The organism is Yersinia massiliensis CCUG 53443 (genome assembly GCF_000312485.1).
GTDB classification, from domain to species: domain Bacteria; phylum Pseudomonadota; class Gammaproteobacteria; order Enterobacterales; family Enterobacteriaceae; genus Yersinia; species Yersinia massiliensis.
This window is the reverse complement of record NZ_HE997644.1, coordinates 173014-230684: the sequence shown is the minus strand read 5'-3', so window position 1 is coordinate 230684 and position 57671 is coordinate 173014. Positions and strand designations below refer to the sequence as shown.

Below are 57671 nucleotides of genomic sequence, written 5' to 3'. Positions count from 1 at the left end.
TTGTGTCTTGATATCGCAAAGATTAGTGACGTTCGCGGTATGGAGAATCAGATGTGGGTTCAGGCGTAATACCTGAAAATCACCAAACAATACCGGGTCAGTGGGTAATGACTTTGCACCACTTAGCTGATAATCGCTGGCGACCAGATTGGATTGTTGCACAATCTGATCACGATAAATCGGCTTGGATGAGGGGGAGACAGTGCGTAACTTCGTTTTCTTCACCGTCGACATAATGACTCTCCACTGACATTGACGTTATGGCGCGATTAACCTGACAGCCTGATTGACCTTAGAACCCGTATGACATTAGGGCAACATTGACTTTACAACAAACAGCTTTGCCGTTTAAACAAACCTTTTCTTTGGTTGCAAATGTAACAATTAGCGCCGTGAATTGATAATGAAAATAATTATCAATCTTGTTCGTTTTTGTTGCCCCATTAATAGATTGGTAGGGATTTTCCTCTGCTGACATTTGCTGTGGGCTTTTGCATCGGGGAAAGTTAATGAACGTAAAATGGCCGCGCCGCTCGCTGACGACCTTAGCGAGTTTGATCAGTATTAGCCTTTCAACACCGCTCTGGGCGCAAACTCAAGCTACCACACAAAATCAGGCTCAGACTACCACACAAGCTCAGGCAGAGACAGCAACCACACCGTCACAGGAAACCGCAGACGCTGGCAATAAAGCGGCAACGGGTGATACGCTCGTCGTGACCGCTCAGCAGCAAGTGCGCCAAGCATTGGGTGCCTCAACCATTACCGCCGAAGATATCCGCAAACGCCCACCGGCCAATGACCTGTCCGAAATTATCCGCACCATGCCGGGGGTGAATCTTTCCGGTAACTCCGCCAGTGGCCAGCGCGGGAACAATCGCCAAATTGATATTCGTGGCATGGGGCCAGAAAACACGCTGATTATGATTGATGGAATCCCTGTCACGAGCCGTAATGCCGTGCGATATGGTTGGCGTGGCGAGCGTGATACCCGTGGTGATACCAACTGGGTGCCCGCGAATATGGTTGAGAAAATCGAAGTTCTGCGTGGGCCGTCAGCCGCTCGTTACGGTAACGGTGCCGCCGGTGGTGTGGTGAACATCATCACTAAGCAACCGGATAAAGAGCTACACGGTAGCTGGAATGCCTACATGAATATGCCGGAGCACAGTGCAGAAGGGGCGACCCGTCGTACTGACTTCAACTTGATGGGGCCATTGACGGATACGCTGCGTTTCCGTTTATACGGCGGATACAATAAAACGGATGCGGATGCTTGGGATATCAACGCCGGTCATGAATCCGCTCGGACAGGTAACCAAGTGGGCACACTGCCTGCTGGCCGTGAAGGCGTGCGTAATAAAGATATCAATGGCTTATTGCATTGGGACTTCGCCCAAGGCCAATCACTGGAGTTCGAAGCTGGCTATAGCCGCCAAGGGAACATTTATACCGGTGATACACAAAATACCAATAGTAACGCCATTGTGCGCAGTTTATACGGCGCAGAAACTAACCGCATGTACCGTGAGAATTTCTCGGTGACACACCGTGGTTTCTGGGATAACGGCGTTAGCTCAACCTCCTATGTTCAGTATGCGCAAACACGTAACTCGCGCATCAACGAAGGCTTAGCTGGCGGTACAGAAGGCATCTTCTCGAATAACGGTTTCAGCACCATCAAACTGGATAACTATCGGGCCCACAGTGAAGTTAACGTGCCATTCGAATGGGGCTTTAATCAGGTGATGACCGTGGGTGCTGAGTGGAACGATCAGAAAATGAATGATCCGACTTCCAATACTCAAACCACGACCGAAGGCGGCAATGTTAGCGGCCTGACAGGAACGGGACGCGATACTCGTACTTCAGCGCAGATAGCCTCTGTGTTTGTTGAAGATAATATCGAGTTGACCGAGACCACCATGCTCACGCCAGCGCTGCGTTTTGATCACCATAGCACTGCCGGTAGTAACTGGAGCCCTGGGTTAAACGTGTCGCAAGAATTGGGTGATTACTTCACCATGAAAATGGGGATTGCACGTTCGTATAAAGCCCCTAACTTGTACCAAACTAACCCGAATTACTTGCTCTATAGCCGTGGTCAAGGCTGCTATGGCGGTGGCGGTAGCTGCTACCTGATGGGGAATGACTCGCTGTCGGCTGAAACCAGCGTGAACAAAGAGATTGGGTTTGAGTTCCATAATAACGAAGGCATTATTGCCGGTATCACTTACTTCCGTAACGATTATCGCAATAAAATTGAGCCAGGTTTGGTTTCTCTTGGGACGGCCAATGGCGGGACCGGTGCTTATGCAAACTCTGATATTTTCCAGTGGGAAAACGTGCCTAAGGCATTAGTGGAAGGGCTGGAAGGTAACCTGACTGTGCCATTCACCGATACGGTCCAATGGAGCAGCAATCTGACTTACATGCTGGAATCGAAGAATAAAACCACGGGCGATTACTTATCCATCACCCCTGAGTTTACGCTGAACAGTTCAGTCAGTTGGCAGGCAACGGATGACTTATCTTTACTCTCAACCGTGACTTGGTATGGCCGCCAGAAACCGAAGAAATATGATTATCAAGGGCTGCCAGTCACAGGGACTGCGCTCAATGAAGTCAGCCCATATGCCATCTTTGGCCTTAGTGGCACCTATACCGTGACCAAAAATGTCAGCGTAACCACCGGCATTGAAAACTTGTTCGATAAACGCCAGTTCCGTGCGGGTAATGCTCAGAGCGTTGCGGGCATCGCTGGAGCAGGTGCGGCGACGTACAATGAACCGGGACGCACATACTTTGTTAGCTTGAATACCCAGTTCTAATCATCTCTCTGTATTAATGACAGAAACAGTCGATATCGGCTGTTTCTGTTTCATTTACCACCAAATATCTTCCATTCGCTATTCATCGCCCCAAAAGTCCTACCGAAAGCACGAGACGCTCAGAGAGAGATGGTATCCATTCATTAATTATGGTTATTATGCGCTAGCCATTTTAGCTGATAAAACTCGGTGGCTACGGGCTAACTGAGAGCCGTTATCAATAGCTCAGTTGAATAAACTGTACATAACGATTCAGCAAAAATTTAATGTTGCTTTTATGTGAACGAATTAACACAGAGTTCAAATACTGATATGCTGGCTGGGCGAAACTGGGCGTCTTACCTTACACCTACTACCTCAGTAATGATGGCAAGTGGCAACAGATAGCCTGGCAAAATATATGACAATAAAAGCGAGGAGAGAGTCGTGCTAGAAGAATACCGTAAGCACGTAGCCGAGCGTGCTGCTGAGGGTATCGTCCCCAAGCCATTAGATGCATCTCAAATGGCCGCGCTGGTTGAATCATTAAAGAATCCGCCTGCGGGCGAAGAAGCCTTCCTGTTAGATCTACTGATTAACCGTGTACCACCGGGTGTTGATGAAGCCGCTTACGTTAAAGCCGGTTTTCTGGCTGCGATTGCCAAAGGTGATGCCCACTCCCCCCTGATTACCGCTGAGAAAGCAATTGAACTGCTTGGCACCATGCAGGGCGGCTATAATATCCATCCGCTGATTGATGCGTTAGATAATGAAAAGCTGGCTCCCATTGCGGGCAAAGCGCTATCTCACACGCTGCTGATGTTCGATAACTTCTACGATGTGGAAGAAAAAGCCAAAGCGGGTAACCCGCATGCCAAGCAAGTCATGCAGTCTTGGGCCGATGCCGAATGGTATCTTTCTCGCCCAGCATTAGCCGAGAAAATTACGGTTACCGTATTTAAAGTCACCGGTGAAACGAATACCGATGACTTGTCCCCAGCCCCTGATGCTTGGTCACGCCCTGATATTCCATTGCATGCGTTGGCTATGCTGAAGAACGCCCGCGAAGGTATCCATCCGGATAAACCGGGTAGCGTGGGTCCGATCAAGCAAATCGAAGAACTGAACAAGATTGGTTTCCCGTTGGCTTACGTCGGTGACGTAGTGGGTACCGGTTCTTCCCGTAAGTCAGCGACTAACTCCGTGCTGTGGTTTATGGGGGATGACATCCCTTACGTGCCGAATAAGCGCGGTGGTGGTGTAGTGCTGGGCAGCAAGATTGCCCCTATCTTCTTTAATACCATGGAGGATGCTGGCGCACTGCCTATCGAAGTGGATGTTGCTAAGCTCAATATGGGCGATGTGATTGATATCTTCCCGTATTTGGGTGAAGTTCGTCGTCATGATACCGGTGAGATTTTAGCTACTTTCGAGCTTAAAACAGACGTATTACTGGATGAAGTGCGTGCCGGTGGCCGTATTCCATTGATCGTGGGCCGTGGCTTGACCACGAAAGCCCGTGAATCACTGGGTCTGCCCGCTAGCGACGTATTCCGTGTGGCGAAGCCTGTTGCGAAAAGCGATAAAGGTTTCTCATTAGCCCAGAAAATGGTGGGTCGCGCTTGTGGCGTGGCTGGCGTGCGCCCTGGTGAATACTGCGAACCTAAAATGACCTCCGTGGGTTCGCAAGATACCACCGGCCCGATGACTCGTGACGAGTTGAAAGACTTGGCGTGTTTAGGGTTCTCGGCGGATTTGGTGATGCAGTCATTCTGCCATACTGCGGCTTATCCTAAGCCCGTTGATGTGACGACTCATCACACACTGCCTGATTTCATCATGAACCGTGGTGGTGTCTCGCTGCGCCCAGGTGATGGCATCATCCACTCATGGCTGAACCGTATGCTGTTACCGGATACCGTTGGCACAGGTGGTGACTCTCATACTCGTTTCCCTATTGGGATCTCCTTCCCAGCGGGTTCTGGTTTAGTCGCATTTGCCGCCGCCACTGGCGTCATGCCGCTGGATATGCCGGAGTCCGTGCTGGTGCGCTTTAAAGGGAAAATGCAACCGGGTATCACCCTGCGCGATCTGGTGCATGCTATCCCTTACTACGCTATTCAGGAAGGTCTGCTGACGGTTGAGAAGCAAGGCAAGAAGAACATCTTCTCTGGCCGAATTCTGGAAATCGAAGGTTTGCCAGAACTGAAAGTTGAGCAAGCATTCGAACTGGCTGATGCGTCTGCGGAACGTTCTGCGGCGGGTTGTACCATCAAGCTGGATAAAGCGCCGATTACTGAATACCTGCAATCTAACGTGGTGTTGCTCAAGTGGATGATTGCTGAAGGTTATGGCGATCGCCGCACACTGGAGCGCCGTATCAATGGTATGGAAAGCTGGTTAGCGAACCCGAATCTGCTGGAAGGCGATGCTAACGCTGAATATGCCGCAGTGATCGAAATCGATCTGGCTGATATTACTCAGCCAATCCTGTGTGCGCCAAACGATCCCGATGATGCTCGCCTGTTATCTGATGTTGCCAACAGCAAAATCGATGAAGTGTTTATCGGTTCTTGCATGACGAACATCGGTCACTTCCGTGCGGCGGGTAAGTTGTTGGGCCAACACAAGGGCCAATTGCCAACACGCTTGTGGGTTGCACCGCCGACCAAAATGGATGCCGCGCAACTAACAGAAGAGGGCTATTACAGCATCTTTGGTAACAGTGGTGCGCGCATTGAAATCCCAGGCTGTTCACTGTGTATGGGTAACCAAGCACGAGTGGCAGATGGTGCGACGGTGGTGTCGACTTCAACGCGTAACTTCCCGAACCGTTTAGGTACTGGGGCAAATGTGTATCTGGCCTCGGCTGAATTGGCCGCGATCGCCTCGTTGCTGGGTCGCCTACCGACACCGGATGAGTACCAAACTTATATCGCTCAGGTTGATAAGACCGCAGAGGACACTTATCGCTACCTGAACTTTGATCAGTTGACGCAATATACTGAAAAAGCCGATGGTGTGATCTTCCAAACCGCTGTCTAAGTCGATATATTCTGCACCTGCTAAACAAACGGGGGGCCATTGGCCTCCCGTTTCTATTTTAAAAACCTCATTTGATTAAAAATTTTTAGCTATTTTTTGGCTTTGCGAGCTTGCGCCAAGTGAGGGGGCTAATAACGTTTAAACTAATAATACCCTTCTTAGTTGAGGTGACGGCAGGCGTCGCGCCCCAATGATTTTGGGTACATTGATATCAGGAGGGCGTGCTATGGACTATGAATTCTTGCGTGATTTAACCGGGCAAGTGCTCGTTAGATTCTCCATGGGGCATGAAGTGATTGGGCACTGGCTCAATGAAGAGATTAAAGGTGACTTAGCCAAGCTGGATCAAATTGAAGCCGCCGCTGCTGAGGTGAAAGGCAGTGAGCGCCAGTGGCAACTCACTGGCCATGAATATACGTTGTGGTTAGACGGTGAAGAAGTGATGGTGCGCGCCAATCAACTGGATCTCGAAGGTGACGAGATGGAAGATGGCATGAATTATTACGATGAAGAAAGCCTTTGCCTTTGCGGCTTAGAAGATTTTCTTCTGGTGTTACAGGGTTACCGTCATTTTATTCAGACTAACTAGTGGCACGGCTGGCAGACCAGCAAAGCAGTGAACCGACCACGACCATTGCTACGCCCGGCCAGAAGGCGGGTGACGGGAGCGTATTGAGCCACAAGCTGGCAATCAGTATTGATAGCAAAGGTGTGAAGTAAGAGAGGGCAGCGACCAGTGTGGCGTTGCCTTTTTTCATGGCGATATCCCAACACACGTAGGCCAGTGCGGTATTCGCGCCCATCAGGAGCAGTTCAAAACTCGCCCGTTGGGTGAAGTGCAATTCACCGGGTGTCAGCATAAAGAACATCAGCCATAAACACAGGGCGCAGGCGAGTAAAAACAGCGGCAACGCGCCGGGGCCTCGGCTATATAAACGAACCAGATTTGAATAAGCGGCCCACGTCAATGCGCCCACCAGTGCCAAACTGTAAGCCAATGGGTTGCTACTGACATTGGCGCTGAGAGTTTTGATGCTCAGACCATCGCCACCGCTGACTACCCAGATAACACCAAACAGCGCAAGGGCGGCACCAAGCCATAGCCACCAACGGGCGTGCAGTTTGAGGATAGGAACCGCTAATAGCAGCGTTAAGCTCGGCCATAAATAGTTAATCAAGCCAATCTCTAGTGTTTGCTGCCGATCATTGGCCATACCGATAGCCAGCGCGAACGCCACCATATACACCACAAACAGCACACCGCAGCCATACAGATAGGCAGGATGTTGCCCGCGCAATGTCGGTTTGCCCGCCACCAACCACACTAAAACTCCACTGACAGTGTAAATAGCCGCGCCTGCGCCAAACGGCCCAAGCGTTTCGGACAGCCCGCGTGTAAGGGCAACACTCATGCTCCAAAGCAAAATCGCAATAATGCCATACAGGGTAGGGAGGCGGTTCATGGGTGGGGCAGCGTCCTTGTGCAACTTCAGAGGGAAAATAGGTTCTTCTTATACATCGCCAGTCAGGATAATGGGAATAGCGAGAGATCAATTATTAGCGAGTTAATTCTCAGAACGATAAAAATTTAGATATGGCTGATGTTGCCACTCAAAAATCCCGGCCTAAACCGGGATTTTAAATATCAACTGACCCAAGTGTTATCAAACTTCTGGCACGTTACGGCCATAGTAAATTTCCTGCATTTCTTTGTATAACAGGCGAGTAATACGCTCTCGTTCTTGTGCACTTAGCTCTTCTGGCTTGGCATTGAACAGATAATGCTTCAAATCGAAATCCTTTAGCATCATCTTGGTATGGAAAATATTTTCCTGATAAACATTCACATCCATCATGTGGTACAGCGCTTTCATATCGTCTGACATAAAGTTCTGAATCGAGTTGATCTTATGATCGATAAAGTGTTTTACCCCATTGATATCTCGGGTAAATCCTCGCACTCGATAATCCATGGTGACGATATCGGATTCCAGTTGGTGGATCAGATAATTTAGCGCTTTTAGCGGTGAGATCACTCCGCAGGTAGAGACTTCGATATCCGCACGGAACGTACATAGCCCTGCTTCAGGGTGGCTTTCAGGATAGGTATGGACGCAAATATGGCTTTTATCCAAATGAGCGACAACCGTATTGGGAAGTGGGCCAGGGTGTTCTGAGGTATCAACATCACGAGGGTCAACCGGTTCTTCGCTCACCAAAATGGTGACACTGGCACCTTGCGGATCATAATCCTGACGCGCGATATTCAATATATTTGCACCAATGATCGAGCAAGTCTCGCTCAAGATCTCGGTCAGACGGTTGGCGTTGTACTGTTCGTCAATGTAGGCGATATAGCCATCGCGATCGTCTGCGGTCTCGGCATAACAAATATCGTAAATACAAAAACTCAGGCTTTTTGTCAGGTTATTGAAGCCGTGTAGTTTAAGCTTGGACAATTTGGTTCAGCTCCTTATGGATTATCAACAACGATACCCTTCTTGTTTTTCGTTGCTGCATTTTACATGTCGCAGCGATGACTCACTTGATTAAGGCATCCAACAGATATTGTGGTAATGCAAAGCTGCCAACATGAATGTCTGGATTATAGTAGCGGCAGGTTAGGCCCGCATCGGCAAAACGCTGTTGCAGTGTAGCGCTATCTAACTGGCGTAATAATGGGTTCTGACTCGCCCAAGCGAAGGTCATAATACCACCGTAATAGGTTGGGATTGCTGCCTGATAAAAGCTGACATCGCTGAAATAGTGGCTAAGCTTATTGTGGCTGTCGACCGCTTCATCTTGTTGTAAGAAGCACACTCCGTTTTGTGCCACAAAAATGCCGCCGTCGTTCAGGCTACGTGCGCATCCTTCGTAAAAAGCTGAGGTGAACAAGCTTTCCCCAGGGCCGATGGGGTCGGTACAGTCTGAGATGATGACATCGAATTTTTCAGTCGTTTGATTAACGAAGTTAACGCCATCATCAATAACGAGCTTGAAGCGAGGGTCATCGTAAGCACCGGCGCTGTGATTTGGCAGGTATTGGCGACAGAACGAGACGACACCGGCATCAATTTCGACCATGGTGATCTGCTCGATATTTTTATGGCGGCTGACTTCGCGCAGCATTGCGCCATCACCACCACCGATGATCAGTACCTTTTTTGCGTGTCCATGGGCCAGCAACGGAACGTGAGTCATCATTTCGTGATAGATAAACTCATCACGCTCGGTGGTCTGCACGACACCATCTAAAGCCATCACTCGGCCCAGTACAGGGTTTTCGAAAATCACTAAATCCTGATGCTCGGTTTTTTCGCGGTAGAGTACGTTTTCAACTGAAAAGTACTGGCCGAAGTTGGCATGTAGTGTCTCATACCATAGTTCTTTCTGTGACATGTTCGGGGCTTCTCCTTCGCAGTAACAGCCATGAAAAATGGGGGGCAACATCATAGCCAACTCTGCCTGAGGTTGCACGGCGGAATTCCAAGCGGAAAAGATAAAGGTGGGATTGCTAGTTAGCGTAGGCCAATAAACTTAACGAGTCACGGGCTAAAGACTTGCACTTATTCGGTACAGGAATAGCAATGCCACGAAGGTCTTGGTAACTCTCTTCGCCTAAGGCTTTCATATTGAAACTATTGTAATTACGCAGGTCCCAGCGATTTTGCTGCGCAAAATAGACGATGGCCCGCTTGATTTCATTATTGGGTAGTTCGTTATACCCGCAATCATTTTTCAGATAGACGAATACCGCAGTCAGATCAGCAAGATCTTCTGCTTCAGATTCACTTAATGCAGAACTGGCAGATGAATATCCGCACAGAGTAAGCAGCAGCATAACTAACGTTGTTCTTTTCATCGCGGAGATAGGGGCTTGTTCATTGTTAACAGACGTTATCACATTGTGATGGTTCAGAGTAAATTTTATTCTCCCCGTCAATATGAGGCGGCGGGGTCAGGAGATGTCGCGATGACTTTTACTATGCGTTGTATTGATTCACAGTGTGATTGATTGCGCCTTGACCTTCCCGTTAGGGGAGGGTTTATGCTCGAGCACAATACGTTTTATCGCGAATGCGAGAACTGTTTTGTGCCATTAAGGCACTCACCTGCGATAAATACTGACTTGTCATCAGCCGTTATCGATTTTCTAGAATGGAGACGACCATGCATCGCCGTGATTTTATCAAGTTAACGGCAGCTCTTGGAGCCGCCACTTCACTGCCTTTATGGAGCCGCGCGGCTTTGGCCGCAGATTTTTCACCGTTACCCATCCCACCACTGCTCCAACCGGATACCAATGGCAAAATTAAGCTAAATATTCAGACGGGGACGATGGCTTGGGTACCTTCCGCTGCCACTCAAACTTGGGGCTATAACGGCAATTTATTGGGGCCAGCGATTCGCTTGCAACGGGGTAAGCCCGTCACGATTGATATCACCAATGCTTTACCGGAGACGACGACAGTGCATTGGCACGGTTTGGAAATCCCCGGTGAAGTCGATGGTGGCCCACAGGCGCTTATTCAGCCTGGAGCAACGCGTCAAGTTGCCTTTACTCTCGATCAACCCGCCGCAACTTGCTGGTTCCATCCCCATACTCACGGCAAAACCGGTCGTCAGGTCGCGATGGGGCTAGGCGGCTTAGTGCTCATTGATGACGCAGAAAGCGAGAAATTGCCCCTGCCTAAACAGTGGGGCGTAGATGATTTTCCGGTTATTTTGCAGGATAAGTTGCTCGGTAAAGATGGTCAGATTGACTATCGATTGGACGTTATGACTGCGGCTGTTGGCTGGTTTGGCTCCGAGATGTTAACCAATGGTGCGCGTTATCCGCAGCAAATTACGCCGCGTGGTTGGGTGCGCTTAAGGCTACTCAACGGCTGTAATGCTCGCTCACTGAATCTGGCGCTCAGCGACGGCCGACCTATGTATGTCATCGGTAGTGATGGCGGCTTATTGGCTGAACCGGTCGCGGTACGTGAATTACCCATCTTAATGGGGGAGCGTTTTGAAGTGCTGGTGGACACCTCGGATGGTAAGGCCTTGGATCTGGTGACGTTATCGGTAAAACAGATGGGCATGACATTAGCGCCATTCGATAAACCGCTACCTGTATTACGCATCCAACCTTCATTGGTCGCTGGCAGTAAAGTATTACCAGATTCGCTGGTTGTGGTGCCCGCACTCGCCAATGCGGCCGGTTTACAAGAGCGTTGGTTCCAACTGATGATGGATCCTAAGTTGGATATGCTGGGAATGCAGGCATTGATGAGCCGCTATGGCATGCAAGCCATGGCAGGTATGAGCATGGATCACGGCGGCATGGCGGGCATGGATCATGGCAATATGGCCGGTATGGGTCATGGAAAAATGAATGGCATGGACCATGGTGCGATGAAAGCAGCCCCAGCGTTTGATTTCAGCCATGCCAATATGATCAACGGCAAAGCGTTTTCGATGACGGAAGCGGCATTTGATGCCAAACAAGGCCAATATGAGAAATGGACGGTTTCTGGTGAGGGCGACATGATGCTGCACCCATTCCATGTCCACGGTACGCAGTTCCGTATTCTGACCGAGAATGGTCAGCAGCCAGCAGAGCATCGCCGTGGCTGGAAAGATACCGTGAGAGTTGAAGGCGCGCGCAGTGAAATATTAGTACGCTTTAACCACTTAGCGCCTGCTGCGATGCCTTATATGGCACACTGCCATCTGTTGGAGCATGAAGACACCGGCATGATGATGGGCTTTACCGTAAGCGCTTGAATTCATCCCCGGTAAGGTTGCCGGGGACTTTTTACGGATCAGCGTTGAGTGAATGGAAGTTACGCATCTTTTGTCACGTGAACCGTTGCGTTATAGCGCAAGAAGCTCTGCCAAGGCCGGCTGAAGACGCTGCTCGCCACTTTTTTTATCGTGCTTGATGATATAAGCCTGATAATAGCTAAACCCCTCTTTTGGGACTTCCTCAAACACCCACTCTGAACGTCGCAGTGCGAGCAATGTCTTCACTGTCAGCCATAGTCTCTGGATAAGAATACAGGCCACCACCACGCCGATAACTCTCAGTGCTAAGAGCAGATCAGGGCTAAATGTAGTTGTCAGATGCAGAGTTTGCTGTAGCGCTAAATAAATTAATGCCAGTTGTATGAGTATTTTGATGATCAGGAAACGCGTAAAAAAAGAGGACAAACGCGCCACATTGATAAAACAAGGGTTCTTTAACGATGAGCGAGTTTCCCGCACCGGTATACCTTGTACATAAGTTATCCATTGTGTTTTATCAGTATTAAGATTGACGAAGCCTTTTTCAGTTTGATGATGTAAAGCGATAGAGACCCATACGCTAAAAGCTAACCCAATAATGAGTAAGTAAAAGGCGGAGGCGCTGAGGCCAACAAATGAAACAAGCAGGCATAACATCGCGATGACCGCAATTTTTGCAGAGGAAACTAGCATATTGGCGGATTGATAGTTCATCCAAACAGTCCTTTCTTATAAATTAGTTAGCAAGTTAGTCATTTCTATAATTGATTCAATAATTATACCTTGTAAAACTCATCGGCAAGGTCAGTAGTCAGAGTTCTTCAACACTTTTCAGATCTTTTCCTCGCGGGGATTAATCTTTTTGTTTCACTGCTATCAATGCATCTATGAGGGCATTTTTGCTATACTCTGCGCCCTCAAACGCTGGCTGTCACTACAGGGTATTCCCTGATTTGTGTTAAGCTAAGGGCATTACTCTGTATCCATAAGCCAATCTTAATCAGTGCGTTATGGGTATAAAATCAATTAATTCAAATAGGTATGTTGGCTGTGAAACATATTGTAGAAGTCATGATTTCCGAACAGGAAGTAAAGACCCGTATTGCCGAATTAGGCCGCCAAATCTCAGAACACTATCGCGATAGCGGCAGTGAAATGGTACTGGTCGGGTTGCTTCGTGGTTCATTTATGTTTATGGCTGATTTATGTCGTGCCATAGATGTTTCTCATGAAGTCGATTTTATGACGGCCTCCAGCTATGGCAATGGCATGAGTACGACTCGCGATGTCAAAATCCTAAAAGATCTGGATGAAGATATCCGTGGTAAAGACGTGCTGATTGTTGAAGACATCATCGACTCCGGTAATACGTTGAGTAAAGTGCGTGAGATTCTGCAACTGCGTGGACCAAAATCACTGGCTATCTGCACCTTGTTAGATAAGCCGCAGCGTCGCGAAGTCCAAGTGCCTGTTGAGTGGGTCGGTTTTGCGATTCCAGATGAATTTGTTGTGGGCTATGGTATTGATTACGCCCAGCGTTATCGGCACTTACCTTATGTCGGTAAAGTGGTGATGTTAGACGAATAAGCACCACTCACTTTAGGCGCACGCAAACTGTTTTAGTTTGATACGCCTTTTTAAAGATAAAGTGTGCGGTTTTAACTGATTCAGCGCGGTATTGATTGATGGGAGAGGGCGCGTTTTACCGTACCCTCCCATAGACTGATTAGTCTTCTTTGGTTTTTTGCTGCAACAACTCAGCCATGGCTTTGCGATAGACCATTTCAAGGCTACCTAAGCTGGTGGCAGATACTTCTAAATCACGCAGTAAGCCGTCTTCAATCCCGTATACCCAACCGTGAATCATCGCTTTTTGTCCACGCTTCCACGCTGAACGAACAATCGTCGAATGACCTAAGTTGTACACTTGTTCTACCACGTTAATTTGGCATAACACATTGCTACGTTCTTCTTGCGGGAGTTCGCCCAGCAGTGAACTGTGCTTATACCAAAGATCACGGATGTGCAGTAACCAGTTATCAATCAACCCCATCTCTTCGCCTTTGATGGCGGCTTCAACACCACCGCAGCCAAGGTGACCACAAATAATGATGTGTTCAACTTGTAGAACGTCGATGGCGTATTGCACCACGGACAAGCAGTTAAGATCGGTATGGATAACCAGGTTTGCAACATTACGGTGAACAAATAACTCGCCAGATTTCAAACCGGTAAGCTGCTCCGCAGGGACGCGACTGTCTGAACAGCCAATCCACAGGAAGCGAGGTTTCTGGGCTTCTGCCAGGTGCTCAAAAAAACCGGGATCGTCTTTACTGATGGTGTTTGACCATGTCCGATTGTTCGCGATGAGCTTTTCTATTTCTTTCATGAATGTAAATAGCCTGTAATGAACGGATTGCGATAGAATAATATACGGCAATGATTCCAATTTTGAAATCGGAACTGTGGTTCCTTTGATGACGCAATTTTGTCTGCGTAACATCGACTCGGTGTCTGTTTGGATCCCTTTTACTCTCAATGGTTTGCTTCAATGAGGGTAGATTAAGCAAGTGATGAATGTATTGCGGCACCCGAGATACCCATTGAATAAGGTCCTTTTTTACTTATGACATATGCACTGGAAATAACGCAACTGACCAAAACCTATGCAGGTGGCGTTCAGGCACTGCGTGGGATTGATCTGCACGTAGAGGCAGGCGACTTTTATGCTCTGCTCGGGCCAAATGGTGCGGGTAAATCTACCACCATTGGGATTATCAGTTCATTGGTGAACAAAACATCGGGCAAAGTGAATGTGTTTGGTTACGATATCGACCAGGACATCGTGAATGCTAAACGTCAGCTTGGGTTAGTGCCACAAGAATTTAACTTTAATCCGTTTGAGACGGTCTTGCAGATTGTGGTCACACAAGCAGGATATTACGGTGTGACGCGACGTGAAGCGCTGCAACGTGCTGAAAAATATCTCAGCCAGTTGGATTTGTGGAGCAAACGTGATGAACGTGCGATTCGTTTATCGGGTGGGATGAAGCGCCGTTTGATGATCGCTCGTGCCCTAATGCATGAACCTAAACTACTGATTCTCGATGAGCCTACCGCTGGTGTCGATATCGAATTGCGCCGTTCGATGTGGGGCTTCCTGAAGGAACTGAATGCACAGGGAACCACTATCATCCTGACCACGCACTATTTGGAAGAAGCTGAAATGCTGTGCCGCAATATCGGCATAATCCAGAACGGGGAGTTGGTCGAAAATACCACGATGAAGGAGTTGCTGGGTAAACTCGAATCCGAAACCTTCATTTTTGATTTGGCGATCAAGAGCCCCCTACCTAAGCTGGAAGGCTATAGTTATCGTTTGACAGACACCTCAACGTTAGAAGTTGATGTAAAGCGTGAACAGGGGCTCAATGGGCTATTTAGCCAACTGAACGCACAAGGAATTCAGGTACAAAGTATGCGCAACAAGGCTAACCGTCTGGAAGAGCTATTTGTCACCTTAGTCAATGGCAATGGGGGAGAAAAAGCATGACCCGCCTGTATTGGGTAGCTCTACAGAGTATTTGGATCAAAGAGATCACGCGTTTTGCGCGTATCTGGATTCAAACACTGGTGCCGCCAGTGATCACCATGTCGCTCTATTTCGTTATTTTTGGCAACCTGATCGGGTCCAGAATCGGGGATATGGGGGGCTTTGACTACATGCAGTTTATCGTCCCTGGCCTGATTATGATGGCGGTGATCACGAACTCATATGCCAACGTCGCGGCGTCATTCTTTGGGGCAAAATTCCAGCGTAGCATTGAAGAGTTGCTGGTAGCACCCGTGCCAACCCATATCGTGATTATCGGTTATGTCGGCGGTGGGGTAGCGCGCGGTATCTGTGTCGGTATTCTGGTCACCATTATCTCGCTGTTCTTTGTGCCGCTGCACGTCCACTCTTGGGCAATGATTGCGCTGACACTATTGCTGACCGCAATAGTCTTTTCTCTCGGTGGTTTGTTGAATGCGGTATTTGCCAAAACATTCGATGATATTAGTTTGGTGCCAACCTTTGTGTTAACGCCATTGACCTATCTGGGCGGGGTATTTTACTCATTGTCACTTTTGCCGCCGTTCTGGCTGGCCGTGTCGAAGCTCAATCCTATCGTATATATGATCAGCGGCTTCCGCTATGGGTTCCTCGGTATTACCGATGTGCCACTGGTGTTTACCATCGGTGTGTTGGTGGTGTTTATTGCAGTGTTTTATGCATGGGCTTGGTTTTTGATTGAACGTGGGCGTGGGCTTCGTACCTAAACGCGACAGCGGTGTTGGCTACGTTCACTTACCCGAATCACATTACTAGTGTATGTGATTCGGGATGTCATCTCTCTATCATGGCAAATCGCTTTACATGGCTCGTGAATTAATCGTTAGTTAATTGTTGTTAATGCTGGAATTTAATCGTAATAAATAATGTCTTTGTCCAATATCGTCTTTCTCAACTCTCTGCGTCTCATGCTATGCTAGCGCACCAGATTTTCTCCCTTTTCAATCCAGCGCCGAATGCGCATAAGTAGAACGATAATGTGGCATAAAAACAGAATAGCTATTGGGATGCTACTCGGTGTTGTCATGTCGGTAATGATGCCGGCAACCCATGCAGATCTCTTGCCTGAAGAAGCGGTACTCCTCCCGAAATATATGGTTGCGGAACGCGATAGCGAAATATATTCGCTCGTCGGCGAACGGGTCATTCCTGTCGGTGAGATAAAAGAAGATCAACTTATTCAGGTGTTGCCTGCTGCGGCAGAATACTATGAATTTAAATTTGGTAACGGTATTGGTTTTATTGATAAAAACGATTTACGCGATATCAATAAAGCGCGAAAAACCAATGATATTCTAGGCGATCTGAATAAACCGTTGCCGAACCAAAATATTCTGATCAAACGTACTACTACGGTTTATCTCGCGGCGGATGCCGACAGCGAGCAATTTGCCACGCTGGAAGAGAATTTGCGCTACCCCATTGTCGGTAAGCTGAAAGATAAGTCAGGTAATACTTGGTATCAGGTCAATATTGGGGACCGCTTGGGGTATGTCAGCAGTGTTGATGCTGAAATCGACAACGGTATTCCCATTCTGACTTATCACCATATGCTGCGAAATGAGGAAAATAAGCGTTTCTTAAATACCTCGACCACCACGTCTGATGCGGCATTCAGTAACCAGATGACCTATCTCAAGCAGACGGGTTACGACACCATTTCGCTTTATCAGCTTGAAGGCTATCTGAACAATAAGATAAACCTGCCAGCAAAAGTCGTGGTGCTGACATTTGATGATGGCCTTAAATCCGTCCATCGCTATGCGTACCCCATTTTGAAAGAAAATGGTTTCCGAGCCACGGCGTTTATTATTTCATCTCGAATTAAGCGGCACCCACAAAAATGGAATCCTGACTCATTACAGTTTATGAGTATTGCTGAGCTGAAAGAGATTCAGGATGTATTTGATATTCAATCTCATACACATTTTTTACATCGGACAGATAATAAGCGTAACCCAATTTTATTGAGTCGTTCTTATCATAATATTGTTTTTGATTTTGAGCATTCACGCCGTGCGTTATCGCAATTTAATCCGCATGTTATTTTCCTGTCATACCCCTTTGGCGGGTTTAATCAAACCGCCATTGATGCAGCAAAAAATGCAGGTTTCCATTTAGCGGTGACGACGATGCAGGGCAAAGTTAAACCGGGTGATAATCCATTTACACTGAAGCGGCTTTATATTTTGCGTACTGATTCAATTCCAACCATGGCCGAGCGGATTGCCAATGAGCCAGGTCAGGTGACGCCAGCTCCAGCAGTGATGGAGTCTGATTAGCCAGTTGGTTATATAGGCGGATAAAAAGAAAAATGGCGCTCTCGTAAGGCGCCATTTTTTATCGCATAAAGCCAGTAAGTGAACGTAGCCAATACGGCTGTCGCGTTAAGATCGAAGGGGAATACCCAAAGTCATTGGCGTGACAGCAAGGCGGCAAGTAAACGCATCCCGATGAGCTTGCATCAGTAAGTGATTCGGGTAAGTGAACGTAGCCAACACCGCTGTCGCGTTAAGATCGAAGGGAAATACCCAAAGTCATTGGCGTGACAGCAAGGCGGCAAGTAAACGCATCCCGATGAGCTTACATCAGTAAGTGATTCGGGTAAGTGAACGTAGCCAACACCGCTGTCACGTCAAGGGCGAAGGGTAATTAGGCAACCTGAACCGGAACAGCCTTAGCCCTACGCTGCAACTGATTCTCACCCTCGAAATAAGCGACTTTCGGGTGATGCAGGCGAGCCTCAGCATCTGACATCTGCACATATGAACAGATAATCAGCTTATCGCCCACACAAGCGCAGCGCGCTGCTGCGCCATTCACAGAGATAATCCGTGAGCCACGCTCAGCAGCGATGGCATAAGTAGAAAAACGCTGACCATTATCAACGTTATAAATATCGATCGCTTCATATTCCAGAATACCCGCGGCTTCCAGAAAATCCTGATCAATGGCGCAGGAACCTTCATAGTGCAAATCAGCTTGAGTGACTTTGACTCGATGCAGTTTGCCTTGCAACATAGTGCGTATCATAACTCTTACCTTTGACCCCGATTAAGCGAAACCCGATTCTGTCATCAACTGATCCCGAACCAATTGCTCAGTTTTGCTGATTTTATATCACTTGTCTATCACGATGCGATAGAAATGCCCCAATGAGAATCAGTCGCGCAGATTCACTTGCTGGTTATCGATTAGCCGCGCTTTACCTAACCAAGCCGCCATTAGAATCACGGCTTGTTTGCTGTCTACCGTCAGTGATTGCAAGGTCTCTGCGTCGCGGATAAACAATTCATCTGGGGTAAAACCGGCAAGCCGTAACTGCTCGGCAGTCTCTGCGAGTAAATCATCAATTTGCCGTTCACCGGCGGTGAGCTTCTCTGCCAGTGCTTGCATGATCTTATAGAGCTGGGGAGCAATTTTCCGCTCTTCGGCAGTCAAATATCCATTACGTGAGCTTAAGGCTAATCCATCTTTAGCGCGGACAATCGGGACGCCGACAATATTGATGTCGTATCCCATATCCGCCACCATTTTGCGGATCAGTGCTAACTGCTGGTAATCTTTTTCGCCAAAACAGGCAATATCCGGCTGCACCAGATTAAACAGCTTGCTAACAATGGTTGAAACACCACGGAAATGCCCAGGGCGGCTAGCGCCTTCCAAAATGGTCGATAGCGCCGGCACGTCAACATACGTCTGACTTTCTAGCCCTGCGGGATAAACATCGGCGGCGGCGGGGGCAAACACTAAATCAACGCCGTGTCGCGTCAGCTTTTCGCAATCTTCTTGCAAGGTTCGTGGGTAGTGAGCCAAATCATCAGCACGTTCAAATTGCATTGGGTTGACGAAAATACTCACCACCACCACATCAGCGCGAGTTTTGGCATCTTCCACTAACGTCATATGCCCTTCATGTAGGTTGCCCATCGTGGGGACCAACGCGACACGCTTACCCTCTTGACGCCAACGGCGCATTTGCTGGCGTAGGAGTGGCAGAGTTTCGATTATCAGCATTTCTTTCCTCCCCCCTTTACGCTTGACGTTGTAGGGGGGAGCGAGGTTCATATACCCGATGAACTGAATTGAGTCCGTTCATCGGTGTACATGCTCTTGCTATCAACTACAATGCCAAGTTCTATGGAGATAATTTGTCAATAATAACTTACTGGAAGGTGTGCTCTTCAGCAGGGTAGACACCACTTTCAACTTCTTGGATATACAGCTTAATGGCCGCGCGAATATCACCCGCACTTTGCGCTAAGAAGTTTTTGCTGAATTTAGGGGTATGACCGCCTGTAATGCCCAGCGCATCATGCATAACGAGAATCTGGCCATCGGTCACATTTCCTGCACCAATCCCAATAACTGGGATCGATAGCTCTTCACTGACTTGTTTTGCCAACGCAACGGGAACGCACTCCAACACCAATAATTGCGCACCGGCAAGTTCGAGGGCCAAGGCATCTTTTAGCAACTGATTGGCCGCCACTTCTTCACGGCCTTGCACTTTGTAACCGCCAAAGATATTCACTGACTGTGGTGTTAGCCCTAAGTGGCCGCAAACAGGAACGGCACGCTCTGCTAACATGCGAACGGTATCGCATAACCAGCTACCGCCTTCCAGTTTGACCATGTTGGCCCCAGCACGCATCAGCTCTGCCGCATTAGTAAATGTTTGCTCCGGTGTGGCATAACTCATAAACGGCATATCAGCCAATAACAGGCAATGAGGCGCGCCACGGCGCACGGCACGGGTATGGTATGCCACATCAGTGATGGTGACCGGGAGCGTTGAGTCAAACCCTTGCAAGGTCATACCGAGTGAATCTCCCACCAGCAGGACTTCAATACCCTGCTCGGCGAATAACTGGGCAAAACTGGCATCATAGGCGGTCAGTGTGGCGAACTTACGCTTTTCTTGTTTCCATTGGCGTAAGTGGCTCATGGTGGTGGCTTTCATCACTCTTTCTCCTGAAATGGGGTTAAAATGGAAAGGAGATATCAGATAGGAATAGTAGGCTTATTATCGTTCGAGATTATCAGTGTTTGGGGCGGGTTACCAAGGTACAAGACCATTTTTATCCACTAATGCTAAGCGCGTAGCAAGTGCTTCGCCATCGGGGAAAATGAGATCAGGTGCGATGTCTGCGAGTGGATACAACATAAACTCACGCTCTTTCAAACCATAATGCGGTACTGTCAGGCGGTCAGTTGTTATCACCTGATCGCCGTACAGCATAATATCCAGATCCAATGTCCGCGGTCCCCAGCGTTGTTCTTTCCTGACTCTCCCCTGATTGCGCTCAATGGCTTGAGTGTGATCCAGCAATTGCTCTGGTGGCAGTGACGTATCCAGAGCAACCACCGCATTGAGAAAATCGGGTTGATCCTGCGGGCCTAAGGGCTTGGTGCGATAAAAAGGCGAACACGCCACTAACCGAGTGCGCGGCAAATGTGCCAATGCCTCCAACGCAGTTTTAACCTGCTGAAGTGGTATGGACTGATTACTTCCCAGCGCGATATAGACTCGGATCATGATGCGAATTATGCCCCTTCTTTGCGTGGCGCAGGTTTACGCGGGCGACGAGTTCGGGAGCGGCGTGGTGCCGGATCTGCCCCTAATGTATTCAGCATATTTTTCTGTTGCAGTGGCGTTGCTTCTTGGAATTCCCCCCACCACTGTGCAAGACGTTGCAACTCATGGTTGTTTTCCACTTCGGCACGCAGCGCCAATAGATCATAAGCAGCGCGGAATTTAGGATGCTCCATCAGCTTGTGCGCACGTTTACCTTGGCGGCGAGACAGACGTAATTGCAGCAGCCAGATATCCCGTACCAACGAAGTAATACGCTTTGGTATCGCCAGTGAACGGCACTCTTCATCCAGCACATCGTTCATTGCCAAAGCGAAAGCATCGTAGTAGGCCAGCCCACTTTCTTGCGTTAACTTCTGCGCATGCTCAATCAGTGGGTACCAAAGCATCGCGGCAAACAAGAAGGCCGGATTGACGCGCTGATCATTATGCAGACGATGGTCAGTGTTTTTCAGCACTTGAACCAGTATGCGCTCCATCGGGGAGTCATGCTGCTCAGTAAAGTTACGGGCAATCAGCGGGAATAATGGCTGGAACAGTTGGTATTCACACAGTTTTAAATAGGTTTTGTAGCCATAACCCGATTGCAGCAGTTTGAGAGATTCCTCAAACAAACGAGCGGGTGGGATATCACGCAACAATGATGCCATACGCGGGATTGGCTCAGCGGTTTCTGGGCTGATCGTCATATCCAATTTAGCGGCAAAACGCACTGCTCGCAGCATCCGCACCGGATCTTCACGGTAGCGTGTTTCTGGGTCACCAATCAGCCGGATAATGCCCTCATTCAGATCACGTAAGCCACCGGTGTAATCACGCAGCGCAAAATCTGAAATGCCGTAATAGAGGCTATTAATGGTGAAATCGCGACGTTGTGCGTCATCTTCAATGGTGCCAAAAATGTTGTCACGCAACAGCATGCCATTTTGTGCCTGCTGGGAAGAGTTTTTATCACTATCTTCGGCTTGCTGTTGCTCGTGGTGACCGCGGAAGGTCGCTACTTCAATAATTTCTGGGCCAAACATGACGTGGGCCAGACGGAAACGGCGGCCGACCAGACGGCAGTTACGAAATAATTTCCGCACTTGTTCTGGGGTCGCGCTGGTGGTGATATCAAAATCTTTGGGCTTTTTGCCCAGCAACAAGTCGCGAACACCGCCGCCAACCAGATAGGCTTCATAGCCAGATTTATTCAGGCGATAGAGCACCTTCAGCGCATTATCGCTGATTTCTCTACGAGAAATATTGTGCTGATCTCGCGGAATAATCGTCATTGGACTCTCTTGCGAAGCCGATGCCGCATGATTCTTGCGCCCAGTATTTGCTCTGGCGGGCCTTCTTTCTTTGCGGGCCACGTTATCTTCACCGCGCACATTATCTTTACGGGTACTGCTATCACGGGCCGAGTCGTCACGGTCAGTTTTGCTATCGCGGGTCGATTTATCATCGCGAATCAGTACTTTACGGCAGAAATTGGCTACTCGGGTAAAAATGGTACACCTCGATAGTGGCTAATAAATATCAGAACGACAGAAAAACAGCGGCTAATCATAGCTCACCATACTTCTTTTGAGAATGCTGTTGTGTTTTCAGCGGCAATTATCAGCCTGCTGAAATTGGGCCTATTGACCCTGAAATCCTGAGGCAGGAATAGTTGCCAACGTCCAGTTTTCGACGGCAAAACGTAATAATAATGTTAAATCAAGATCTTGCCAATTTTCAGGTAACGGTTGACGCAAAAACGTCAGCGCTTCAACTAACACTGGTCGCGGATCACCATTTGGCAGCGGCGGCGCATGATTTTGCTTGGATAGCTTATTACCGTCATGATTCAACGCCAATGGCAAATGCACATAGCTGGGAACCGGTTGCTGCAACTGTTGATAAAGCGCGATTTGGCGCACCGTCGGCTCAATCAAATCAGCTCCGCGCACGATTTCCGTGACACCTTGAAAAGCGTCATCGACCACAACAGCCAGATTATAGGCGAATAAGCCATCTCGGCGGCGAATAATAAAATCTTCTTTTGCCAGTGCAGGATCGGCATGCAGTTCACCGAGCAATTTATCATAAAAGGCATAAACCGGCAGAGTCTGTCGCAAGCGAATGGCGGCACCGTTGGCGGGCAAATGGCGTTCACGGCAATAACCGTCGTAGTAGCCCCCGATTTGCTGAATTCGGCTACGGGTACAAGTGCAATAATAGCTCAGCTCTTGTTGCGCCAACCAGTCTAATGTTGCGCGATAAGCTTCATGGCGCTGAGACTGATAGATAACAGAGCCGTCCCAATGAAGACCATAATGGTCTAATGTGGCGAGAATGCGTGCCGCTGCACCTGGGATTTCACGTGGGGGATCAATATCCTCAATGCGAACGAGCCATTGCCCACCTTGAGCGCGAGCTTGCAAATAGCTCCCCAGTGCCGCAATCAATGAACCGAAATGCAAATCGCCAGAGGGGGAGGGCGCAAAGCGGCCGACATACTGATTCTGCTTAGGGTCAGAGTGATGGATATTATCGGGCATAAAAATAGGGAAAGGGAATCCAGCTTATGAAATACGGTGCCGGAAAGAGTTCAGACACCGTATTTACCCGTCGTTCTAGGCGTTGCAGGGTTATGAGTGCAACGCCAATAAATGGGGGTATGCTTATTAACCAGCCATCTGCTTTTCGCGGATTTCGGCTAAGGTTTTACAGTCAATGCACAAATCTGCAGTTGGCCGCGCTTCCAGACGGCGAATACCGATCTCTACGCCACAAGATTCGCAGAAGCCGAAATCGTCATCCTCAACTTTCTTCAGCGTTTTCTCGATCTTTTTGATCAGTTTACGCTCACGGTCGCGGTTGCGAAGTTCAAGACTAAACTCTTCTTCCTGTGCGGCACGGTCTACCGGATCAGGGAAATTAGCCGCTTCGTCTTGCATGTGCGATACAGTACGGTCGACTTCATCCCTGAGTTGGTTGCGCCATGCTTCAAGGATCAGCTTGAAGTGCAACAACTGGGCGGCATTCATATACTCTTCGCCGGGCTTCTCTTGGTACGGCTCTACCCCAGCGATGGCGAGAATGCTCAAGGACGAGGTTTTACGTTTTTGCCCTTCTTGCATGATGCTTCTCCTACATTCATACGCACTATCGAAATCCCCAAGACGGGGAAAAATCAGGCCGCTATAAATAACAGAAGGAAGGTAGGTTGGCAATTATTCCTGTCGCCTGCTTGACAATGATGTGAAGGAAGGCGTATCTAGCGAGTCGCTTGACCCCATAATCGCTTTTTTATTCAGCGCTTTTGGTGACAGCGTTTCGTCCAGTAATAACGGTAAGCGAACATCCAATGCAATACCGTCAGGCGATAGTTGAAAACCGTAGCAAATAACCTCCACTCCTGCTTGCTGAGCCTGGGCCAGCAACTCTGCATAGCGATTGTCAATGTGTCGGGCAGCAGAAACTTGCCTGATACCCGTATGCAATACGGCAAAAAAAAGTACCGCCCGGTGACCGTCGGCAACCATGCTTTGTAACTCCCTGAGATGCTTTTGTCCCCGCAGGGTGACAGCATCCGGGAAATACCCACACTGTTGCTGTAATAAGGTGACCGACTTGACTTCAATATAGCAGTTAGACCTATTTTCTGCCTGCAATAACAAGTCTATACGGCTGTTCTCATCCCCATACTTAACTTCTCTTTTGACAGAAGTGTAACCAGATAATTCAATGATCTGATTATTATCTATCGCTAAATTGACTAACTCATTGGCACGCATCGTATTTACGCAGATCCAATCCCCCTCTTGGGTATGCGTCAGTTCCCAACTGTGGGGATACTTACGTTTCGGATTTTCCGAGGTCGAATACCAAACGGTATCTCCTGGCGTAGCGCATCCGGTCATCGCTCCTGTATTAGCGCAATGAATGGTTAATGATTCTCCGGCGGGCGTCACAATATCAGCTAAAAATCGTTTATACCGCTGAATTAGTGTGGCCGATTGTAATTTTGGCGCATACGACAGTAAGGGTTTAATGGGCATCAGATATCCTTGGTACTGTCCGCCAACGGCCAGCTTTGAATGACGTTATAACGAGTACGACCACGTGCGAAAACGGATTCATACAATGAGAAATGGTCCACGCAGAAGCTTTCATTTTGGGTTTTGGCAGGTAGAGCGACGGGGCGCACAGCGCCACGCAGTAGGGTCACATGGGGATGAAAAGGCAGCGGCGTTTGATAACAACCACTGCGTGCGGCCTGTGAGCGCAGCAATTGTGCCAACTGTAATAGCCCTCGAGGTGGGTTTTTACAACCGAGCCATACCACGCCGGAACTGGGCCAATGACCAATATCATCTAACATGACGTTAAAGCCTGATTGACTGATGCGACCCGCTTGTTGTTGTAATACTTGGGCTTTGGCAGCGCTCACCTCACCGAGGAAAGCCAGTGTCAGGTGCAGATTAGCTGCGGCAATCGGGCGGCCTGCCTCTGGCGGGAGATGGTCTGCCCGCCACTGCATAATGCCTTGTTGTAGCGGCTTAGGCAGTGCCAGTGCAAAGAACAGACGGCGGCAGTTAGTTTTATCAACGGCATTAATCATTAGGTTGGCATAATCACTCTGCTAAATACGCTACAGGGTCATGATGGTATAATGGCTGACGATGAATGTGGAGAGCAGAGGGAAGAATGTGGTGAGTTTGAGAGAAAGTGATGCGATGGCCGCTTTGCCGGTAGGTGAAGTGCTCAACGAGATAATGGCCGCGCTGCAAAACTCACCGCAAGTCTTGCTCCATGCCCCGACGGGGGCAGGGAAATCGACGTGGTTGCCGCTGCAAACCCTAAAATATGGTGGCTTCGCGGGCCGTATTATCATGCTGGAACCACGGCGCTTGGCGGCGAAAAATGTCGCTTATCGTTTGGCAGAGCAATTGGGCGAACAGCCGGGCCAGACGGTAGGTTATCGGATGCGGGCTGAAAGCAAAAGCGGGCCAGAAACACGTCTAGAGGTGGTCACCGAAGGCATTTTGACGCGCATGTTGCAGCAAGACCCCATGCTCACGGGCGTCTCCTTGGTTATCCTTGATGAATTCCATGAGCGCAGCTTGCAGGCTGATTTGGCGTTGGCGTTATTGCTGGATGTGCAGCAGGGGCTACGGGATGATCTGACGCTGCTACTGATGTCGGCGACGCTTGATAATTCGCGCCTTTCCACCCTTTTACCTGCCGCACCTGCGATTGTTTCCGCGGGGCGCAGTTTCCCTGTTGAGCGAAGCTATCAGCCGTTATCGAGCCACGAACGGCTAGAGGATGGTATCGCCAATCGGGTAAAACGTTTGCTTAATGAGCAATCTGGCTCTTTGTTGCTGTTTTTACCCGGTGTCGGTGAAATTCATCGGGTCATGGAGCGTTTGCAGGGGGAAGTGGCCCATGATACTGACCTCTGTCCGTTGTACGGCGCGCTACCGCTCAGCGAGCAGCAAAAAGCGATCCAGCCTGCGCCAGTTGGCCGACGCAAAGTGGTATTGGCGACTAACATTGCGGAAACCAGCCTCACGATTGAGGGTATCCGGTTAGTGGTCGATAGTGGATTGGAACGGGTCGCGCGTTTTGATGTCAAAAACGGCTTAACACGCTTAGTCACCCAACGCATTAGTCAGGCGTCGATGGTGCAACGTGCGGGGCGAGCAGGGCGTTTGGAACCCGGAATTTGCTGGCATCTGTTTGCCAAAGAGCAGGCCGAGCGGGCAGCGGAATACAGCGAGCCGGAAATCCTAAACAGTGATCTCTGTAGCCTGTGGTTGGAGCTGTTGAATTGGGGCTGTCAGGATGCGACACAACTCATTTGGCTTGATTCTCCGCCATTAACGGCGCTGGCTGTCGCGCGCGAGTTATTGCAGCGATTAGGTGCGATTGATACCACCGGCCGCGTGACCAGTACAGGGCGTGCGATGGCCCGTTTAGGCTGTGAGCCACGGTTGGCGGCGATGCTCTGTTTTGCTGCCGAACAAAGTCCGGATGCGCTGGCCACAGCAGCGCTGTTGGCGGCCATTTTGGAAGAACCGCCCCGTTCTGGCCAGATTGATTTACATGATTGGCTAAGCCGTCCTCAGCCCCATTGGCAACGGCGTGCTCGGCAATTGACGCAAAGAATCAATGGGCAAGCGGGGTCAGTTGACAGTGATCTTGCGGGCCAGTTACTCGCACAGGCTTATCCCGATCGCATTGCACAGCAACGTGGGCAAGATGGTCGCTATCTGTTGGCTAACGGTATGGGGGCAGCCATGGCGCAAGACGAGGCGCTGTCACGCTCACCTTGGCTGGTGGCAGCCAGCTTACTACAAAGTAATAGTGGGCCAGATGCGCGCATTTTGCTGGCATTGCCCATTGATATCGACAATCTGACAAAACAACTTCCTCGGTTGGTGGACGAACAAACTACCGTGGAGTGGGACGAAACAAAAGGAACGCTACGGGCTTGGCGGCGCTGGCAAGTTGGGCGGTTAACGCTACGTGCGCAGCCATTGGCAAAGCCCAGTGATGAGGCATTACAATCTGCTTTGTTGCATTGGGTGCGCGAGCAAGGGCTACAAGTGTTGAATTGGGATGACCATGCCGAACAGCTTCGTACTCGCTTGCAATGCGCCAGCAACTGGCTTTCAGAGGAGCAGTGGCCCGCGGTTGATGATGACAGCTTATTGGGTAAGCTTGAGCTATGGTTACAGCCTTCGTTATCGGGCGTGCGTGACCTTAAACGGCTGCGTCAAGTGAACCTCGTCGAGGCATTGACCCGCTTATTGAACTGGCAGCAACGTCAACGGCTGGATACTGAGCTACCAACTCATTACACTGTGCCCACGGATAGCCGCCTACCGATTCGCTATGAAATCGACCGGCCTCCTGTGTTGGCTGTGCGCTTACAGGAAGTTTTCGGTGAGCAACAGAGCCCAATGCTGGCTAACGGGCGGGTAGCCGTGGTGCTTGAACTGCTTTCTCCGGCCCATCGGCCGCTACAGATTACCGGTGATTTAGCCGCTTTCTGGCAGGGGGCCTATCGAGAAGTACAAAAAGAGATGAAAGGGCGTTATCCCAAACATGTTTGGCCGGATGACCCTGCCAATACTCGCCCGACCCGCAGAACAAAGAAGTATCAGGATAAATAATATCCTCTGGTTAACCACCCATAATTTCAGATGTTTCCCCTTTCCATTAAGGGCATTGGGGAACACATTAAGCCGCAATAATCGCCAATGCGCGTGGAGAGAAAGACATGTCTGGGGATGATCGCGAGCCAATAGGGCGCAAGGGCAAGAAAGCCCAACCCAAAGCCGCACCGAAACGGCCACTGCGCCGGCGGCGTGATGAAGATGAATACGAAGAAGACTATTTGGATGATGACGACCACGACGATGATGACTATGACGACGAGGAAGAACCGATGCCAAGAAAGGTAGCATCACGTCCCCCCCGCAAAAAACGCCGCTGGCTTGGGTTATTGATCAAACTGTTCTTGGTCGGTGCCGTTGTGCTAGCCGTTTATGGGGTCTACCTCGATTCCCAAATCCGCAGCCGTATCGATGGCAAAGTGTGGCAACTGCCCGCCGCCGTCTATGGCCGTATGGTTAACCTCGAACCGGGCATGTCCTACAGCAAAAAAGAGATGGTCGATCTGCTGGAAGGGATGCAATACCGTCAGGTGAGCCGCATGACTCGCCCAGGTGAGTTTACCGTGCAGGGCGATAATATTGAGATCTTACGCCGCCCGTTTGATTTCCCTGATGCCAAAGAGGGCCAAATTCGCGCCCGCTTGGTGTTTAAAAATGATCGTCTAGCCCAGATTCAAAATCTGGACAGTCAGCGTGATTTTGGCTTTTTACGCCTCGATCCTAAGCTGATTACCATGCTGCAATCCCCTAACGGTGAACAGCGCCTGTTTGTGCCACGTGCTGGTTTCCCCGATTTGCTGGTGGATACCTTGCTGGCAACAGAAGACCGCCATTTCTATGAGCATGATGGCATCAGCCCGTATTCAATTGGCCGTGCGATGCTGGCTAACCTGACGGCTGGTAAGGCGGTGCAGGGCGGGAGTACCCTCACGCAGCAGTTGGTCAAAAACCTGTTCCTGACTAACGAACGCTCGCTGTGGCGTAAAGCCAACGAAGCCTATATGGCACTGTTGGTGGATTACCGTTACAGCAAAGACCGTATTCTGGAGCTTTATCTGAACGAGGTGTACCTCGGTCAGAGTGGCAGTGATCAGATTCGTGGTTTCCCGCTGGCGAGCCTGTATTACTTTGGGCGTCCAGTGGATGAGCTGAGCCTCGACCAGCAAGCTATGCTGGTGGGGATGGTGAAAGGTGCGTCGCTGTATAACCCGTGGCGTAACCCTAAGCTAGCGCTTGAACGCCGTAATCTGGTGCTACGCCTGTTGCAGAATCAGGGGGTGATCGACGCCGAGCTTTACACCATGCTTAGCGCCCGTCCATTGGGCGTCCAGCCGAAAGGCGGTGTTATTACGCCTCAACCTGCGTTTATGCAGATGGTGCGTCAAGAGCTGCAACAAAAGCTGGGTGACAAGATCAACGATTTATCTGGCGTGAAGATTTTCACCACGCTGGATCCGGTTTCCCAAGATGCAGCAGAAAAAGCCATCGAAGACGGTATTCCTGCTCTGCGAGCCGCACGTCACTTGGATGATTTGGAAGCGGCGATGGTGGTTGTCGATCGCTTCAGCGGTGAAGTTCGTGCCATGGTAGGCGGCGCACAGCCGCAATTTGCCGGTTTTAACCGAGCAATGCAGGCGCGCCGTTTAGTGGGGTCACTCGCCAAGCCGCCGACTTATCTAACGGCCCTTAGTGAGCCAGATAAATACCGCCTGAATACGTGGCTGTCGGACCAACCACTGTCTATCAAGCTACCGAATGGCTCGTCTTGGCAGCCGAAAAACTATGACCGCCAGTTCCGTGGTCAGGTGATGTTGGTCGATGCACTGGCGAACTCGCTGAACGTGCCAACGGTGAATCTGGGGATGTCAGTTGGGCTAGATCAGATAACAGCGATGTTACAGCGTTTGGGTATCCCCAAATCGGTGATTAATCCAGTGCCTGCCATGTTGTTGGGAGCCATTGACTTAACGCCGGTTGAAGTGGCGCAGGAGTATCAAACCATCGCCAGTGGCGGGAACCGTGCGCCATTATCGGCGGTACGATCCGTCATTGCCGAAGATGGAACTGTGCTGTATCAAAGTTTCCCGCAGGCAGAGCGTATGGTACCACCACAGGCCGCGTATTTGACGTTGTATGCCATGCAACAAGGTGTTGCTCGCGGCACTTCGCGCTCACTGTCAGTGAAATTCTCTAAATACAATCTGGCGGCAAAAACCGGTACTACCAATGATCTGCGTGATAGCTGGTTTGCGGGTATCGACGGTAAGGAAGTGGCGATTGCTTGGGTAGGGCGCGACAATAACGGCCCAGCCAAATTAACCGGTGCTAACGGCGCATTGACTTTATATCGCCGCTATCTGGAAAACCAAACGCCATTGCCGTTGGTATTGCAGCCACCGGAAGGAATTAACCAGATGAACATTGATTCAGCAGGTAACTTTGTCTGCGGTGACGGCGGGGGTATGCGCTCGATTCCGGTATGGACTGAAAACCCGCAAGGGCTGTGTCAGGCAGCAGCACCGGCGGAGCAGCCGAAAGCTGACGGCGACGGTGTCGCGGGTTGGATCAAAGATATGTTCGGGCAGTAACTTACTGTTCTGATGATAAAGACCCTTCGACGCTATGTTCGAAGGGTCTTTTTTTTGCCTTTTATCCGGCTAAATCGGCTGGCTTAGCGCTTGCAGTACGCTGTGAGTTACGCATAAACTACCGGCTTTGATAATTATTTCACTTTGATAATTATTATCGTTTAGATTTATCTTCTCGCTTGATACTTAATCGCGCAAAGCAGGGCATTATCTTGGACCAACAGGCAAGCCAATCCAGCATCTTCACACTCCGAGAGCTGAGTTTTTCAGTTCCTGGACGAACCTTATTGCAGCCACTGTCATTGACCTTTCCCCAAGGGAAAGTCTGCGGGCTGATTGGGCATAATGGTTCCGGCAAATCGACGCTATTAAAAATGCTGGGTCGCCACCAACCGCCCTCAAGTGGCGAAGCCTTACTCAATGATGTGCCATTGGCGCTATGGGACAATAAAGCCTTTGCGCGTGAGGTGGCTTATTTGCCACAACAATTGCCTGCGGCGGAAGGGATGACGGTGCGTGAATTAGTCGCGATTGGCCGTTACCCGTGGCATGGCGCGTTAGGGCGTTTTCGGCAGGAAGATCGCCAACAAGTGGAAGAGGCGATCGCGCTGGTAGATTTAAAACCACTGGCGAATCGATTGGTCGATAGTTTATCCGGCGGTGAACGCCAGCGTGCATGGCTGGCGATGATGGTGGCGCAAAATAGCCGCTGCCTGTTGCTGGATGAACCGACCTCGGCGTTGGACATCGCTCATCAAGTCGAAGTGTTAGGGCTGATTCAGCGCCTTAGCCGTGAACGCGGCTTGACGGTCATTGCCGTACTGCATGATATCAATATGGCGGCCCGCTACTGTGACCATTTGGTGGCATTGCGTGGTGGAGAAATGATTGCCCAAGGCCCGGCTGACAGCCTGATGCAAGGAGCTGTATTAGAGCAAATTTACGGTATCCCGATGGGAATCTTGCCGCATCCGGCCGGTGGTGCGCCGGTAAGTTTCGTGTATTGATGAAAACCACGTTTCCTATGATTCAGTCCCCACTAGACACGCCTGATCGCACTCGCCGCAAGTTACTCACGGCGTTGGCGCTCTCGCCATTACTGTCTTCACTGCCGAGTTGGGCGTCGGCTCCACCCATATTGGATAGTCGGCGTGTCGTTGCGCTGGAATGGCTCCCCACGGAACTGTTGCTCTCGCTAGGCGTTACGCCTTATGGCGTGGCTGATACCCATAATTACCGGTTATGGGTTGAAGAACCCGAACTGCCTGCTAGTGTCATTGATGTTGGCCAACGCACTGAACCCAATCTGGAATTGCTACAGCAAATGGCTCCGTCGTTGATCCTGATGTCAAAAGGCTTTGGCCCCTCACCGCAAATGCTCGCGCCTATCGCTCCCTCCATGAGTTTCGCCTTCAACGAAGAAGGGAGTTCTCCACTGGCGGTGGGCAAGAACTCATTACGAGCTTTAGGGCAACGGCTAGGATTGGAAGCGGCAGCAGAGCAACATATCGCTGATTTTAAAAACTTTATGCTGGCTGCTCGTCAGCGCTTCGCTGATCACGGGCAGGGTTCATTACTGATGTTTTCCCTATTGGATACCCGCCACGCATTGATCGTCGGTCAAGGCAGCTTGTTTCAGGATGTTTTGGACGAATTGAATATTAAAAATGCTTGGCAAGGGGAGACGAACCTTTGGGGCAGCACGGTGGTTGGGATTGAGCGTTTAGCGATGATAAAACCGGGGCAGGCCATTTGCTTTAGTCACGGCAATAGCGATATTTTACAGCAAGTTGAGCGTACCCCATTGTGGCAGTCCATGTCTTTTGTCCGTGAAAATCAATTACGCATATTACCGCCAGTCTGGTTCTATGGCTCGACGCTCTCTGCCATGCGTTTTGTCCGCCTGTTAGAGCCGGTATGGGGTAAAGCATCATGATGGCCAAACACCTGCGTAAAAACTGGCTGCTGCCTGCGGGACTGCTGGGCTTGCTGTTGATCATTGCCGTGGCATTAACACTGCATAATCTTCACCAATTATTGCCGGTTTCACTTTGGCGAGAGGCATTATGGCAGCCCGACCGTGATGACGTGCGTCAGATGCTATTCCACTACAGCCAGTTGCCCCGCCTCGCGGTGGCATTGCTGACCGGTGCTGGATTGGGGTTGGTCGGGGTGCTGTTCCAGCAAGTACTGCGTAATCCGCTGGCCGAGCCAGCCACGTTAGGTGTCGCTGCTGGTGCCCAACTGGGCTTAACGATTGCCACATTGTGGATGTTACCCGGCGGCGAATTGACTCGCCAACTGGCCGCAATGGCCGGGGGTATCACCATCGGTGTGTTGGTTTTTGGCGTGGCGTGGGGCAAACGAATGTCACCTGTCACGTTGATACTGGCAGGGCTGGTGCTCGGCTTATATTGTAGTGCGGTCAGTAACTTACTGGCGCTGTTCAATTATGACCAACTGCAAGGGTTGTTCTTGTGGAGCAGCGGCGCATTGAATCAACAAGATTGGAGCACGGTGCAGTTTTTGCTGCCTCGCTTGTTGATAACCTGCTTATTAGCCGCATTGCTGATTCGCCCGCTCACCCTGCTGGGGCTGGATGATGGTGTTGCGCGTAACTTGGGGCTGGGGTTATCGCTGGCGCGTCTTAGCGCACTGGGGTTAGCCATTATCTTCAGCGCCATGTTGGTTAATGCTGTGGGTGTGATTGGGTTTATTGGTTTATTTGCCCCTCTGCTGGCAAAAATTCTTGGTGCGCGGCGGTTATCACAGCGCCTTATGCTGGCTCCTTTACTGGGCGCTTTGCTGCTCTGGGTGACGGATCAGGGCATTGTTTGGTTGGCGCAAGTTTGGCGGGAGATCCCCACCGGCGCGGCGACGGCATTGATTGGTGCACCGTTGCTATTATGGTTACTCCCCCGTTTGCACAGTGCTATGGCGCCGTCGATGGATTTTGGTGACAATGTGCCCGCTGAACGGCAGCGTTTGGGGTTATGGATCAGTGCTGGTTTATTGCTGTTACTCGCTGGATTGACGGTGGCGCTGATGTTTGGCCGCGACAGCCAAGGTTGGACTTGGATCCGTGGTGATGACTTACAGGCTTTGCTGCATTGGCGTTGGCCACGGGTATTGGCGGCGTTAGCCGCCGGTATGATGTTGGCAGTCGCGGGGACGCTGATTCAAAAATTAACCGGTAACCCGATGGCGAGCCCCGAAGTATTGGGGATCAGTTCCGGCGCGTCTTTCGGCGTGGTCATTATGATGTTCATCGTCCCTGGTAATGCGCTGGCATGGTTACTCCCTGCGGGCAGTATAGGGGCCGCGCTCACTTTGCTACTGATACTGGTCGTCGCAGGGCGAGGCGGGTTCTCCCCAAGTAGAATGCTTTTAGCGGGGATCGCACTAAGCACCGCCTTTACCACGGTCATCACCATGCTGCTAGCCAGTGGCGATCCACGCATGCGGGGGTTATTGGCATGGATTTCAGGCTCTACCTACGCTGTTGATGGCTCGCAAGCATTAAGCACCGGATTAATCGCTTTGGTGTTGATTGCCTTAGCCCCTCTTTGCCGCCGTTGGTTGATGATCCTCCCCTTGGGGAGTGTGACCGCCAGAGCCCTCGGTGTTGCGCTAGCACCCAGCCGGCTAGCTATTTTGCTGTTGGCGGCAACCATGACGGCAGCGGCGACGTTGACCGTTGGGCCATTAAGTTTTGTCGGGCTAATGGCCCCTCATATGGCGCGCATGATGGGCTTTCGCCGTGCGATCCCGCAACTGTTTATCGCTGCTATCTTGGGCGGTTTGCTGATGGTCTTTGCTGATTGGTGTGGTCGAATGTTGTTGTTCCCTAACCAGATTCCGGCAGGGTTGTTGGCGACGTTTATCGGTGCGCCGTATTTCGTTTATTTATTACGTAAGCAGGGGCGGTAAGCGCTTTTTGAACCACCATCGGCCTCAGTGGAGGATGCTGAGGCCGATGTCAGAGACTTGTATTAATACCGATCGTTAGGCTGCGAGTTCAATTAGCGGTGATAAACCTGAACACGTTAACTGCTGTTACACATTAGCGGCTATTGCACGCTAACCGCTATTACGCTTTAACTGCTATTACGCCTTAATAGCCATGGCATATGGATATTGATGCCGTATTAAAGCTTAGCAAAGCACCGGCGTGCGGCATCCACAGTTCTCTGGATATCTTCTTTGCTGTGTGCCACGGACATAAAACCGGCTTCGAAAGCAGAAGGTGCCAGATAAATACCTTCTTCCAACATCAGATGGAAGAAGCGCTTGAAGCGTTCAACATCGCAATTCATCACATCCTGATAACAGGTCACGGTTTCGGCATCGGTAAAGAAGATGCCGAACATGCCGCCGACATGGTTAACCACTAATGGAATATTTTCTGCTTTCGCCGCATGTAGCAGACCTGTCGCTAATGAGTCGGTCAACTCCGTGAGGGTTTCATGGATGCCCACTTGAGCAACTTCAGTCAAACAAGCAAAACCCGCCGCCATAGCAATTGGGTTGCCGGATAGCGTGCCTGCCTGATAGACCGGCCCCGTAGGCGCTAATGCATCCATCACGTCGCGGCGGCCACCGAAAGCCCCCACTGGCATGCCGCCACCGATAATTTTACCCAAGCAGGTTAAGTCAGGAACGACATTGTAATAATCTTGCGCCCCAGCGAGTGCTACACGAAAACCCGTCATGACCTCATCAATAATCAGTAGCGCACCAAACTCATCACACAATGCACGCAGACCTGGCAAGAACTCGGGCAATGGCGGCACGCAGTTCATATTACCGGCGACCGGTTCGACGATGATACAAGCCACATCTTGCGGGTATTGCTCAAAGGCTTCGCGCACACTGGCGAGATCGTTATAAGTACACGTCAGCGTGTGCTTCGCGAAATCGGCAGGGACACCCGGTGAATTAGGCTGGCCTAGCGTTAGCGCGCCAGAACCGGCTTTCACGAGCAGGCAGTCCGCATGGCCGTGATAGCAGCCTTCAAACTTGATGATCTTGTCGCGCCCAGTGAAGCCGCGAGCCAGACGAATGGCACTCATGGTTGCTTCGGTGCCTGAGTTGACCATGCGCACCATGTCCATGGTGGGGACTAGATCGGTCACCAACTGTGCCATTTTCACTTCCATCTCGGTTGGTGCACCGAAACTTAAACCACGTTCAACGGCTTCAATCACGGCCTGACGAATCGCTGGGTGATTGTGGCCTAACACCATTGGACCCCAAGAGCCGACATAATCGATATAAGCTTTGCCATCGACGTCAAACAAGAAAGCACCATCGGCACGTTCGATAAACAATGGGACGCCACCGACACCAGTGAATGCACGCACTGGAGAGTTAACCCCACCTGGAATTAACTGTTTTGCTTGGGCGTACAAATTTTCGGATTGGCTCATAAAGGGGCTCCTGAGTTGGGTTTGGCGAGATGAGCGGTGATGATATCCAGCTTAACGATATCAATCTTAACAACATCAACCTCACTAACATCCGCCTGACAAAAGAATATTGCGGCCTATTCTAAAGAACTGGCAGCGGTTATCAAATGATTGGGTATATTAAACTGCTGGCTTGCGCAGCGTGCCGCAAAACTTATGTGTTGCCATTCAAATGACCTGCCATGAGCCAGATCATTTCGTCGCGATTAAAGCAGGCACATCATGGGGACGTAGACTAAACTCAGGCTACTGTTTATTTGTATTACTTATTATTCAACGTGAAAGCATATAAACCATGACTGACTCAACACAAAACATCTCCTCCGAAGGTGAGACTGAACGCAAACGCGGGCGATTTATCCATGCACTGGTAAACCGTGACAAAACCCCATTGGTCATCCTTATCATGGCAGCACTTGTTGGGGTGATTACGGGTTTGCTGGGGGTTGCCTTTGACCTTGGTGTCGATTGGATTCAGCAGCAAAGATTGGCCTCACTGGCGAAGGTGGCGGACTCGGCCATTTTGGTCTGGCCGTTAGCGTTTATTATGTCGGCGCTCTTGGCGATGGTGGGGTATTTTCTGGTGCGCCGCTTTGCGCCTGAGGCGGGTGGCTCTGGGATCCCTGAAATTGAAGGCGCGATGGAAGAGATGCGTCCTGTGCGATGGTGGCGGGTCATTCCCGTTAAATTTATTGGCGGCCTAGGGACGTTGGGCGCAGGCATGGTGTTAGGCCGTGAAGGGCCGATGGTGCAGATGGGGGGCAATAGCGGGCGCATGGTCGTCGATATCTTCCGCCTACGCAGCCCAGAAGCTCGGCATTCATTATTAGCGACGGGGGCAGCGGCTGGGCTTTCTGCCGCCTTTAATGCCCCGTTAGCCGGGATTTTATTCGTTATAGAGGAGATGCGCTCGCAGTTCCGCTACAGCCTGGTTTCAATCAAAGCGGTATTTGTCGGGGTTATCACTTCCACGATTGTTTATCGCTATTTCAATGGTGAACGCGCCATTATTGATGTCGGAAAGCTCAGTGATGTACCGCTTAATTCCTTGTGGCTCTATCTCTTACTGGGGATTATTTTTGGTGCTGTTGGCGTGATCTTCAATGCGCTCATCTTTCGTACTCAGGACTGGTTTGTGCGCATTCATGGTGGTGATTGGCGCAAACTGGTATTGATCGGGGGCTTGTTGGGGGGGATGTGCGGTTTACTGGCACTGATTCATGGTGAAGCGGTAGGCGGTGGGTTTACATTAATTCCCATTGCGCTGGCTGGTAACTTTAGTATTGGCATGCTGATTTTTATCTTCATTGCCAGAATCATCACCACTTTGCTGTGCTTTGGCTCAGGTGCACCGGGCGGGATATTTGCCCCGATGTTGGCGTTAGGGACCATTCTCGGCACGGCTTATGGCCTATCTTGCGCGCACTTATTCCCTGAATACGGTATTGAGGCTGGGACATTCGCTATCGCGGGGATGGGGGCACTGTTTGCTGCTTCGGTACGTGCGCCATTGACGGGCATCGTATTGGTACTGGAAATGACCGATAACTATCAGCTTATTTTGCCGATGATCGTGACTTGTTTAGGGGCGACATTGATTGCTCAATTTATGGGGGGCAAGCCCTTGTATTCAGCCATTTTGGCCCGCACATTAGAGAAACAAGAGCAGGCAGCATCAGCGGCAGCCCAGCAACAACCGGTGGTTGAAAGTGAGGCTCGAACAGGTAGATAATATGTATCATTAGTCGGCAATACTTGAATGAATTACTCGGGTATTGGATAATTGATGCATAGATCAGGCTGCCATTGTAGTAACCTGCAACTCGAACACCGGTTGGGAGTGATGAGCATGAGCGAAGAAACAGTACTGCCCCTACAGTTTACCGAGGCGGCGGCAAAAAAAGTTAAGCTGCTGATTTCAGATGAGGAAAATCCAAATCTGAAGTTACGAGTTTATATTACCGGTGGCGGATGTAGCGGGTTCCAATACGGTTTTACTTTTGATGACCAAATCAACGATGGTGATATGACCATTGAAAAACAAGGCGTAGAGCTGGTCGTTGACCCCATGAGCCTGCAATATCTGGTCGGCGGTGCAGTGGATTACACTGAAGGGTTAGAAGGTTCACGTTTTATCGTGACGAATCCGAATGCGAAGAGTACTTGTGGGTGCGGTTCTTCTTTCAGTATCTAATTTACCCTGCGCCCTTGACGCCTCAGCGGCGTTAGCGGCACTGACTCACCCAAATCACTTACTGGTGTAAGCTCATTGGGACTCGTTCGTTTGCTGCCTTGCTGAAACGCCAATGGACTTTGGGTAAACCCTGCGTTCTTGACGCCTCAGCGGTGTTAGCGGCACTGACTCACCTAAATCACTTACTGGTGTAAGCTCATTGGGACTCGTTCGTTTGCTGCCTTGCTGAGACGCCAATAAAAAACCGCAACATTGAGTCGCGGTTTTTTTATAGGTGAATTTTACCATTCTACTGTAATCAGTTGCGCCATCTGGCTCTTACGGCTGAGGCTGTCTTTGCTAAGCAGTGAACCATCTGGAGCAATAAAAGCATGGCTGATTTTAGGTTCTGCCACCCATCCACCTCCTTGACGACACTGTATATTTGGATAATTCACGTTTGAATCACTTGCTGTGTGAGCAGATTGATTCGGGGATTGCACCTGACAAGATGAAACGATAGTCAGGCGTATATCGAGTGTGCCGCTAAGCCCCTGGGCCAGCGACGGACTGGCAAAAAATACCAGCCAAAACATCAAAAAAACATATTTCATCATTTTAACTGCGCTTTTGACTGTCGGTGTCCCACTTAGTCAGCTAAATGGGGATATCCTTCTTGCTTGATGTAGCAGCTTGTTCGCTGCAACGATATTAGTTTGAATGATATCGACTAATTATTTAAAAACTTGAAGATTTAAATCACATCAATACAAAAAATAAGGTTGAGTACTAGAATCTATGCGTGGATTTTCTGACGCCAAAAGAGCCTAAAAATTCAACGTGAAGATTAAAAACTGCACGTAGTGTACAAAATATAAGCTTAGTTTGGCAATTATTCTTGCGGGCCATGATCAATGCTCAATTTCAAATGTTGGCAGCTTCAAACGCCAGCGGATGGCGGCAAGCCGAATACCGAGTGTTATCACCATCCCCAACATCATTGCTTGCTGCAATGGCATGCCGAAAGTGTAAAAAGCAGTAGCATGGACAATACCGCCAATGATGCAGGCTGTGGCATAAATCTCAGTACGCAGGATCATCGGTATTTCACGTGCTAGCACATCACGGATAATCCCGCCGCCAACACCGGTAATCACACCCATACAGATAGCCACCAACGGGCTGGCGCCCGCTGCAAAGGCTTTATTGACGCCGATACCCACGAATACCGCCAGACCAATGGCATCCAATACTGGCAGTATCCATTTTGGTGTCCGTCTTGGCTGACGGACCAATAAAATTGTTGCTAAACAAGTGACCATTGCCACCACCAAATCCGTGGGGTCTTTGACCCAAAATACCGGACCATTGGCTAACGCCATATCGCGAATAGTGCCCCCGCCGACAGCGGTAACTACCCCCAAAACCAGCACCCCGAACGGATCCATCCGCAACTTCCCCGCCAGCAACACGCCGGAGATAGCAAATACCGCAGTACCTAAAATATCCAGCCAATAAACCAGCATTAATGTGACTCCGCCACAAGGGATGGAAGGCTTGCCATTTGCTGGCAGAGCTGTTTAGCGGCCAGCAGGATACGTGGGCCAGCGCGATTAAACCAGTCCTCATTAAGGGTTATCACCGGTACTGTGAGCTGAGGCCGCCAAAAGGCGCTGACGTTCTCAGCCTGAGACTTTTTACCGCCCACGACGATCACTTGTGGTTGGCGGGTCATCACTTGCTCACGGCTCACCTGTGGCCAAGGAACTCGGCTGTTGGCAAAAATATTCTCTCCCCCACACACAGAGACGATCTCGCTCTGTAAGGTATGTCCTGAACTGGTAAATAAGGGTTGTGTACCAAATTGCAGGAACGTACGTAATGGGGATTGGCGAGCATAACGGCTACGTAATTCAGCAAATTGCTGGCGTAACTGTTCGGCAGCTTGATGAGCTTGCTCAGGGTGGGGGCTATATTGCGCCAATTTATCCAGATCATCTGCAATCTGATCAATATTAGCGGGGTCAGAATAGAGAATTGGAATGCCCAAAGAAGCGAGTTGTTCCAGCGGACGCTGTGGGTTTCCACCACGCCAAGCGAGGATGAGGTCAGGTTTTAGCGCCAAAATTCGCTCGACATTGACCCCTTGCCACGATGCCACATGTTCCAGTTTTTTCGCCGCTTCGGGATAGTCAGAGTAAGCACTTACCGCGACCAGTTTATCCCCCAACCCAGCGGCATAGGCCAACTCGGTTGTACTGGGCGATAAACTGATAATCCGCTCTACCGCCGATGCCTGTAAGCAAAACAGGCCAAGCAAGACCAGAGCGATGGCTTGAAGGTGAGCGATAGCTGATTGTGCCAAAGGGGCAAAAATAAACCGCCCCATTAACCGCGTTGAGCCAGCGTTGTTAACATCGCTTCAATCATACGCGTTGATTGTTTCGCGGCGACAACCAAGAATTCATCAAAACTCAGGTGAGATTCTTTATCTGCTACATCTGAAATCGCGCGAACGACAACGAATGGCGTCTTAAACAGATGACAAACGTGACCAATGGCGGCAGCTTCCATTTCAACGGCTGCGACAGTCGGGAAGGTGGCACGAATTCGTTCCAGAGGTGCCGCCCCATTAATGAAGGCATCGCCGCTGCAAATCAAACCGCGCACCGCGTTTAGGTCTAATTCTTTGATGCAATTTTCAGCCAACGCAATCAAATCTGCATCAGCAACGAAGGCAGCAGGACAACCAGCCATCTGGCCGGGTTCATAGCCAAACGCAGTGACATCAGCATCGTGATAGCGAACTTCAGTTGATACCACGATATCGCCCACTTTCAGGCTAGAGGCCAAACCGCCCGCAGAACCGGTGTTGATCACGATATCAGGCTTAAAATGCTCTAACAGTAAGGTTGTTCCCATTGCGGCAGAAACTTTGCCGATACCGGATTTCAGCAATACGACGTCCACACCATTAAGTTTGCCGCTGTACATCTCGCAGCCTGCACGGACTAAGGTTTGGCGATTTTCAATTTTGTCACGCAGTAGCGTCACTTCTTCTTCCATTGCACCAATAATGCCGACTTTCATAAGAGTACCTGCTGATTTTAAAGGATGGATTAATCTGTCATTAACGGCATACAGTTTATCAGCTAAGTGCGATATTCGGGTAGTTCAGCCAAGATAATGCGTAATGTGCCGCAGTTCATACGTTATCAATTGCATCTATGGTCAAGAGTGAGTATCACTATTTGTAATGAAATATCAGGGGGAAATATGTCTGGGATCGACTTTAAGCAGAAAATTAGTTTCCAGCGGCCGTTCGGTAAACCCAGTTCGGCGGAAGACGAATATGAGATTATCCGAGTATTCGAAAGCGATCGTGGGCGTATTGTCAACTCTGCGGCAATAAGGCGTTTACAGCAAAAAACACAGGTATTTCCGCTAGAGCGTAATGCGGCGGTACGCAGTCGCCTGACGCATTCGTTGGAAGTCCAGCAGGTGGGGCGATATATTGCCAAAGAGATCCTAAATCGATTTAAGCAAGATAAAAAGATCACGGCTTATGGTTTGGATAAGCTGCTAGATCCTTTTGAAAGTATTGTGGAAATGGCTTGTTTGATGCATGACATCGGCAACCCGCCTTTTGGCCATTTTGGCGAGTCAGCTATCAATAATTGGTTTTCCAAACAGATGGATCCAAACGGTGGTGGAGTAGAACCGCGGGGTAAGGATCAATGCTTGGTGAACGCGCTTAGGCTGCGAGAAGGCGAAGCTGAACTGAATATCCTACGCAGCAAAATACGCCATGATCTCAGCCAGTTTGAAGGTAACGCACAAGCCATAAGGTTAGTTTACAGCTTATTAAAACTGAATCTGACTTATGCGCAAGTGGGCTGTATTCTTAAATATACAAAACCGGCTTATTGGTCTGGCGATATTCCTAATTCCCATCATTACTTGATGAAGAAGCCAGGTTTTTATCTTGCCGAAGAAAACTATGTGAAAGATTTACGCCGTGAACTCAATATGGGGGAGTTTAATCGTTTCCCGCTCACCTATATTATGGAAGCCGCCGATGATATTTCTTATTGCATCGCTGATTTAGAAGATGCGGTAGAAAAAAGTATTTTTAGCGTTGAGCAACTTTATGACCATATGATGAAAGAGTGGGGCGATGTCACGCATGGTGATTTGTTTGATAAAGTAGTCGGAAGTGCATTTAGACAATTGGGGCGTGAACAAGGTCGGCGCAGTACTGAAGATCAATTCTTTATGTATTTACGAGTCAATACGGTAGGAAAATTGGTTCCCCATGCCGCACAACGTTTTATTGAAAACCTACCGGCTGTCTTTTCTGGTTCTTTTAATCAAGCATTATTAGAAGATTCCAGTGCAGCATGTAAATTATTGCAAATTTTTAAAAAGGTTGCGGTAAAACACGTCTTTAATCATCCAGAAGTAGAACAGCTTGAATTACAAGGATATAGAGTAATTAGTGGGTTGCTCGACATTTATAGCCCGCTATTAGCGATGCCACAGGCCGCTTTCACGCAATTAGTCGCCCAAGATAGTCACCGCCAGTATCCCATTGAGACAAGGCTATTTCATAAATTGTCGACAAAACATCGTTTATCTTATGCTGAATCAGTCGAGAGGCTACGTAATTTACCATCAGAACATTATGAGATATATGAATATTATTATCGTGCTCGTCTCATTCAAGATTATATCAGTGGCATGACAGACCTTTATGCTTACGATGAATATCGGCGCTTAATGGCTGCGGAATAGTATGCAAACAAATTAATTTTCCCTTTTAATTAACTGTAGTTTTGTAAAGACGGACAATATTTTTTACTTTTCTGATTCTTGGGTCTATGAACTTCAACCCCCATATTCAATCTTACAAGCAAGACGACATTGGTCTGCCACTCATTTATTGAATCATTATTAATTGTATATCGGGAATCAGAATACATGAAAAAAACAGCTTTAGTGTTAAGTGCATTGGCATTGAGCGTTGGCTTAGCCATGGGGCCAGTTTCTACTGCCATTTCGGCAGAAACGGCTGCTTCCAGCAGCCAGCAACTCCCAAGCCTAGCGCCAATGCTAGAGAAAGTGATGCCTTCCGTTGTGAGTATCAACGTGGAAGGTAGCGCTCAGGTAAGCAATGCCGGTGCGGGTGGTATGCCACCACAATTCCAGCAGTTCTTTGGCGATGATTCACCATTCTGCCAGGATGGCTCTCCATTCCAAGGTTCTCCAATGTGTCAGGGCGGCCAAGGTGGTAAAGGTGGCATGCCAAGTAAGCAAGAGTTCCGTGCGTTGGGGTCTGGGGTCATTATTGATGCCGCCAAAGGCTACGTTGTGACCAATAACCACGTGGTGGATAATGCGACCAAAATCAATGTCAAATTGAGCGATGGCCGCAGCTATGAAGCGAAAGTTATCGGTAAAGATCCGCGTACTGATATTGCTTTGTTGCAGTTGAAAGATTTTAAAAACCTGACCGCCATTAAAATGGCTGATTCGGATCAACTGCGCGTCGGTGATTATACCGTCGCCATCGGTAACCCTTATGGGCTAGGTGAAACCGTCACTTCCGGTATCGTATCCGCCTTGGGCCGCAGTGGCTTGAACGTAGAAAACTACGAAAACTTTATCCAGACAGATGCCGCGATTAACCGGGGTAACTCAGGTGGCGCGTTGATCAACCTCAATGGTGAGCTGATCGGCATTAACACGGCTATTTTGGCTCCAGATGGCGGTAATATTGGTATCGGTTTTGCCATCCCAAGTAACATGGTGAAAAACTTGACAGCTCAGATGGTTGAGTTTGGTCAGGTGAAACGTGGTGAGCTGGGTATCATGGGGACTGAGCTGAATTCTGAACTGGCAAAAGCCATGAATGTTGATGCTCAGAAAGGGGCCTTTATCAGCCAAGTCGTGCCGAAATCTGCTGCTGCGAAAGCTGGGATCAAAGCAGGTGATGTGATTGTTAGCATGAATGGCAAAGCAATCAACAGCTTCGCTGGCTTCCGTGCTGAAATTGGTACGATGCCTGTTGGCAGCAAAATGACCTTAGGTCTGCTGCGTGATGGTAAGCCTATCAATGTAGACGTGACCTTAGAGCAGAGCAGTCAATCTCAAGTTGACTCAGGCAATCTCTATACCGGTATTGAGGGGGCTGAACTGAGCAACTCTGATGTTAACGGTAAAAAAGGCGTGAAAGTCGACAACGTGAAAAGCGGCACTGCTGCAGCGCGTATCGGTCTGAAGAAAGGCGATATTATTATCGGGATTAACCAGCAGCCAGTCCAAAATCTGGGTGAACTGCGTAAGATTCTTGATTCTAAGCCATCAGTATTAGCATTGAATATTCAGCGTGGTGACACATCACTCTATTTGTTGATGCAGTAACGAATGCTGATGCAAAAAAGATTGCTGATGCATAAGCCAGTGTTTGTGCTGGATTGAGCATCAAGTCAGTCGAATCACAAAGGGCACAGTCGTTTTATCGCTGTGCCCTTTTTATATCTGTTGATCGGCCTCATCAGCTTGAGATTACGCAGCCCCTAAGTAACTCTTGGCGGCATGGCGAACATTTTCTATCTCATCGATCAATTCAAGCCATTCCGGTTGCAGATCCTGTAGGTCGGTTTGTTGGCGCAACTGCTGCTCAATTGTCATGCAAAGCTGCCTGAGCCGTGGCACACCACTACAGGCGCAGCTGCCATGGAACTTATGAATCAGATTCAGGATATCCTCATCATTCGCCCCCGCTAAAATAGCCTGTACACGCTCAGTGACTTGCGGCATAAAATCTAACAACATCGTGAGCAGATCTTTAGCGAGCACTTCTTTATTTGCTGCTTGCCTCACGGCCAAAGGCCAATCTATTGCCCCTGCATACTCATGCGGTGCGAGTGGGCGCATATCGTTTTCTATTGTCAGCGGTGGGGTGCTAGGGTGCAGAAAGCGAGAAAGTGCTTGTAACAGCCGAGCTTCATCAATCGGTTTTGCCAAATAATCAGCCATGCCTAATTTTAGCAATTGCTCTTGTTGCCCTCTCACCGCATGTGCAGTGACGGCAATGATCGGTGTGTCCAGATGGTGGGACATTTGATGAATGATTTCACTGGCACGGATGCCATCAATTTCTGGCATTTGAATATCCATTAAGATGATATCCAAGGTATTTTCTCTTGCGTAGGCAATGGCTTTCGCACCGCTGTCACAGAGCACTGTTTCTGTGACTTGCTCTTCTAGCAGCGTGCCAATTAATTTCAAATTTGCTGGATTGTCATCAACAGCCATCACTTTAAAGGGGAGTTTTAGTGGTTTCTCTGCTTGATCGACGGCGGGTGACTCGCTAACTGATTCTTCCAATAATAATAAAGGAATCAACCGATTAGATGACATTGGCTTGATGAGGCATGCTTTAGCGCCTATCAACTTGAGTTGCTCGGCCTCCACTTGCGACTGACTCGGTAGCGCCAGAATTACGCGTTCTGAGATTTTCAACGCTGCAATTAATTTATCCTGATGGACTGCCATATTATTGCGGAACGGAATAGGGACGCCGACAAGCAGGAAATCATAATGCTGAACGGGTAATTGCGCTAAGGTCAGGCTATGAGTGACCTGCAAAGGCGTGATGCTGAGAATATCCAGTGTAGCTCTTGCTGCAGTGCTATTGCGCTCAATATAGGCTAATGTTTTCCCTTCCAAAAATGACATGTCAGGAAGACGATAAGAGATAGTTTCGTTCAGATCCAGAGGGATCTGGAACCTAAACGTTGACCCCTTATCCACCTGACTATAGAAGCTGATGTCACCCCCCATCTCTTTGACCAGCCTTTCGGTAATGACCAAACCAAGGCCGGTACCACCATGGCGACGTGAAATGCTGGCATCTGCTTGGCGAAATGCTTGGAATAACTGAGCTTGCTGCGATTCAGAAATACCGATGCCAGTATCGTGAATCTCTACCACTAGCGTGACTTGCTGTGCGGTTTTTGCCTTCACGGCAACCAAAATATCAATGTTGCCCTGTTCGGTGAATTTAATCGCATTTCCAAGCAAGTTAGTGACAATTTGCTGCAAACGCATTGCGTCCCCGACCACTTGCTCAGGCACATCATTATTAATGTGTAGCGTCAGCTCCAAACCTTTCTCATGCGCCGTGTGCGTCAGCAAAATGATGACTTCGTCTATTGTGCCGCGCAGTGAGAAGGGGATGTGTTCCAGAATTAATTTCTCAGCTTCCAGTTTGGAGAAGTCCAGCACGTCATTAATGATGCATAACAGGTTATTGGCTGAGCGTTGGATCGTCTGTAAATAGTCGGTTTGCGTAGGCGTGAGTGAAGTTTTCAGTGTTTGGCGGGTAAAGCCAATCACCCCATTGAGTGGCGTGCGCAGCTCATGGGACATGTTGGCGAGAAACTCAGATTTAATCCGCGCGGCTTCTTGAGCACGCTTATTCGCCAATCCCAATTCGACGTTTTGTATCTCCATCTGCTCCAGTGTTTCGCGCAGATCGGATGTGGCTTGATCGATATTTTGCTGCATCTCTTCGTGATAGGCCGCCAATGACATCGCCATCGAATTGATACCATTTTTCAGAATATTCAGCTCACCCAACATATGCCCTTCAACTCGGCTATCTAATTGACCGCGACGAATACGGTCAACGGCATTTACCATGTTGCGAATTGGGCCAGTGACATCGCGCATTAGACGATAGGCAAACAGGATGGCGACACACATGCAGAACAGCAATAGCAGGGTCGAAACAAAGATCTCTTTATATTGCTGCAAACGGACAGATTGCAGATCCAGATCGATGGCGATATAGCCTAGTGGCCGACTGGTGATGTCTGAATCTGATTCTCTATCACTGGATAAGTTGGCTTCAGAAACAATGGGCATACGCATAAGAAGCGAGTCACCATGGTAGGAAAGCATCAGTGAACGGGGGATGGACTCGCCTTGAGATAATCTTAATTGTGAGGAATTGTAATTATAGTTAGATGTGACAAAAAGATTATTATCTGCGTCGAAAACGGAAATTGACCGAACAATATTAGAATGACGGCGATGGAATAGATTAATTAACTGACGAATAGTGTCACGGTTACGGAAGGCCATTCCGTATTCACTGGCGACTGCCAGTGGCTCTATAATATTTGTGCCAGCGTTAACTATTTGGTTTTGCAGCTCATTATAGCGGTTTACCATAAACGATGTACTGAGTAACAGCCCAAGAAGCAGCGTGGGGGCTAAGATTAAAATCATCATGCGCGCGCGGAGACTGTATTTGGTCATGGTATTCCAATGTGGGAGAATTAGCAGCTGACGAAACTGACGCTCAATCAATCATTATGGCGCAATTCTACTCTCCAAACCGACGTGTGACGACCCGACAAACAATAACTGTGACAGTAAACTCGCTCGATCCCTTTGGTCAGGGTGTTGCGCGCCACCAAGGCAAAGCTATTTTTATCCCAGGTGCATTACCGGGGGAACAAGCCGAAATTGAGCTATTCGAGCAGAAACGCCAGTATAGCCGCGGCAAACTTAAACGCTTGCTGAACCAAAGCAGCGAAAGGGTCACGCCTCCTTGCCCTCACTTTGCAATTTGTGGAGGCTGTCAGCAGCAACACGCCAGTTGCCAACTACAACAAAGTAGCAAAGCAGACTCCCTAAAACGTCTGATGATGCAAGTCACGCATATCAATCTTGTGCTCGATCCAGTGATCTGCGGACCTGACTACGGCTATCGGCGGCGGGCGAGGTTAGGACTCGTCTATCAGCCAAAACAGCAGCGATTGCAAATGGGATTTCGTCAAACGGAATCTCATGATTTGGTTAATATTACGCGCTGTCCCGTTCTACGACCGGAATTGGAGCGACTGCTACAGCCCCTTCATCAGTGTTTGTCAGCTTTGCAGGCAGTGCAGCGATTAGGGCATGTGGAACTGGTTTTGGCGGATAATGGTCCATTGCTGGTTCTACGTCACCTTGATACCCTTCAAGAGGTAGATCGCATCGCGTTAGCCGACTTTGCCCAACGAGAACGGGTGACGCTGTATTTGGCTGGCGACAGTGAGAATGTCGATAAACTCTTTGGTGAGGAACCCTATTACCGAATCGACGGTCTACGCTTAGCATTCCATCCGCGAGATTTTATCCAGGTCAATGATGCGGTCAACCAGCAAATGGTGGCTCAGGCTATTGCATGGCTTGATGTGCAGCCAGATGAACGAGTGCTGGATTTGTTTTGCGGTATGGGTAATTTTACGTTGCCGCTGGCAAAACGCGCACGTGAAGTGGTTGGGGTGGAAGGAGTTGCGGCGTTAGTGGCGAATGGGCAGTATAATGCGCGATATAATGTTTTGCCCAATGTGTCATTTTTCCATGAAAATCTCGAATCTGATATTCGTTGCCAGCCTTGGGCGGCACAAGGGTTCGATAAAGTATTATTAGACCCTGCACGTGCTGGTGCTGCTGGGGTCATGTCACATATAGTTAAACTGGCGCCAAAGCGAGTGGTGTATGTTTCGTGTAATCCCACTACGCTGGCACGGGATAGTCAGGTGTTATTAGCCGCCGGTTACCGTCTTGCCCAGGTGCGAATGTTAGATATGTTTCCCCACACCGGGCATCTTGAATCTATGGCGCTGTTCATACAGGCGTCAGGGGTCGCAAAGTAGGGAGAAGTTATGGTTGCGGTACGCAGTGCACATTTGAATCCCGCGGGCGAGTTTGCGCTCGACGATTGGATCGCCAGTTTGGGGCTTCCCAATCCGCAGTCATGTGAGCGATTAGCCGAAACCTGGCGTTACTGTGAACAACAGACGCAAAACCATCCCAATGCCTCGCTATTGCTGTGGCGTGGCCTTGAAATGGTTGAAATTCTATCCACGCTGAGCATGGATAATGACAGCATGCGCGCAGCGTTGCTGTTCCCGCTGGTGGATGCCAATGTGGTTGATGAAGCCACATTGACCGAACAGTTCGGTAAAGGTATTACCTATCTGGTGCATGGTGTGCGTGATATGGACGCCATTCGTCAGTTAAAAGCCACCCATAATGATTCCATGAGCTCTGAGCAAGTCGATAACGTGCGCCGCATGTTACTGGCGATGGTGGAGGATTTTCGCTGTGTGGTCATCAAATTGGCAGAACGTATCGCGCATCTGCGTGAAGTCAAAGATGCACCTGAAGATGAACGGGTGTTGGCGGCTAAAGAGTGTTCCAACATTTATGCGCCGTTAGCAAACCGCTTGGGGATTGGCCAGATTAAATGGGAGTTAGAAGACTTCTGTTTCCGTTATCTGCACCCCGATGAATATAAGCAAATCGCTAAATTACTTCACGAGCGCCGTATCGACCGTGAACAATTTATTGATGATTTCGTCGCGTCATTGCGCAAAGCGATGGCGGATGAAGGCATCAAAGCTGAGATTTATGGCCGTCCTAAGCACATCTACAGCATTTGGCGCAAAATGCAGAAAAAATCGCTCGCGTTTGATGAGTTGTTTGATGTGCGTGCCGTGCGAGTGGTCGTCGAGCGTTTACAGGATTGTTATGCCGCGTTGGGGATTGTGCATACCCATTTTCGTCATTTGCCAGATGAATTTGATGATTATGTCGCTAACCCTAAACCTAATGGCTATCAGTCGATTCATACGGTAGTGCTCGGGCCACGCGGTAAAACGCTTGAAATTCAGATTCGTACCCGCCAGATGCATGAAGATGCCGAGCTGGGGGTCGCTGCACACTGGAAATATAAAGAAGGCGCTGTTGCGGCAGGCCGCTCTGGTTATGAAGGGCGCATTGCTTGGTTACGTAAGCTGATTGCTTGGCAAGAAGAGATGGCCGATTCCGGCGAAATGCTGGATGAAGTACGCAGTCAGGTCTTCGACGATCGCGTCTATGTGTTTACCCCGAAAGGTGATGTCATTGATTTGCCAGCCGGTTCAACACCGCTGGACTTTGCCTACCATATCCACAGTGATGTGGGGCATCGGTGTATCGGCGCGAAAATCAGTGGGCGCATCGTTCCCTTTACCTACCAGTTGCAGATGGGTGATCAAATTGAAATCATCACTCAGAAACAGCCAAACCCAAGTCGTGATTGGTTGAATCCGAATCTTGGTTACGTCACCACTAGCCGTGGGCGTTCCAAGATACATAACTGGTTCCGAAAACAAGACCGAGATAAGAATATCCTTGCTGGCCGGCAGATGCTGGATGACGAACTCGAGCATATGGATATCAGCCTAAAAGAGGCTGAGAAGCTACTGGTACCGCGCTATAACATGAATTCTATGGATGAAGTGTTAGCGGCTATTGGTGTCGGTGATATTCGCCTGAATCAGATGGTGAACTTCCTGCAAGGGAAACTGAATAAGCCGACAGCGGAAGAGGCTGATTTAGAAGCGTTACGCCATCTGAACAATAAAACGCCGCCGCCGCCGCGTAATGCCAGTAAAGACAGCGGGCGGATTGTGGTTGAAGGTGTCGGCAACCTGATGCACCACATCGCTCGTTGCTGCCAGCCAATCCCCGGTGATGAGATTGTCGGCTTTATCACGCAGGGAAGGGGGATATCTATCCACCGCGCAGACTGCGAACAGTTGGCTGAATTACAATCTCATGCGCCTGAGCGGATTGTCGATGCGGTTTGGGGGGAGAGTTATTCTAGTGGCTATTCACTTGTCGTGCGTGTAACCGCCAATGACCGCAGCGGCTTGCTCCGCGATATCACCACGATTTTGGCGAATGAAAAAGTCAATGTGTTGGGGGTTGCCAGCCGTAGCGATACCAAAAAGATGGTGGCAACCATTGATATGGATATCGAGATCTATAACTTGCAAGTGCTCGGGCGAGTATTGGCGAAGCTGAATCAACTGCCTGATGTGATAGATGCCCGCCGTCTTCACGGCAACTAGTAATCCTTAAACTGCGACTGTGCCTCGCTATTTTAGCTTGGTGCAGTTCGCACTTAGGCGGGCAGTGCTCGCTGTGTCTTGACTTATATAGTGAAATTGATGAATACGAATCAGCCTGCAACTGACACCACCGCACTCGCCTTGCAACGTTTGTTGGATATTATGCGCACCTTGCGTGACCCAGAACAAGGTTGTCCGTGGGACCGTAAACAGACGTTTGATACGATCGCCCCTTATACGTTGGAAGAAACTTACGAAGTGCTTGACGCGATTCAGCGCAAGGATTTTGATGATTTACGTGATGAACTGGGCGATTTGCTGTTCCAAGTGGTGTTTTATGCCCAAATGGGGCAGGAACAAGGGCTGTTTGCCTTTGATGATGTCTGCCATGCCATTAGCGATAAATTAGTGCGTCGCCATCCCCATGTGTTCCCCAATGAACCGCAGCACGCATCAGAAGCAAACATGGGCAGTGAGGCCGCGCTGGCAGGTTGGGAATCCCGTAAAGCGGAAGAACGAGCGGAGAAAGCGTTGTATTCGGCTTTGGATGATATTCCTGATGCGCTGCCGGCTTTAATGAAAGCACATAAAATTCAGAAACGCTGTGCGTCGGTGGGTTTTGATTGGGATACATTGGGGCCGGTGCTAGACAAAGTTTACGAAGAGATTGATGAAGTGATGTTCGAGGCGCGTCAAGTCGTGGTCGATGAAGATAAACTGGGTGAAGAAATCGGTGATTTACTGTTTGCCACGGTGAATCTGTCTCGCCATTTAGGCCACAAAGCTGAAAATGCCTTGCAAGCCGCTAATCGAAAGTTTGAACGGCGTTTTCGTCAAGTAGAACAGATCGTTACCGCATCAGGTCGGACCATGGAAACGGCCACACTTGATGAAATGGAAGCCGCTTGGCAGCAAGTTAAAAAGCAAGAAACTGAAATGTAAGGTGTTTTAATTCATTTCATGGATGATTACGGAATTTGAATTACGTTAATTAATTGAATTATAACGAATAATAAGATGATGTTACGAGCAGTTTTAGCTGCTTAAACTGCCAGGGTAGCGGAGATCATTTGTAGCGAAACCAAGGTTCCGGTATACTACTTTCCCGTCCTGGTACTTCCATCGTCTTTAAACCTAAACTCTCAGGTTCAGCATGACAACTAATTATATTTTTGTGACCGGCGGGGTTGTATCCTCTCTGGGTAAAGGCATTGCCGCAGCCTCTCTGGCGGCTATACTTGAAGCCCGTGGCCTCAACGTAACCATCATGAAACTGGACCCGTATATTAACGTGGATCCAGGTACCATGAGCCCGACACAACACGGGGAAGTTTTTGTCACCGAAGATGGTGCTGAGACCGATCTGGATTTAGGGCACTATGAGCGCTTCATTCGTACCAAAATGACCCGTCGTAATAACTTCACCACGGGCCGTATCTATTCCGAAGTCCTGCGTAAAGAACGTCGTGGCGACTACCTCGGCGCAACCATTCAAGTTATCCCGCATATCACCAATGCTATCAAAGAGCGCATCATCGAAGGCGGCGAAGGCCATGATGTTGTCTTAGTTGAAATTGGCGGTACGGTTGGGGATATCGAGTCTCTGCCATTCTTGGAAGCGATTCGTCAGATGGCGGTTGATGTTGGCCGCGAGCACACACTTTACATGCACCTGACGTTAGTTCCTTATCTGGCTGCGGCCGGTGAAGTGAAAACTAAGCCGACTCAACATTCGGTAAAAGAACTGCTTTCGATTGGTATTCAGCCAGATGTGCTGATTTGCCGTTCTGATCGCGCAGTTCCTGCTAATGAACGCGCTAAAATTGCGCTGTTCTGTAATGTGCCAGAGAAAGCCGTTATCTCACTAAAAGATGTTGATTCCATTTATAAAATCCCAGGGCTATTGAAATCACAGGGCCTTGACGATTATATTTGTAAACGATTCAGCTTAACTTGTCCTGAAGCAAATCTTGCTGAGTGGGAACAGGTATTATACGAAGAATCAAATCCAGGTGGGGAAGTCACCATCGGGATGATCGGCAAATATGTAGAACTGCCGGATGCCTATAAATCTGTGATTGAAGCCTTGAAGCACGGCGGGCTGAAAAATCGCCTCACAGTGAACATTAAGCTGATTGATTCGCAGGATGTTGAGACACGCGGCGAAGAGATGCTGAAAGGGCTGGATGCTATCCTCATTCCGGGTGGTTTTGGCTACCGCGGTGTGGAAGGCAAAGTGCTGGCAGCACGTTATGCCCGCGAACACAATATTCCTTACCTAGGCATTTGCTTGGGGATGCAAGTTGCACTGATGGAGTTTGCCCGCAATGTTGCGGGGATGGAAAACGCGAACTCCACAGAATTTGTGCCAGACTGTAAGTACCCGGTGGTTGCGTTAATCACCGAATGGCGTGATGAAGACGGCAACGTTGAAGTCCGTACGGAAGAAAGCGATTTGGGCGGTACTATGCGTGTGGGTGGGCAGCAATGCCACCTGACCGAAGGTAGCTTGGTACGTCAGATGTATGGCGAACCGACCATCGTTGAGCGCCATCGTCACCGCTATGAAGTCAACAACATGTTGTTGAAGCAGATTGAAGCTGCCGGCTTGCGTGTTGCCGGGCGTTCTGCGGATAACAAACTGGTGGAGATTATCGAGTTGCCAAACCATCCGTGGTTTGTCGCTTGCCAGTTCCATCCAGAATTTACTTCGACGCCACGTGATGGTCACCCGTTGTTCGCCGGCTTTGTGAAAGCGGCTGGTGAGTATCAGAAGCGCCAGGTGAAATAAAATATTTGGTAGAAGGGGCGGCAGCGATGTCGCCCCCTCTGTCTGGAGTTTTAGTTTAACTTGTACTGAGGAAAATCTAATGTCCAAAATCGTTAAAGTCATCGGTCGCGAAATCATCGACTCCCGTGGTAACCCAACTGTAGAAGCTGAAGTTCATTTGGAAGGCGGTTTCGTTGGTTTGGCTGCGGCACCATCAGGTGCTTCTACTGGTTCCCGTGAAGCACTGGAACTGCGTGACGGTGACAAATCCCGTTTCCTGGGCAAAGGCGTTCTGAAAGCCGTTGCAGCAGTAAATGGTCCAATTGCTCAGGCAGTTTTGGGTAAAGATGCCAAAGACCAGGCTAACATCGATAAAATCATGATCGATCTGGACGGTACTGAGAACAAATCCCAGTTTGGTGCTAACGCCATCTTGGCCGTTTCTCTGGCAGCAGCGAAAGCAGCCGCAGCGTCTAAAGGCATGCCTTTGTATGAGCACATTGCTGAACTGAACGGCACTCCAGGCAAATTCTCTATGCCATTGCCTATGATGAACATCATCAACGGTGGCGAGCACGCTGATAACAACGTTGATATTCAAGAGTTCATGATCCAGCCTGTTGGCGCTAAAACCCTGAAAGAAGCTGTACGTATGGGTTCTGAAGTGTTCCATCACCTGGCTAAAGTATTGAAGTCTAAAGGTATGAACACGGCTGTTGGTGACGAAGGTGGCTATGCGCCAAACCTGGGTTCTAACGCTGAAGCACTGGCTGTTATCGCAGAAGCGGTAAAAGCAGCAGGTTACGAGCTAGGTAAAGACATTACTCTGGCGATGGACTGTGCAGCATCTGAGTTCTACAAAGACGGTAAATATGTTCTGGCTGGCGAAGGCAACAAAGCTTTCACTTCTGAAGAGTTCACTCACTTCTTGGAAGACCTGACCAAACAATATCCAATCGTTTCCATCGAAGATGGCTTGGACGAATCTGACTGGGCTGGCTTCAAATACCAGACCGAAGTTCTGGGTGACAAAATCCAGTTGGTGGGCGATGACTTGTTCGTGACCAATACCAAGATCCTGAAAGAAGGTATCGAGAAAGGTATTGCTAACTCTATCCTGATTAAATTCAACCAGATCGGTTCTTTGACTGAAACTCTGGCTGCTATCAAGATGGCGAAAGATGCAGGTTACACCGCGGTTATCTCTCACCGTTCAGGCGAAACCGAAGATGCGACCATTGCTGATCTGGCAGTAGGTACTGCAGCTGGCCAAATCAAAACAGGTTCTATGAGCCGTTCTGACCGTGTCGCTAAATACAACCAACTGATCCGTATCGAAGAAGCGCTGGGCGACCGCGCACCATTCAACGGTCTGAAAGAAGTGAAAGGCCAGTAATTACTGCGCTTGATCATCTTTAAAGTTGATTGATAAAACCCGCTTCGGCGGGTTTTTTTATGAAGTAAATCCTACCCTAAACTTATCCAATTTTTTTTTTATCGTTTGGTTCTCTTGTGCAAGATTCTTCTGAAACTGGCGCATAACCCTCTCCAGACTCACATCTATTACACAGGTTACCGTGTAGATAATTTATAAGCCGTTATCATTATTAATGATCAAATTGATTTAATCACAATGCATAACGGAAGATAACTAATGAAACTGAAATACTTACTGTTACCGGCAATATTGTTCTCCAGCAGCTTATTTGCCGCGGAAGTGACTGTCACCATGAATGAAGCGTTGCCAGAAGGTAATGGCAAAGCGCTGGGCACGGTTACGGTAACTGAAACGGCTTATGGCTTATTGTTTACCCCTAATCTGACAGGGCTGACCACCGGTATTCATGGTTTCCATTTGCATGAAAACCCAAGTTGCGCAGCAGGCCAGAAAGAGGGCAAATCCGTGCCAGCGCTAGCGGCTGGCGGTCATTTTGACCCGCAAAAAACGGGTACACATCTTGGCCCTTACACAGATAAAGGGCATTTGGGTGACCTACCGGGACTGGTCGTCAATGCCGATGGTACTGCCAACTATCCCGTACTGGCTCCACGCCTAAAGTCGTTAACTGAGCTGAAACAGCATGCGTTGATGATCCATGAGGGTGGCGATAACTATGCTGACCATCCAATGGCACTTGGCGGCGGCGGTGCACGGATGGTCTGTGGCGTTATCGAGTAACGGATGACGAGTCGGATAACCCAATAGGCCACATGAAAGCGGCCTATTTGGTCACAGCCACGGAATCTGCGATAATCGCCCATTGGCCTGAATCACGATATAGAGAAACTGATGCTGTACCCGATTAATGAAATGTTCCAGACCTTGCAGGGCGAGGGTTACTTCACCGGCGTTCCGGCGATTTTTGTACGCTTGCAAGGCTGCCCAGTGGGCTGTAGTTGGTGTGATACCAAGCATACTTGGGAGAAAGAGGCGGATCGGGAAGTTGATATGCAGCGCATTATGGTGAAAACCGCCGAAAGTGATGCTTGGGGTTCCGCCACTGAGCAGCAGCTACTCGATATCTTTGCTCAACAAGGATATACCGCCCGTCACGTTGTGATCACGGGGGGCGAGCCATCTATTTACGATCTGCTCCCCCTCACTTCTGCGCTTGAGCAAGCCGGTTATAGCTGCCAAATTGAAACCAGTGGGACTCACGAAGTACGGTGCTCGGCCGAGACTTGGGTGACAGTATCGCCGAAAGTAAATATGCGTGGTGGCTTGAAAATACTCCCCCAAGCGTTGCAACGCGCAGATGAAATTAAGCATCCGGTCGCGCGTTTGCGGGATATTGAAGCATTGGAAGTGTTGTTGGCGACGCTACATGACGATAAGAAACGGGTCGTTGCGTTGCAGCCAATCAGCCAGAAGGATGAGGCGACTAAACTTTGTATTGAAACTTGCATCGCCAAGAACTGGCGGCTATCGATGCAGACGCATAAGTATCTCAATATAGCTTGAGATGTAGGGCGTGGACGCGCCCTAACAAACTATTTATCCGCGATAGACGCAGCCCGCAGAGCAGGTTTCTTTCACCATCACGGCGCTTAATTCCGGTAATTGCGGCTTAAGCTGCTGCCAAATCCAACTTGCCAACACTTCACTGGTCGGGTTTTCCAAACCAGGGATATCGTTGAGATAGTGGTGATCCAACCGCGCCCAAATGGGGTTAAAGGCCGCTTTCAGATCAGCAAAATCCATCACCCAGCCTGAATGAGCGTCAACTTCACCAGTCACCTCGATACGAACCATAAATGAATGGCCGTGCAGGCGACCACATTTGTGCCCTTCTGGCACATGTGGCAACAGGTGAGCGGCTTCAAACTGAAAATCTTTAAATAGGGTAGTGCTCATCATTCTGACCTTTTTGACTCGAAAAACTGCCGCATAGTACCGGAAAGTAGCGATTCTGGCTATGAAAGCACAGCTTCACGAACCCAGTTTAGCCCACGTCGCCACCATCATCGTTACGTAGCTCTCTGATTTATATGCAGACATACTAAACCGCAGCTTGATCTCTACCGGCGAGAAATTTCCTAATGAGTTGAACACTTTAACTCATATTAGTTACCTGAAAAACCGCTTAGTCGTTTTAGTTATTTATTATTTCCATCGCTTCTTTAATTGTTATGATCGGGATGGTTAACCTTACAAACCATATACCCTTGGTACGTGAAGTTTCAGAGGCGAGAGCCGCGTTCATTCGCAGGCTACCAATC

47 protein-coding genes and 1 pseudogene (1 of these 48 running past the window's edge) are annotated in these 57671 nt (G+C 49.3%); 25 read left to right on the top strand and 23 right to left on the bottom strand.

Annotated features, from left to right (window positions below; all coding sequences use genetic code 11):
- Positions 1 to 234 carry the beginning of a helix-turn-helix domain-containing protein gene (locus tag BN68_RS10125; protein WP_019211056.1) on the bottom strand. 780 nt of this gene lie to the left of the window's left edge, so only the first 234 of its 1014 coding nucleotides appear in the window; the start codon lies at positions 232 to 234; its stop codon lies beyond the left edge, outside the window.
- A gap of 275 nt (positions 235 to 509) precedes the next feature.
- Here BN68_RS10125 and BN68_RS10120 point away from each other — a divergent pair, with 275 nt between their 5' ends.
- The 3 genes from BN68_RS10120 to yacL all read left to right on the top strand — a co-directional run bounded on the left by BN68_RS10120 (position 510) and on the right by yacL (position 6444).
- A complete protein-coding gene (locus BN68_RS10120) occupies positions 510 to 2831 on the top strand; it encodes a TonB-dependent siderophore receptor (protein WP_019211055.1) in 2322 nt (773 codons plus the stop codon).
- 426 nt (positions 2832 to 3257) lie between these two features.
- On the top strand, positions 3258 to 5855 hold the full coding sequence (acnB, locus tag BN68_RS10115; protein WP_019211054.1) for a bifunctional aconitate hydratase 2/2-methylisocitrate dehydratase: 2598 nt from the start codon (positions 3258 to 3260) through the stop codon (positions 5853 to 5855).
- Positions 5856 to 6081: 226 nt separating this feature from the next.
- A complete protein-coding gene (yacL, locus tag BN68_RS10110) occupies positions 6082 to 6444 on the top strand; it encodes a protein YacL (RefSeq protein WP_019211053.1) in 363 nt (120 codons plus the stop codon).
- Here yacL and yddG read toward each other — a convergent pair.
- From yddG to BN68_RS10090, 4 genes are all read right to left on the bottom strand, one after another.
- Positions 6437 to 7318 carry an aromatic amino acid DMT transporter YddG gene (gene yddG, locus BN68_RS10105; protein ID WP_019211052.1) on the bottom strand — a complete coding sequence of 294 codons (882 nt, stop codon included), beginning with the start codon at positions 7316 to 7318 and terminating at the stop codon, positions 6437 to 6439. The two genes, yacL and yddG, sit on opposite strands and share 8 nt — an antisense overlap.
- 201 nt (positions 7319 to 7519) lie before the next feature.
- Positions 7520 to 8314: an adenosylmethionine decarboxylase gene (gene speD, locus BN68_RS10100; protein ID WP_019211051.1), complete on the bottom strand. Its 795-nt coding sequence runs from the start codon at positions 8312 to 8314 to the stop codon at positions 7520 to 7522.
- A gap of 82 nt (positions 8315 to 8396) precedes the next feature.
- Positions 8397 to 9254: a polyamine aminopropyltransferase gene (gene speE / locus BN68_RS10095; protein WP_019211050.1), complete on the bottom strand. Its 858-nt coding sequence runs from the start codon at positions 9252 to 9254 to the stop codon at positions 8397 to 8399.
- 115 nt (positions 9255 to 9369) lie between these two features.
- A complete protein-coding gene (locus tag BN68_RS10090; protein ID WP_042806629.1) occupies positions 9370 to 9717 on the bottom strand; it encodes a YacC family pilotin-like protein in 348 nt (115 codons plus the stop codon).
- Between the two features lie 308 nt (positions 9718 to 10025).
- Between BN68_RS10090 and cueO the strand changes: the two genes are divergently transcribed.
- A complete protein-coding gene (gene cueO / locus BN68_RS10085) occupies positions 10026 to 11627 on the top strand; it encodes a multicopper oxidase CueO (RefSeq protein WP_019211048.1) in 1602 nt (533 codons plus the stop codon).
- A 90-nt stretch (positions 11628 to 11717) separates the two neighbouring features.
- Here cueO and BN68_RS10080 read toward each other — a convergent pair whose 3' ends face one another.
- Complete coding sequence (locus BN68_RS10080) at positions 11718 to 12341, bottom strand: hypothetical protein (RefSeq protein ID WP_019211047.1); 624 nt, start codon at positions 12339 to 12341, stop codon at positions 11718 to 11720.
- A gap of 336 nt (positions 12342 to 12677) precedes the next feature.
- On the opposite strand from BN68_RS10080, the gene hpt reads away from it, so the two are divergent.
- Entirely contained in the window at positions 12678 to 13214 is a 537-nt protein-coding gene (gene hpt, locus BN68_RS10075) for a hypoxanthine phosphoribosyltransferase (protein WP_042806689.1), read from the top strand.
- A 139-nt stretch (positions 13215 to 13353) separates the two neighbouring features.
- On the opposite strand, the gene can is transcribed toward hpt, so the two are convergent.
- Positions 13354 to 14016, bottom strand: coding sequence for a carbonate dehydratase (gene can, locus BN68_RS10070; protein ID WP_019211045.1), 663 nt, complete (start codon positions 14014 to 14016; stop codon positions 13354 to 13356).
- Between the two features lie 237 nt (positions 14017 to 14253).
- Between can and BN68_RS10065 the strand changes: the two genes are divergently transcribed.
- The 3 genes from BN68_RS10065 (at position 14254) to BN68_RS10055 (ending at position 17522) form a co-directional block, all read left to right on the top strand.
- On the top strand, positions 14254 to 15180 hold the full coding sequence (locus BN68_RS10065; RefSeq protein ID WP_019211044.1) for an ABC transporter ATP-binding protein: 927 nt from the start codon (positions 14254 to 14256) through the stop codon (positions 15178 to 15180).
- Complete coding sequence (locus tag BN68_RS10060) at positions 15177 to 15947, top strand: ABC transporter permease (protein ID WP_019211043.1); 771 nt, start codon at positions 15177 to 15179, stop codon at positions 15945 to 15947. The genes BN68_RS10065 and BN68_RS10060 overlap by 4 nt, the downstream gene beginning before the upstream one ends.
- Before the next feature lie 270 nt (positions 15948 to 16217).
- Positions 16218 to 17522, top strand: a complete 1305-nt coding sequence (locus BN68_RS10055; RefSeq protein ID WP_042806627.1) for a polysaccharide deacetylase family protein — start codon at positions 16218 to 16220, stop codon at positions 17520 to 17522.
- A 370-nt stretch (positions 17523 to 17892) separates the two neighbouring features.
- On the opposite strand, the gene panD is transcribed toward BN68_RS10055, so the two are convergent.
- The 5 genes from panD to pcnB form a co-directional block, all read right to left on the bottom strand.
- On the bottom strand, positions 17893 to 18273 hold the full coding sequence (panD, locus tag BN68_RS10050; RefSeq protein ID WP_019211042.1) for an aspartate 1-decarboxylase: 381 nt from the start codon (positions 18271 to 18273) through the stop codon (positions 17893 to 17895).
- Positions 18274 to 18402: 129 nt separating this feature from the next.
- Complete coding sequence (panC, locus tag BN68_RS10045; protein WP_019211041.1) at positions 18403 to 19257, bottom strand: pantoate--beta-alanine ligase; 855 nt, start codon at positions 19255 to 19257, stop codon at positions 18403 to 18405.
- 148 nt (positions 19258 to 19405) lie between these two features.
- Positions 19406 to 20203, bottom strand: a complete 798-nt coding sequence (gene panB / locus BN68_RS10040; RefSeq protein WP_019211040.1) for a 3-methyl-2-oxobutanoate hydroxymethyltransferase — start codon at positions 20201 to 20203, stop codon at positions 19406 to 19408.
- Positions 20204 to 20299: 96 nt separating this feature from the next.
- Positions 20300 to 20779, bottom strand: coding sequence for a 2-amino-4-hydroxy-6-hydroxymethyldihydropteridine diphosphokinase (gene folK, locus BN68_RS10035; protein WP_019211039.1), 480 nt, complete (start codon positions 20777 to 20779; stop codon positions 20300 to 20302).
- An 8-nt stretch (positions 20780 to 20787) separates the two neighbouring features.
- Complete coding sequence (gene pcnB / locus BN68_RS10030; protein WP_315850419.1) at positions 20788 to 22110, bottom strand: polynucleotide adenylyltransferase PcnB; 1323 nt, start codon at positions 22108 to 22110, stop codon at positions 20788 to 20790.
- A gap of 27 nt (positions 22111 to 22137) precedes the next feature.
- Between pcnB and BN68_RS24335 the strand changes: the two genes are divergently transcribed.
- Entirely contained in the window at positions 22138 to 22344 is a 207-nt protein-coding gene (locus BN68_RS24335; RefSeq protein ID WP_042806688.1) for a hypothetical protein, read from the top strand.
- A 114-nt stretch (positions 22345 to 22458) separates the two neighbouring features.
- Here the strand turns inward: BN68_RS24335 and gluQRS are convergent, their stop codons facing one another.
- The 4 genes and pseudogenes from gluQRS to thpR form a co-directional block, all read right to left on the bottom strand.
- Entirely contained in the window at positions 22459 to 23361 is a 903-nt protein-coding gene (gluQRS, locus tag BN68_RS10020) for a tRNA glutamyl-Q(34) synthetase GluQRS (protein WP_019211037.1), read from the bottom strand.
- A 126-nt stretch (positions 23362 to 23487) separates the two neighbouring features.
- Entirely contained in the window at positions 23488 to 23943 is a 456-nt protein-coding gene (gene dksA / locus BN68_RS10015) for an RNA polymerase-binding protein DksA (protein WP_004875059.1), read from the bottom strand.
- 186 nt (positions 23944 to 24129) lie between these two features.
- Positions 24130 to 24864 (bottom strand): annotated as a pseudogene (sfsA, locus tag BN68_RS10010) (DNA/RNA nuclease SfsA); the annotation flags it as partial.
- On the bottom strand, positions 24864 to 25427 hold the full coding sequence (thpR, locus tag BN68_RS10005) for an RNA 2',3'-cyclic phosphodiesterase (RefSeq protein WP_019211035.1): 564 nt from the start codon (positions 25425 to 25427) through the stop codon (positions 24864 to 24866). The pseudogene sfsA and the gene thpR, both read right to left, overlap by 1 nt.
- Positions 25428 to 25488: 61 nt before the next feature.
- Between thpR and hrpB the strand changes: the two genes are divergently transcribed.
- The 5 genes from hrpB (at position 25489) to fhuB (ending at position 34508) form a co-directional block, all read left to right on the top strand.
- The gene (hrpB, locus tag BN68_RS10000) at positions 25489 to 27987 is read left to right on the top strand and encodes an ATP-dependent helicase HrpB (RefSeq protein ID WP_042806625.1); all 2499 of its coding nucleotides are present in this window, start codon (positions 25489 to 25491) and stop codon (positions 27985 to 27987) included.
- Between the two features lie 107 nt (positions 27988 to 28094).
- Positions 28095 to 30578 (top strand): bifunctional glycosyl transferase/transpeptidase, encoded by a 2484-nt coding sequence (gene mrcB, locus BN68_RS09995; RefSeq protein WP_019211034.1) that lies wholly within the window; start codon positions 28095 to 28097, stop codon positions 30576 to 30578.
- Between the two features lie 212 nt (positions 30579 to 30790).
- Positions 30791 to 31585, top strand: coding sequence for a Fe3+-hydroxamate ABC transporter ATP-binding protein FhuC (gene fhuC / locus BN68_RS09990; protein WP_019211033.1), 795 nt, complete (start codon positions 30791 to 30793; stop codon positions 31583 to 31585).
- A gap of 17 nt (positions 31586 to 31602) precedes the next feature.
- A complete protein-coding gene (fhuD, locus tag BN68_RS09985) occupies positions 31603 to 32514 on the top strand; it encodes a Fe(3+)-hydroxamate ABC transporter substrate-binding protein FhuD (RefSeq protein WP_186375656.1) in 912 nt (303 codons plus the stop codon).
- Positions 32511 to 34508 (top strand): Fe(3+)-hydroxamate ABC transporter permease FhuB, encoded by a 1998-nt coding sequence (gene fhuB, locus BN68_RS09980; protein WP_019211031.1) that lies wholly within the window; start codon positions 32511 to 32513, stop codon positions 34506 to 34508. The genes fhuD and fhuB overlap by 4 nt, the downstream gene beginning before the upstream one ends.
- Before the next feature lie 218 nt (positions 34509 to 34726).
- On the opposite strand, the gene hemL is transcribed toward fhuB, so the two are convergent.
- Complete coding sequence (gene hemL / locus BN68_RS09975) at positions 34727 to 36007, bottom strand: glutamate-1-semialdehyde 2,1-aminomutase (RefSeq protein WP_019211030.1); 1281 nt, start codon at positions 36005 to 36007, stop codon at positions 34727 to 34729.
- 334 nt (positions 36008 to 36341) lie between these two features.
- On the opposite strand from hemL, the gene clcA reads away from it, so the two are divergent.
- Together clcA and erpA are read left to right on the top strand one after the other, a co-directional pair.
- Positions 36342 to 37778: a H(+)/Cl(-) exchange transporter ClcA gene (gene clcA / locus BN68_RS09970; RefSeq protein WP_019211029.1), complete on the top strand. Its 1437-nt coding sequence runs from the start codon at positions 36342 to 36344 to the stop codon at positions 37776 to 37778.
- A gap of 117 nt (positions 37779 to 37895) precedes the next feature.
- On the top strand, positions 37896 to 38240 hold the full coding sequence (gene erpA, locus BN68_RS09965; protein WP_019211028.1) for an iron-sulfur cluster insertion protein ErpA: 345 nt from the start codon (positions 37896 to 37898) through the stop codon (positions 38238 to 38240).
- Between the two features lie 281 nt (positions 38241 to 38521).
- Here the strand turns inward: erpA and BN68_RS09960 are convergent, their stop codons facing one another.
- The 4 genes from BN68_RS09960 to mtnN form a co-directional block, all read right to left on the bottom strand.
- Positions 38522 to 38836 carry a hypothetical protein gene (locus BN68_RS09960; RefSeq protein WP_019211027.1) on the bottom strand — a complete coding sequence of 105 codons (315 nt, stop codon included), beginning with the start codon at positions 38834 to 38836 and terminating at the stop codon, positions 38522 to 38524.
- Positions 38837 to 39130: 294 nt separating this feature from the next.
- Entirely contained in the window at positions 39131 to 39745 is a 615-nt protein-coding gene (locus tag BN68_RS09955; protein ID WP_019211026.1) for a TRIC cation channel family protein, read from the bottom strand.
- Positions 39745 to 40608 (bottom strand): vitamin B12 ABC transporter substrate-binding protein BtuF, encoded by an 864-nt coding sequence (btuF, locus tag BN68_RS09950; protein WP_019211025.1) that lies wholly within the window; start codon positions 40606 to 40608, stop codon positions 39745 to 39747. The genes BN68_RS09955 and btuF overlap by 1 nt, the downstream gene beginning before the upstream one ends.
- Positions 40608 to 41309 carry a 5'-methylthioadenosine/S-adenosylhomocysteine nucleosidase gene (gene mtnN, locus BN68_RS09945; protein ID WP_019211024.1) on the bottom strand — a complete coding sequence of 234 codons (702 nt, stop codon included), beginning with the start codon at positions 41307 to 41309 and terminating at the stop codon, positions 40608 to 40610. Before mtnN ends, btuF begins: the two co-directional genes overlap by 1 nt.
- A gap of 186 nt (positions 41310 to 41495) precedes the next feature.
- Between mtnN and dgt the strand changes: the two genes are divergently transcribed.
- The gene (dgt, locus tag BN68_RS09940; RefSeq protein ID WP_019211023.1) at positions 41496 to 43013 is read left to right on the top strand and encodes a dGTPase; all 1518 of its coding nucleotides are present in this window, start codon (positions 41496 to 41498) and stop codon (positions 43011 to 43013) included.
- A gap of 186 nt (positions 43014 to 43199) precedes the next feature.
- Positions 43200 to 44642: a serine endoprotease DegP gene (gene degP, locus BN68_RS09935; RefSeq protein ID WP_019211022.1), complete on the top strand. Its 1443-nt coding sequence runs from the start codon at positions 43200 to 43202 to the stop codon at positions 44640 to 44642.
- 144 nt (positions 44643 to 44786) lie between these two features.
- Here the strand turns inward: degP and barA are convergent, their stop codons facing one another.
- Entirely contained in the window at positions 44787 to 47549 is a 2763-nt protein-coding gene (gene barA, locus BN68_RS09930) for a two-component sensor histidine kinase BarA (RefSeq protein WP_019211021.1), read from the bottom strand.
- Between the two features lie 56 nt (positions 47550 to 47605).
- On the opposite strand from barA, the gene rlmD reads away from it, so the two are divergent.
- The 7 genes from rlmD to queE all read left to right on the top strand — a co-directional run bounded on the left by rlmD (position 47606) and on the right by queE (position 56913).
- Complete coding sequence (gene rlmD, locus BN68_RS09925; protein WP_042806682.1) at positions 47606 to 48937, top strand: 23S rRNA (uracil(1939)-C(5))-methyltransferase RlmD; 1332 nt, start codon at positions 47606 to 47608, stop codon at positions 48935 to 48937.
- 9 nt (positions 48938 to 48946) lie between these two features.
- Complete coding sequence (gene relA, locus BN68_RS09920) at positions 48947 to 51181, top strand: GTP diphosphokinase (protein WP_019211019.1); 2235 nt, start codon at positions 48947 to 48949, stop codon at positions 51179 to 51181.
- A gap of 99 nt (positions 51182 to 51280) precedes the next feature.
- Positions 51281 to 52123 (top strand): nucleoside triphosphate pyrophosphohydrolase, encoded by an 843-nt coding sequence (mazG, locus tag BN68_RS09915; protein ID WP_019211018.1) that lies wholly within the window; start codon positions 51281 to 51283, stop codon positions 52121 to 52123.
- 211 nt (positions 52124 to 52334) lie between these two features.
- Positions 52335 to 53972 (top strand): glutamine hydrolyzing CTP synthase, encoded by a 1638-nt coding sequence (pyrG, locus tag BN68_RS09910; protein WP_005167247.1) that lies wholly within the window; start codon positions 52335 to 52337, stop codon positions 53970 to 53972.
- A 79-nt stretch (positions 53973 to 54051) separates the two neighbouring features.
- Positions 54052 to 55347: a phosphopyruvate hydratase gene (eno, locus tag BN68_RS09905; RefSeq protein WP_019211017.1), complete on the top strand. Its 1296-nt coding sequence runs from the start codon at positions 54052 to 54054 to the stop codon at positions 55345 to 55347.
- Positions 55348 to 55605: 258 nt separating this feature from the next.
- Positions 55606 to 56130: a superoxide dismutase family protein gene (gene sodC, locus BN68_RS09900; RefSeq protein ID WP_019211016.1), complete on the top strand. Its 525-nt coding sequence runs from the start codon at positions 55606 to 55608 to the stop codon at positions 56128 to 56130.
- A 111-nt stretch (positions 56131 to 56241) separates the two neighbouring features.
- The gene (gene queE, locus BN68_RS09895; RefSeq protein ID WP_019211015.1) at positions 56242 to 56913 is read left to right on the top strand and encodes a 7-carboxy-7-deazaguanine synthase QueE; all 672 of its coding nucleotides are present in this window, start codon (positions 56242 to 56244) and stop codon (positions 56911 to 56913) included.
- A gap of 33 nt (positions 56914 to 56946) precedes the next feature.
- Here the strand turns inward: queE and queD are convergent, their stop codons facing one another.
- Positions 56947 to 57306 carry a 6-carboxytetrahydropterin synthase QueD gene (queD, locus tag BN68_RS09890; RefSeq protein ID WP_019211014.1) on the bottom strand — a complete coding sequence of 120 codons (360 nt, stop codon included), beginning with the start codon at positions 57304 to 57306 and terminating at the stop codon, positions 56947 to 56949.
- Positions 57307 to 57671 lie beyond the last annotated feature (365 nt).

Excerpts from the sequence above, each read along its gene's own strand:
- BN68_RS10120 (WP_019211055.1), top strand. The coding sequence starts at position 510 with ATGAACGTAAAATGGCCGCGCCGCTCGCTGACGACCTTAGCGAGTTTG.
- yacL (WP_019211053.1), top strand. The coding sequence starts at position 6,082 with ATGGACTATGAATTCTTGCGTGATTTAACCGGGCAAGTGCTCGTTAGA.
- yddG (WP_019211052.1), bottom strand. The coding sequence starts at position 7,318 with ATGAACCGCCTCCCTACCCTGTATGGCATTATTGCGATTTTGCTTTGG.
- speE (WP_019211050.1), bottom strand. The coding sequence starts at position 9,254 with ATGTCACAGAAAGAACTATGGTATGAGACACTACATGCCAACTTCGGC.
- BN68_RS10090 (WP_042806629.1), bottom strand. The coding sequence starts at position 9,717 with ATGAAAAGAACAACGTTAGTTATGCTGCTGCTTACTCTGTGCGGATAT.
- cueO (WP_019211048.1), top strand. The coding sequence starts at position 10,026 with ATGCATCGCCGTGATTTTATCAAGTTAACGGCAGCTCTTGGAGCCGCC.
- BN68_RS10080 (WP_019211047.1), bottom strand. The coding sequence starts at position 12,341 with ATGAACTATCAATCCGCCAATATGCTAGTTTCCTCTGCAAAAATTGCG.
- can (WP_019211045.1), bottom strand. The coding sequence starts at position 14,016 with ATGAAAGAAATAGAAAAGCTCATCGCGAACAATCGGACATGGTCAAAC.
- BN68_RS10065 (WP_019211044.1), top strand. The coding sequence starts at position 14,254 with ATGACATATGCACTGGAAATAACGCAACTGACCAAAACCTATGCAGGT.
- BN68_RS10060 (WP_019211043.1), top strand. The coding sequence starts at position 15,177 with ATGACCCGCCTGTATTGGGTAGCTCTACAGAGTATTTGGATCAAAGAG.
- BN68_RS10055 (WP_042806627.1), top strand. The coding sequence starts at position 16,218 with ATGTGGCATAAAAACAGAATAGCTATTGGGATGCTACTCGGTGTTGTC.
- panD (WP_019211042.1), bottom strand. The coding sequence starts at position 18,273 with ATGATACGCACTATGTTGCAAGGCAAACTGCATCGAGTCAAAGTCACT.
- panC (WP_019211041.1), bottom strand. The coding sequence starts at position 19,257 with ATGCTGATAATCGAAACTCTGCCACTCCTACGCCAGCAAATGCGCCGT.
- panB (WP_019211040.1), bottom strand. The coding sequence starts at position 20,203 with ATGAAAGCCACCACCATGAGCCACTTACGCCAATGGAAACAAGAAAAG.
- folK (WP_019211039.1), bottom strand. The coding sequence starts at position 20,779 with ATGATCCGAGTCTATATCGCGCTGGGAAGTAATCAGTCCATACCACTT.
- pcnB (WP_315850419.1), bottom strand. The coding sequence starts at position 22,110 with ATGACGATTATTCCGCGAGATCAGCACAATATTTCTCGTAGAGAAATC.
- BN68_RS24335 (WP_042806688.1), top strand. The coding sequence starts at position 22,138 with ATGATTCTTGCGCCCAGTATTTGCTCTGGCGGGCCTTCTTTCTTTGCG.
- gluQRS (WP_019211037.1), bottom strand. The coding sequence starts at position 23,361 with ATGCCCGATAATATCCATCACTCTGACCCTAAGCAGAATCAGTATGTC.
- dksA (WP_004875059.1), bottom strand. The coding sequence starts at position 23,943 with ATGCAAGAAGGGCAAAAACGTAAAACCTCGTCCTTGAGCATTCTCGCC.
- thpR (WP_019211035.1), bottom strand. The coding sequence starts at position 25,427 with ATGATTAATGCCGTTGATAAAACTAACTGCCGCCGTCTGTTCTTTGCA.
- hrpB (WP_042806625.1), top strand. The coding sequence starts at position 25,489 with ATGAATGTGGAGAGCAGAGGGAAGAATGTGGTGAGTTTGAGAGAAAGT.
- mrcB (WP_019211034.1), top strand. The coding sequence starts at position 28,095 with ATGTCTGGGGATGATCGCGAGCCAATAGGGCGCAAGGGCAAGAAAGCC.
- fhuD (WP_186375656.1), top strand. The coding sequence starts at position 31,603 with ATGATTCAGTCCCCACTAGACACGCCTGATCGCACTCGCCGCAAGTTA.
- fhuB (WP_019211031.1), top strand. The coding sequence starts at position 32,511 with ATGATGGCCAAACACCTGCGTAAAAACTGGCTGCTGCCTGCGGGACTG.
- hemL (WP_019211030.1), bottom strand. The coding sequence starts at position 36,007 with ATGAGCCAATCCGAAAATTTGTACGCCCAAGCAAAACAGTTAATTCCA.
- clcA (WP_019211029.1), top strand. The coding sequence starts at position 36,342 with ATGACTGACTCAACACAAAACATCTCCTCCGAAGGTGAGACTGAACGC.
- erpA (WP_019211028.1), top strand. The coding sequence starts at position 37,896 with ATGAGCGAAGAAACAGTACTGCCCCTACAGTTTACCGAGGCGGCGGCA.
- BN68_RS09960 (WP_019211027.1), bottom strand. The coding sequence starts at position 38,836 with ATGATGAAATATGTTTTTTTGATGTTTTGGCTGGTATTTTTTGCCAGT.
- BN68_RS09955 (WP_019211026.1), bottom strand. The coding sequence starts at position 39,745 with ATGCTGGTTTATTGGCTGGATATTTTAGGTACTGCGGTATTTGCTATC.
- btuF (WP_019211025.1), bottom strand. The coding sequence starts at position 40,608 with ATGGGGCGGTTTATTTTTGCCCCTTTGGCACAATCAGCTATCGCTCAC.
- mtnN (WP_019211024.1), bottom strand. The coding sequence starts at position 41,309 with ATGAAAGTCGGCATTATTGGTGCAATGGAAGAAGAAGTGACGCTACTG.
- dgt (WP_019211023.1), top strand. The coding sequence starts at position 41,496 with ATGTCTGGGATCGACTTTAAGCAGAAAATTAGTTTCCAGCGGCCGTTC.
- degP (WP_019211022.1), top strand. The coding sequence starts at position 43,200 with ATGAAAAAAACAGCTTTAGTGTTAAGTGCATTGGCATTGAGCGTTGGC.
- barA (WP_019211021.1), bottom strand. The coding sequence starts at position 47,549 with ATGACCAAATACAGTCTCCGCGCGCGCATGATGATTTTAATCTTAGCC.
- rlmD (WP_042806682.1), top strand. The coding sequence starts at position 47,606 with ATGGCGCAATTCTACTCTCCAAACCGACGTGTGACGACCCGACAAACA.
- relA (WP_019211019.1), top strand. The coding sequence starts at position 48,947 with ATGGTTGCGGTACGCAGTGCACATTTGAATCCCGCGGGCGAGTTTGCG.
- mazG (WP_019211018.1), top strand. The coding sequence starts at position 51,281 with ATGAATACGAATCAGCCTGCAACTGACACCACCGCACTCGCCTTGCAA.
- pyrG (WP_005167247.1), top strand. The coding sequence starts at position 52,335 with ATGACAACTAATTATATTTTTGTGACCGGCGGGGTTGTATCCTCTCTG.
- eno (WP_019211017.1), top strand. The coding sequence starts at position 54,052 with ATGTCCAAAATCGTTAAAGTCATCGGTCGCGAAATCATCGACTCCCGT.
- sodC (WP_019211016.1), top strand. The coding sequence starts at position 55,606 with ATGAAACTGAAATACTTACTGTTACCGGCAATATTGTTCTCCAGCAGC.
- queE (WP_019211015.1), top strand. The coding sequence starts at position 56,242 with ATGCTGTACCCGATTAATGAAATGTTCCAGACCTTGCAGGGCGAGGGT.
- queD (WP_019211014.1), bottom strand. The coding sequence starts at position 57,306 with ATGAGCACTACCCTATTTAAAGATTTTCAGTTTGAAGCCGCTCACCTG.